The 54463-nt window shown below is 68.3% G+C and carries 60 protein-coding genes and 1 pseudogene (1 of these 61 cut by a window edge); 51 read left to right on the top strand and 10 right to left on the bottom strand.

Translation table 11 applies throughout. The features are described 5' to 3' along the window. From tuf to rplQ, 31 genes and pseudogenes are all read left to right on the top strand, one after another. Positions 1-185, top strand: a pseudogene (gene tuf, locus D7Y04_RS11335) (elongation factor Tu); the annotation flags it as partial. A gap of 195 nt (positions 186-380) precedes the next feature. Then, positions 381-689 carry a 30S ribosomal protein S10 gene (gene rpsJ / locus D7Y04_RS11340; RefSeq protein ID WP_002633608.1) on the top strand — a complete coding sequence of 103 codons (309 nt, stop codon included), beginning with the start codon at positions 381-383 and terminating at the stop codon, positions 687-689. Between the two features lie 51 nt (positions 690-740). After that, positions 741-1364: a 50S ribosomal protein L4 gene (gene rplD, locus D7Y04_RS11345; RefSeq protein WP_120574790.1), complete on the top strand. Its 624-nt coding sequence runs from the start codon at positions 741-743 to the stop codon at positions 1362-1364. Continuing rightward, positions 1361-1654, top strand: coding sequence for a 50S ribosomal protein L23 (locus D7Y04_RS11350; protein ID WP_120574789.1), 294 nt, complete (start codon positions 1361-1363; stop codon positions 1652-1654). Before rplD ends, D7Y04_RS11350 begins: the two co-directional genes overlap by 4 nt. Positions 1655-1691: 37 nt before the next feature. Then, complete coding sequence (rplB, locus tag D7Y04_RS11355; RefSeq protein WP_120574788.1) at positions 1692-2537, top strand: 50S ribosomal protein L2; 846 nt, start codon at positions 1692-1694, stop codon at positions 2535-2537. A gap of 13 nt (positions 2538-2550) precedes the next feature. Next, positions 2551-2838 (top strand): 30S ribosomal protein S19, encoded by a 288-nt coding sequence (gene rpsS, locus D7Y04_RS11360; protein WP_014395864.1) that lies wholly within the window; start codon positions 2551-2553, stop codon positions 2836-2838. A 35-nt stretch (positions 2839-2873) separates the two neighbouring features. Beyond that, complete coding sequence (gene rplV, locus D7Y04_RS11365; protein ID WP_014395865.1) at positions 2874-3218, top strand: 50S ribosomal protein L22; 345 nt, start codon at positions 2874-2876, stop codon at positions 3216-3218. Positions 3219-3259: 41 nt separating this feature from the next. Continuing rightward, positions 3260-3922, top strand: a complete 663-nt coding sequence (gene rpsC, locus D7Y04_RS11370) for a 30S ribosomal protein S3 (RefSeq protein ID WP_120523546.1) — start codon at positions 3260-3262, stop codon at positions 3920-3922. A gap of 64 nt (positions 3923-3986) precedes the next feature. Beyond that, positions 3987-4406 (top strand): 50S ribosomal protein L16, encoded by a 420-nt coding sequence (gene rplP / locus D7Y04_RS11375; protein ID WP_014395867.1) that lies wholly within the window; start codon positions 3987-3989, stop codon positions 4404-4406. A gap of 74 nt (positions 4407-4480) precedes the next feature. Further along, on the top strand, positions 4481-4687 hold the full coding sequence (rpmC, locus tag D7Y04_RS11380) for a 50S ribosomal protein L29 (protein WP_014395868.1): 207 nt from the start codon (positions 4481-4483) through the stop codon (positions 4685-4687). Positions 4688-4770: 83 nt separating this feature from the next. Continuing rightward, positions 4771-5097 carry a 30S ribosomal protein S17 gene (gene rpsQ, locus D7Y04_RS11385; protein ID WP_169821648.1) on the top strand — a complete coding sequence of 109 codons (327 nt, stop codon included), beginning with the start codon at positions 4771-4773 and terminating at the stop codon, positions 5095-5097. Between the two features lie 65 nt (positions 5098-5162). Continuing rightward, positions 5163-5531: a 50S ribosomal protein L14 gene (gene rplN / locus D7Y04_RS11390; RefSeq protein ID WP_014395870.1), complete on the top strand. Its 369-nt coding sequence runs from the start codon at positions 5163-5165 to the stop codon at positions 5529-5531. Positions 5532-5573: 42 nt separating this feature from the next. Further along, positions 5574-5903 (top strand): 50S ribosomal protein L24, encoded by a 330-nt coding sequence (rplX, locus tag D7Y04_RS11395; protein WP_120523543.1) that lies wholly within the window; start codon positions 5574-5576, stop codon positions 5901-5903. A 176-nt stretch (positions 5904-6079) separates the two neighbouring features. Continuing rightward, positions 6080-6733: a 50S ribosomal protein L5 gene (gene rplE, locus D7Y04_RS11400; RefSeq protein WP_014395872.1), complete on the top strand. Its 654-nt coding sequence runs from the start codon at positions 6080-6082 to the stop codon at positions 6731-6733. A gap of 24 nt (positions 6734-6757) precedes the next feature. Next, positions 6758-6943: a type Z 30S ribosomal protein S14 gene (locus D7Y04_RS11405; protein WP_014395873.1), complete on the top strand. Its 186-nt coding sequence runs from the start codon at positions 6758-6760 to the stop codon at positions 6941-6943. 168 nt (positions 6944-7111) lie between these two features. Then, positions 7112-7510, top strand: a complete 399-nt coding sequence (gene rpsH, locus D7Y04_RS11410; protein WP_120552131.1) for a 30S ribosomal protein S8 — start codon at positions 7112-7114, stop codon at positions 7508-7510. Between the two features lie 64 nt (positions 7511-7574). Beyond that, the gene (gene rplF / locus D7Y04_RS11415; RefSeq protein WP_120574786.1) at positions 7575-8141 is read left to right on the top strand and encodes a 50S ribosomal protein L6; all 567 of its coding nucleotides are present in this window, start codon (positions 7575-7577) and stop codon (positions 8139-8141) included. A gap of 108 nt (positions 8142-8249) precedes the next feature. After that, on the top strand, positions 8250-8606 hold the full coding sequence (rplR, locus tag D7Y04_RS11420; protein ID WP_120567151.1) for a 50S ribosomal protein L18: 357 nt from the start codon (positions 8250-8252) through the stop codon (positions 8604-8606). Between the two features lie 22 nt (positions 8607-8628). After that, entirely contained in the window at positions 8629-9150 is a 522-nt protein-coding gene (gene rpsE, locus D7Y04_RS11425) for a 30S ribosomal protein S5 (RefSeq protein WP_014395877.1), read from the top strand. 2 nt (positions 9151-9152) lie between these two features. Beyond that, entirely contained in the window at positions 9153-9422 is a 270-nt protein-coding gene (gene rpmD, locus D7Y04_RS11430; protein ID WP_120532358.1) for a 50S ribosomal protein L30, read from the top strand. Between the two features lie 16 nt (positions 9423-9438). After that, entirely contained in the window at positions 9439-9966 is a 528-nt protein-coding gene (gene rplO / locus D7Y04_RS11435) for a 50S ribosomal protein L15 (RefSeq protein ID WP_014395879.1), read from the top strand. A 134-nt stretch (positions 9967-10100) separates the two neighbouring features. Next, on the top strand, positions 10101-11447 hold the full coding sequence (gene secY / locus D7Y04_RS11440; protein ID WP_120574785.1) for a preprotein translocase subunit SecY: 1347 nt from the start codon (positions 10101-10103) through the stop codon (positions 11445-11447). A gap of 90 nt (positions 11448-11537) precedes the next feature. Continuing rightward, on the top strand, positions 11538-12188 hold the full coding sequence (locus tag D7Y04_RS11445; RefSeq protein ID WP_120598104.1) for an adenylate kinase: 651 nt from the start codon (positions 11538-11540) through the stop codon (positions 12186-12188). A 101-nt stretch (positions 12189-12289) separates the two neighbouring features. Next, positions 12290-13045, top strand: a complete 756-nt coding sequence (gene map, locus D7Y04_RS11450) for a type I methionyl aminopeptidase (RefSeq protein WP_120598103.1) — start codon at positions 12290-12292, stop codon at positions 13043-13045. 153 nt (positions 13046-13198) lie between these two features. Beyond that, a complete protein-coding gene (infA, locus tag D7Y04_RS11455; protein WP_002614803.1) occupies positions 13199-13417 on the top strand; it encodes a translation initiation factor IF-1 in 219 nt (72 codons plus the stop codon). A 67-nt stretch (positions 13418-13484) separates the two neighbouring features. After that, positions 13485-13601: a 50S ribosomal protein L36 gene (gene rpmJ / locus D7Y04_RS11460; RefSeq protein WP_002633586.1), complete on the top strand. Its 117-nt coding sequence runs from the start codon at positions 13485-13487 to the stop codon at positions 13599-13601. Positions 13602-13656: 55 nt separating this feature from the next. Beyond that, positions 13657-14040: a 30S ribosomal protein S13 gene (rpsM, locus tag D7Y04_RS11465; protein WP_014395883.1), complete on the top strand. Its 384-nt coding sequence runs from the start codon at positions 13657-13659 to the stop codon at positions 14038-14040. 75 nt (positions 14041-14115) lie between these two features. After that, positions 14116-14556: a 30S ribosomal protein S11 gene (gene rpsK / locus D7Y04_RS11470; RefSeq protein ID WP_014395884.1), complete on the top strand. Its 441-nt coding sequence runs from the start codon at positions 14116-14118 to the stop codon at positions 14554-14556. Between the two features lie 69 nt (positions 14557-14625). Beyond that, positions 14626-15252 carry a 30S ribosomal protein S4 gene (gene rpsD / locus D7Y04_RS11475; RefSeq protein WP_120574782.1) on the top strand — a complete coding sequence of 209 codons (627 nt, stop codon included), beginning with the start codon at positions 14626-14628 and terminating at the stop codon, positions 15250-15252. Between the two features lie 217 nt (positions 15253-15469). Beyond that, entirely contained in the window at positions 15470-16492 is a 1023-nt protein-coding gene (locus D7Y04_RS11480) for a DNA-directed RNA polymerase subunit alpha (protein ID WP_120567145.1), read from the top strand. 191 nt (positions 16493-16683) lie between these two features. Continuing rightward, entirely contained in the window at positions 16684-17103 is a 420-nt protein-coding gene (gene rplQ / locus D7Y04_RS11485; protein ID WP_120567144.1) for a 50S ribosomal protein L17, read from the top strand. Positions 17104-17233: 130 nt separating this feature from the next. On the opposite strand, the gene D7Y04_RS11490 is transcribed toward rplQ, so the two are convergent. The 3 genes from D7Y04_RS11490 to D7Y04_RS11500 form a co-directional block, all read right to left on the bottom strand. Then, positions 17234-17794, bottom strand: coding sequence for a hypothetical protein (locus D7Y04_RS11490; RefSeq protein WP_120598105.1), 561 nt, complete (start codon positions 17792-17794; stop codon positions 17234-17236). 132 nt (positions 17795-17926) lie between these two features. Beyond that, entirely contained in the window at positions 17927-19309 is a 1383-nt protein-coding gene (locus D7Y04_RS11495) for a lipopolysaccharide assembly protein LapB (protein ID WP_121759348.1), read from the bottom strand. 7 nt (positions 19310-19316) lie between these two features. Further along, positions 19317-20114, bottom strand: coding sequence for a 1-acyl-sn-glycerol-3-phosphate acyltransferase (locus D7Y04_RS11500; RefSeq protein ID WP_120594005.1), 798 nt, complete (start codon positions 20112-20114; stop codon positions 19317-19319). 208 nt (positions 20115-20322) lie between these two features. Between D7Y04_RS11500 and D7Y04_RS11505 the strand changes: the two genes are divergently transcribed. The 3 genes from D7Y04_RS11505 (at position 20323) to D7Y04_RS11515 (ending at position 23912) form a co-directional block, all read left to right on the top strand. Beyond that, a complete protein-coding gene (locus D7Y04_RS11505; RefSeq protein ID WP_120567141.1) occupies positions 20323-20937 on the top strand; it encodes a deoxynucleoside kinase in 615 nt (204 codons plus the stop codon). Further along, complete coding sequence (locus tag D7Y04_RS11510) at positions 20934-22109, top strand: DUF2314 domain-containing protein (RefSeq protein ID WP_121759349.1); 1176 nt, start codon at positions 20934-20936, stop codon at positions 22107-22109. The genes D7Y04_RS11505 and D7Y04_RS11510 overlap by 4 nt, the downstream gene beginning before the upstream one ends. A gap of 66 nt (positions 22110-22175) precedes the next feature. After that, the gene (locus tag D7Y04_RS11515) at positions 22176-23912 is read left to right on the top strand and encodes an FHA domain-containing protein (protein WP_121759350.1); all 1737 of its coding nucleotides are present in this window, start codon (positions 22176-22178) and stop codon (positions 23910-23912) included. Positions 23913-23918: 6 nt separating this feature from the next. Here D7Y04_RS11515 and D7Y04_RS11520 read toward each other — a convergent pair whose 3' ends face one another. Further along, entirely contained in the window at positions 23919-24845 is a 927-nt protein-coding gene (locus D7Y04_RS11520; protein ID WP_120593997.1) for a DMT family transporter, read from the bottom strand. 192 nt (positions 24846-25037) lie between these two features. Here D7Y04_RS11520 and D7Y04_RS11525 point away from each other — a divergent pair, with 192 nt between their 5' ends. After that, positions 25038-25955: a pseudouridine-5'-phosphate glycosidase gene (locus D7Y04_RS11525; protein ID WP_120593996.1), complete on the top strand. Its 918-nt coding sequence runs from the start codon at positions 25038-25040 to the stop codon at positions 25953-25955. 13 nt (positions 25956-25968) lie between these two features. Here D7Y04_RS11525 and D7Y04_RS11530 read toward each other — a convergent pair whose 3' ends face one another. Further along, positions 25969-26463: a GAF domain-containing protein gene (locus tag D7Y04_RS11530; RefSeq protein WP_120593995.1), complete on the bottom strand. Its 495-nt coding sequence runs from the start codon at positions 26461-26463 to the stop codon at positions 25969-25971. Between the two features lie 73 nt (positions 26464-26536). On the opposite strand from D7Y04_RS11530, the gene D7Y04_RS11535 reads away from it, so the two are divergent. Continuing rightward, complete coding sequence (locus D7Y04_RS11535) at positions 26537-27268, top strand: NAD-dependent deacylase (protein ID WP_120574772.1); 732 nt, start codon at positions 26537-26539, stop codon at positions 27266-27268. 10 nt (positions 27269-27278) lie between these two features. Here the strand turns inward: D7Y04_RS11535 and D7Y04_RS11540 are convergent, their stop codons facing one another. Beyond that, complete coding sequence (locus D7Y04_RS11540) at positions 27279-28760, bottom strand: two-component regulator propeller domain-containing protein (RefSeq protein WP_121759351.1); 1482 nt, start codon at positions 28758-28760, stop codon at positions 27279-27281. A gap of 145 nt (positions 28761-28905) precedes the next feature. On the opposite strand from D7Y04_RS11540, the gene D7Y04_RS11545 reads away from it, so the two are divergent. Continuing rightward, positions 28906-31971 (top strand): poly(A) polymerase, encoded by a 3066-nt coding sequence (locus D7Y04_RS11545; protein ID WP_120593991.1) that lies wholly within the window; start codon positions 28906-28908, stop codon positions 31969-31971. Between the two features lie 15 nt (positions 31972-31986). Here D7Y04_RS11545 and D7Y04_RS11550 read toward each other — a convergent pair whose 3' ends face one another. Beyond that, positions 31987-33168: a DUF6068 family protein gene (locus D7Y04_RS11550; protein ID WP_120593990.1), complete on the bottom strand. Its 1182-nt coding sequence runs from the start codon at positions 33166-33168 to the stop codon at positions 31987-31989. A 375-nt stretch (positions 33169-33543) separates the two neighbouring features. Between D7Y04_RS11550 and D7Y04_RS11555 the strand changes: the two genes are divergently transcribed. From D7Y04_RS11555 to D7Y04_RS11565, 3 genes are read left to right on the top strand one after another with little or no spacing between them, the layout of a single operon-like run. Further along, entirely contained in the window at positions 33544-34317 is a 774-nt protein-coding gene (locus D7Y04_RS11555) for a zinc-dependent metalloprotease (protein WP_120593989.1), read from the top strand. 3 nt (positions 34318-34320) lie between these two features. Continuing rightward, positions 34321-35121: a serine protease gene (locus D7Y04_RS11560; RefSeq protein ID WP_121759352.1), complete on the top strand. Its 801-nt coding sequence runs from the start codon at positions 34321-34323 to the stop codon at positions 35119-35121. Positions 35122-35144: 23 nt separating this feature from the next. Then, positions 35145-35921, top strand: a complete 777-nt coding sequence (locus tag D7Y04_RS11565; RefSeq protein WP_120593987.1) for a zinc-dependent metalloprotease — start codon at positions 35145-35147, stop codon at positions 35919-35921. A 30-nt stretch (positions 35922-35951) separates the two neighbouring features. Here the strand turns inward: D7Y04_RS11565 and D7Y04_RS11570 are convergent, their stop codons facing one another. Beyond that, positions 35952-36584 carry a TetR/AcrR family transcriptional regulator gene (locus D7Y04_RS11570; protein WP_120593986.1) on the bottom strand — a complete coding sequence of 211 codons (633 nt, stop codon included), beginning with the start codon at positions 36582-36584 and terminating at the stop codon, positions 35952-35954. A gap of 96 nt (positions 36585-36680) precedes the next feature. Here D7Y04_RS11570 and D7Y04_RS11575 point away from each other — a divergent pair, with 96 nt between their 5' ends. Genes D7Y04_RS11575 through D7Y04_RS11615 form a run of 9 tightly spaced genes read left to right on the top strand, consistent with a single transcriptional unit; the run spans position 36681 to position 49048 of the window. Next, entirely contained in the window at positions 36681-38375 is a 1695-nt protein-coding gene (locus tag D7Y04_RS11575; RefSeq protein ID WP_121759353.1) for an acyclic terpene utilization AtuA family protein, read from the top strand. A gap of 36 nt (positions 38376-38411) precedes the next feature. Beyond that, complete coding sequence (locus D7Y04_RS11580) at positions 38412-39578, top strand: acyl-CoA dehydrogenase family protein (RefSeq protein WP_121759354.1); 1167 nt, start codon at positions 38412-38414, stop codon at positions 39576-39578. A gap of 11 nt (positions 39579-39589) precedes the next feature. Next, positions 39590-40468, top strand: coding sequence for an SDR family oxidoreductase (locus D7Y04_RS11585; protein ID WP_120574759.1), 879 nt, complete (start codon positions 39590-39592; stop codon positions 40466-40468). Between the two features lies 1 nt (position 40469). Then, entirely contained in the window at positions 40470-42086 is a 1617-nt protein-coding gene (locus tag D7Y04_RS11590) for an acyl-CoA carboxylase subunit beta (protein WP_121759355.1), read from the top strand. A gap of 11 nt (positions 42087-42097) precedes the next feature. Continuing rightward, positions 42098-44110, top strand: a complete 2013-nt coding sequence (locus D7Y04_RS11595) for an acetyl-CoA carboxylase biotin carboxylase subunit (protein ID WP_120593982.1) — start codon at positions 42098-42100, stop codon at positions 44108-44110. After that, positions 44107-44880 carry an enoyl-CoA hydratase family protein gene (locus tag D7Y04_RS11600; protein ID WP_120593981.1) on the top strand — a complete coding sequence of 258 codons (774 nt, stop codon included), beginning with the start codon at positions 44107-44109 and terminating at the stop codon, positions 44878-44880. Before D7Y04_RS11595 ends, D7Y04_RS11600 begins: the two co-directional genes overlap by 4 nt. A gap of 55 nt (positions 44881-44935) precedes the next feature. Further along, positions 44936-46546, top strand: coding sequence for an AMP-binding protein (locus tag D7Y04_RS11605; protein ID WP_121759882.1), 1611 nt, complete (start codon positions 44936-44938; stop codon positions 46544-46546). Further along, positions 46515-47210, top strand: coding sequence for a pilin (locus D7Y04_RS11610; RefSeq protein ID WP_121759356.1), 696 nt, complete (start codon positions 46515-46517; stop codon positions 47208-47210). The genes D7Y04_RS11605 and D7Y04_RS11610 overlap by 32 nt, the downstream gene beginning before the upstream one ends. Positions 47211-47254: 44 nt before the next feature. Then, the gene (locus tag D7Y04_RS11615; RefSeq protein ID WP_171806278.1) at positions 47255-49048 is read left to right on the top strand and encodes a Vps62-related protein; all 1794 of its coding nucleotides are present in this window, start codon (positions 47255-47257) and stop codon (positions 49046-49048) included. A 2-nt stretch (positions 49049-49050) separates the two neighbouring features. Here the strand turns inward: D7Y04_RS11615 and D7Y04_RS11620 are convergent, their stop codons facing one another. Further along, positions 49051-50478, bottom strand: coding sequence for a hypothetical protein (locus tag D7Y04_RS11620; RefSeq protein WP_121759357.1), 1428 nt, complete (start codon positions 50476-50478; stop codon positions 49051-49053). Positions 50479-50590: 112 nt separating this feature from the next. On the opposite strand from D7Y04_RS11620, the gene D7Y04_RS11625 reads away from it, so the two are divergent. Continuing rightward, positions 50591-51127 (top strand): SHOCT domain-containing protein, encoded by a 537-nt coding sequence (locus tag D7Y04_RS11625; RefSeq protein ID WP_147454436.1) that lies wholly within the window; start codon positions 50591-50593, stop codon positions 51125-51127. 49 nt (positions 51128-51176) lie between these two features. Here D7Y04_RS11625 and D7Y04_RS11630 read toward each other — a convergent pair whose 3' ends face one another. Further along, entirely contained in the window at positions 51177-51377 is a 201-nt protein-coding gene (locus D7Y04_RS11630; protein WP_120593977.1) for a hypothetical protein, read from the bottom strand. Positions 51378-52232: 855 nt separating this feature from the next. On the opposite strand from D7Y04_RS11630, the gene D7Y04_RS11635 reads away from it, so the two are divergent. Then, on the top strand, positions 52233-54463 hold the 5' portion of the coding sequence (locus D7Y04_RS11635; RefSeq protein WP_233601380.1) for a DEAD/DEAH box helicase. 370 nt of this gene lie beyond the right edge of the window; the window shows 2231 of its 2601 coding nt (coding positions 1-2231); it begins with the start codon at positions 52233-52235; the stop codon falls past the right edge of the window.

Below are 54463 nucleotides of genomic sequence, written 5' to 3' on the forward strand. Positions count from 1 at the left end.
GCACCACGGACGTGACGGGCACGGTGAAGCTGCCGGACAACGTCGAGATGGTCATGCCGGGCGACAACATCGCCATCGAGGTGGAGCTCATCACCCCGGTCGCGATGGAGAAGGAGCTCCGGTTCGCTGTTCGTGAAGGCGGCCGCACGGTGGGCGCGGGCGTTGTGGCGGAAATCATCGCGTAGTATTCAGGCTGCCAGCTCTCCGGTAGGGCCCTTGAGGGCCGTTCCGGGGAGCCGGTGGAAATCCAGTTGCAACCCATGGGGTGTGGTGGTACACACCGCGCCCCTTCGTTCCGAAGAAACGGTTCTCTGAAATCCAGGCGTTGACGGGCGTACCGCCTCACGGTTCCCAGAGGTCGTTCAAAGAGGTTCTTGCGAATGGCGACACAGAAGATCCGCATCCGGCTGAAGGCGTACGACTCGAAGCTCCTGGACCAGAGTGCTGGGGAGATCGTCGAGACGGCCAAGCGCACGGGCGCCAAGGTGGCCGGTCCGATCCCCCTGCCGACGCGCATCAACAAGTTCACCGTGTTGCGTTCGCCGCACGTGGACAAGAAGAGCCGCGAGCAGTTTGAGATCCGCACGCACAAGCGCCTGCTCGATATCCTCGAGCCGACCCAGCAGACGCTGGACGCGCTGATGAAGCTGGATCTGTCTGCCGGCGTTGACGTCGAGATCAAGTCCTAGGAAGCGGGATGGCGTCGGAGTGGTTTCACTCTGACCCCCGAGGAAAGTGCCATGGCGAAGTTTGACGTAGTCGACCTGGATTTGAAGAAGGTGTCGGAGATCGAGCTCTCCGACGAGATCTTCGGCGCCGAGCCGAACACCCACCTGTTCTACGAGGTGGCGAAGATGCAGCAGATCAACCGGCGCCGCGGCACGGTCGGGGTGAAGAACACCTCGCTCGTCAGCGGCGGCGGCAAGAAGCCCTGGAAGCAGAAGGGCACCGGCCGTGCCCGCCAGGGCTCGATCCGCGCCTCCCACTGGGTGGGCGGCGGCAAGGCGATGGCCCCCAAGGCCCGTGACTACTTCTACCGGCCGCCCCGCAAGGTCCGTCGCGGTGCCCTGCGCGCCGTGCTGTCCCTGCGCGCCCGGGAGAAGCAGCTCATCATCCTGGACGGCTTCAAGCTGGACGCCCCGAAGTCGAAGCAGGCCTTCGAGGTGCTCACCCGCCGCCTGAAGCTCCAGAACGCGCTGATCATCGACGAGCGCGGCAACACGAACCTGCACCGCAGCGTGCGCAACCTGGCGAAGTTCGACGTGCTGCCGCCCGAGGGTCTCAACCTCGAGTCCGTGCTCAAGCACTCGCACGTCGTCCTGACTTCCGCCGCCGCGAAGGCGCTTGAGGGGTCCCTGTCATGAATCTGAACGACGTCATCAAGGGCCCGCTCATCACGGAGAAGCTGGACAAGGCCCGTGAGAAGTTCCGCCAGTACTCGTTCATCGTGGACCGCAAGGCCACGAAGCACGACGTGTCTCGCGCGGTCCAGTCCCTGTTCAAGGTCACGGTGGAGGCTGTTCGCACCAACATCGTGCGTGGCAAGACGAAGCGGGTGGGCAAGAGCATCGGCCAGCGCCCCAACTTCAAGAAGGCGGTCGTCACCCTCAAGGAAGGTGACAAGATCGAACTCTTCGAAGGGGGAGCGGTCTGACGCCACTGGCGACAGATCCGCCTGAGAGGAACACACCATGGGCATCAAGAAGTACAAGCCGACAAGCGCCGCCCGCCGTCTGATGACGGTGTCCGACTTCGCGGACATCACCAAGGACTCGCCGGAGAAGGCCCTCACCGAGCCGCTCAAGCGTTCGGGTGGCCGCAACGTTCACGGCCACATCACCCGTCGTCACCAGGGTGGCGGTCACAAGCGTCGCTACCGCACCATCGACTTCAAGCGTCGTGACAAGGACGGCGTGCCGGCCAAGGTGGTCGCGGTCGAGTACGACCCGAACCGCACGGCCAACATCGCCCTCCTGCACTACGCGGACGGCGACAAGCGCTACATCCTGGCCCCCGTGGGCCTGGCCGTGGGCGACACCGTGTTCGCCGGTTCCACCGCCGACATCCGGCCGGGCAACAGCCTGCCGCTGCAGAACATCCCGGTGGGTACGGTCATCCATAACGTGGAGCTGAAGCCGGGCCGTGGCGCCCAGGTCATCCGCTCTGCGGGCACCTCCGGCCAGCTGATGGCCAAGGAAGACCGTTACGCTCAGGTCCGCATGCCTTCCGGCGCTGTGCGCAAGGTGCTCATCGAGTGCCGTGCCACCGTCGGCCAGGTGGGCAACATCGAGCACGAAATCATTCGCATCGGTAAGGCGGGTAAGAGCCGCTGGCTGGGCATTCGGCCCACCGTCCGCGGTCTGGCCATGAACCCTGTCGACCACCCGCACGGTGGTGGTGAGGGTAAGTCCGGCCAGGGTAATCCGCACCCGGTGTCTCCGTGGGGCAAGAAGACCAAGGGCCTCACCACGCGCACCAATAAGCGCACCGACAAGTTCATCGTGAGCGGCCGCCGCCAGGGCGCGCGCAGCCAGTAAGAGGATTTGAAACATGGCTCGTTCGATCAAGAAGGGTCCGTTCGTCGACGATCACCTCCTCAAGAAGATCGAGGGGATGATTGCGGCGAACAAGAAGGCGGTCGTCAAGACCTGGTCCCGGCGCTCCACGATTCTCCCTGAGTTCGTGGGTCACACCTTCGCCGTGCACAACGGCAAGAAGTTCATTCCGGTGTTCGTGACGGAGAACATGGTGGGCCACAAGCTCGGCGAGTTCGCTCCTACGCGCACCTTCGGCGGGCACTCGGCGGAGAAGAAGGTCGCCAAGGCCCCGGGCAAGTAGCCCGTACCTACGCCTGAGAGCCTGAGGAGATGACCATGGAGTCGACTGCACATCTGCGTCACCTGCGCATGAGCCCGCGCAAGCTGTCCCTCGTCGCGGCGCTCATCCGGGGCAAGCCTGTCGAGGCTGCCCTGAACATCCTGAAGTTCACCCCGCGCGCTGCTGCGCGGCCGGTGGAGAAGCTCATCAAGAGCGCCGTCGCCAACGCGACGGACCTGTCCAAGGGCCAGGTCGACGTGGATACCCTCTACGTCAAGACCATCTCCGTGGATCAGGCCGCCACCCAGCGCCGGTTCATGCCGCGCGCCATGGGGCGCGCGACGCCCATTCAGAAGAAGTCTGCCCACGTCCACGTCGTGCTGGCCGAGGCCAAGAAGTAGGACCCGTCGGGCCCTGCCCGGACGCACCAAGGAGATTCAGTTTGGGACAGAAAGTACATCCGATTGGGTTCCGGCTCGGCGTCATCAAGACCTGGGACTCCAAGTGGTTTGAGCACAAGAACTACGCTCAGTGGCTCCACGAAGACATCCGCATCCGCGAGTTCGTCAAGAAGTCGCTGAACCACGCGGGCGTGTCGAAGGTGGAGATTGAGCGCGCCGCCAACAAGGTGAAGGTCAACGTCCACACCGCGCGTCCGGGCATCGTCATCGGTAAGCGTGGCGCTGGCATCGAGACCGTCAAGAAGGACCTCCAGCAGTTCACCAAGAACGAGGTCTTCCTGAACATCGTCGAGGTCCGCAAGGCCGAGACCGACGCGCAGCTCGTGGCGGAGAACATCGCCACGCAGCTCGAGCGCCGCATCGCCTTCCGCCGCGCCATGAAGAAGGCGCTGCAGACCGCGATGAAGTTCGGGGCCAAGGGCATCCGCGTGGCCTGCTCTGGCCGCCTGGGTGGCGCCGAGATGGCCCGCTACGAGTGGTACCGCGAGGGCCGCGTGCCCCTGCACACCCTCCGCGCGGACATCGACTTCGGCTTCGCCGAGGCCAAGACGACCTACGGCAAGATTGGCTGCAAGGTCTGGATCTGCAAGGGCGAGGTCCTCCCCGGCAAGGGCGGCCAGGCCCCCATGCCCACCAACCGGTAAGACGCCCCTGTGGGGCGGGCCCTAAGAAGCCCGCCCTGCACGCGAGGCACGAAGGACATCGACCATGCTTCAGCCTGCTCGAACCAAGTACCGCAAGATGCAGAAGGGCCGCATGTTCGGCTCGGCCCACCGCGGCAGCGACCTCACCTACGGTGAGTTCGGCCTGGTGAGCCTCCAGCCGGGATGGATCACCTCGCGCCAGATCGAGGCGGCCCGTATCGCGATGACCCGCCACGTGAAGCGCGGCGGCAAGATCTGGATCCGGATCTTCCCGGACAAGCCCATCACGAAGAAGCCCGCCGAAACCCGTATGGGTACCGGTAAGGGTGGCGTGGAGTACTACGTCGCGGTCGTCAAGCCGGGACGCGTCCTCTACGAGATGGAGGGCATGACGCAGGAGATCGCCACCGGTGCGCTGAAGCTGGCGCAGGCGAAGCTGCCGGTGCTCACCAAGATCGTGCGCCGCAGCGAGCTCTCGCTGTAGTCACGCACCGCTGGGACGGGCGCTCCACCTGGTGACAGGGGAGGGCGCCCGCATCCCGCGCAGAGGAGACCAAGATGGCGACTGCGAAGGAATTGAAGGAACTGTCGACGGACGACCTGCAGAACCGCGCGAAGGAGCTGCGCGATACGCTGGTCCAGGATCGGCTCAAGCGTCGGACCGGCTCGCTGGACAGCCCCGCTGAGGGCGTGCAGCACCGCCGTGATCTGGCCCGCATCCTCACCGTCCTGGGCGAAAAGGCCCGGGCCGCGAAGGCGGGGTAGTAGTAGCAGTGCATCCGCGGGCATCCGGGCTCACCCGGGTGTCCGTGGCCATCCGGGCAGAGGGCCCGGGTGCATGACAGACAGTGAGAACCAACATGGCTGAAGCGACCGAAACGCCCGCTGCCGAGACCTCCACCCGGGGTCGTCCCAAGACCCGCGTGGGCATCGTCACCTCCAACAAGATGCAGAAGACGGTGGTCGTCACCGTCCAGCGTCGTGCTCCCCACCCGAAGTACGGGAAGATCATGAGCCTGCGCGAGAAGTACAAGGCGCACGTCGAGGATCACGACTACCCGAAGAAGGTCACCATCAACGAGGGTGACCGGGTGCGCATCGCCGAGACCAAGCCCGCTTCGAAGGACAAGCGTTGGCGCGTGGTCGAGGTGTTGGAGAAGAGCAAGAACGTCTAGGTAGGCCACACCGCGTCCGTGCGCCATGAAGCGCGTGGACGGGTTCGAGCAAGAGGAGACTTCACATGATTCAGATGCAGAGTGTGCTCGATGTGGCCGACAACTCGGGCGCCAAGAAGGTGTTTTGCATCAAGGTTCTCGGCGGCTCCAAGCGCAAGTACGCCTCCATCGGCGACGTGATTGTCGTGTCGATCCGCGAGGCCCTGCCCAACTCCAAGGTGAAGAAGGGTGACGTGGCCAAGGCCGTCATCGTCCGCACCCGTCGCGAGGTGGGTCGTGCGGATGGCAGCTACATCAAGTTCGACGGCAACTCGGCGGTCCTCATCAACAAGGACCTGGAGCCCATCGGGACGCGCATCTTTGGGCCGGTGGCCCGTGAGCTGCGTGCCCGCAAGTTCATGAAGATCATCTCGCTGGCGCCCGAGGTCCTCTAAGAGGACGCAGGCCTGACGGCGAACAGCCAGAGTGAGGAAGCCATGCAGAAGCTGAAAGTCGGTGACACCATCCAGGTCATCTCCGGGTCTGAGCGCTCGGAGAAGACGCCGGCGACCAAGCGCGGCAAGGTGCTGAAGGTTGACCGGGAGGCGGGCCGCGTGACGGTCGAGGGCCTGCGCCTGGTCAAGCGCCACATGCGCAAGACGCCGCAGAGCCCCGAGGGCGGCATCATCGAGAAGCCGGGTACCATCGCGCTCTCGAACGTCCAGGTGGTCTGCGCCAAGTGTGACAAGCCGACCCGCGTCGGCATCCGCAAGGAGGGTGAGTCCTCCAAGCGGTTCTGCAAGCAGTGCGACGCCCTGATTGACTAGGGGTCGGTGTTCGGGCATGTATGCGCGCCCCTTGCCCCACCTCGTGGTGGGGCAGGCGGGCGTGCACGTCCAGAGAGCTGAAATGGTTGAGCTCTTCGGGTGTTTCCACGTTCTAGACGCAGGACTGATCGGACGCGCTGGGTCCATGACGGCGCCCCGAAGCAGGGGAATGAAAGATGGCTGACGAGAAGAAGGCCGACTCGAAGGAAAAGAAGAGCAAGAAGCGCGGCAAAGAAGAAGCCAAGAAGGTCGGCTTCGCCGCGAATATCGAGGAGGGCCTGAAGGCCCGCTCGGCGCGCCTCAAGGACCGCTTCCGCGCGGAAGGTGTTCCTGCGCTGATGAAGGAACTGGGGCTCGGAAACCCCATGGAAGTGCCGCGGCTGGAGAAGATCGTCGTCAACATGGGTCTGGGCGAGGCGCTCGCCAACAACAAGATCCTGGAGTCGGCGGTGGACCAGCTGGCTGCCATCACCGGCCAGAAGCCGGTTGTGACGCGTGCGCGCAAGTCCATCGCGAACTTCAAGCTGCGCCAGGGCCAGGCCATCGGTGCCGCCGTCACGCTGCGCGGCGACCGCATGTTCGAGTTCATGGACCGCCTCATCACCGTCGCGCTGCCTCGCGTGCGTGACTTCAAGGGCGTGTCTCCCAAGGCCTTTGACGGGAAGGGTAACTACACGCTCGGCGTGCGTGAGCAGATCATCTTCCCGGAAATCAACTACGATCAGATCGAAAAGGTGAAGGGGCTCAACATCAGCTTCGTCACCACCGCCCGGAACGACGAGCAGGGCCTCGCGCTGATGCGTCACTTCGGCATGCCGTTCCGTCAGTAACCGAGCCCAGGACTCCCATCGATCATGGCCAAGCTCTCCAAGATTGCCCAGGCAAAGCGCAAGCTGAAGTTCCCCGTGCGTCAGTACAACCGCTGCGGTCTCTGCGGTCGTCCTCGCGCCTTCCTGCGCAAGTTCAAGATGTGCCGTATCTGCCTGCGTCACCGCGCCCTGCGTGGTGAGATCACCGGCGTCACCAAGTCGTCCTGGTAGGCGTTGGACCCGGAGCCTCGTCCCTGTCCTGAAGAGGGCAGGGCGGTCTCCGGTTGAAGTAGAAGAGAAGTAGCGGTTGTCGCGAACCCCCGGGATGGGCCCGGCAGGCGCGGTGGCCGCGAACGCGGTGTGTCCCCTGGGGACCGCTGCTTTGCTTGAAGGTGCTTCATGCCGGTCAATGATCCCGTCGGCGACATGCTGACCCGCCTGCGCAACGCCTCGCGTGCGCGGCACGACAAGGTCGTCATCCCCCACTCGAAGCTCAAGGTGGAGATCGTCAAGGTCCTCAAGGACGAGGGCTACATCGGGGATTTCGCCATCCACGAGGTCGCGCCCCAGAACGAGATCACCGTCCAGCTGAAGTACGGCCCGGACCGCAGCCCGGCCATCACCGGCATTCGCCGCGTGTCGAAGCCCGGCCTGCGTCGTTACGTCGCGGTGCGCGACATCCAGCCGGTGCTCGGCGGCATGGGCATCTCCATCCTCTCCACCTCGCGCGGCATCCTGGTGGACACCGAGGCCCGGAAGCAGAAGGTCGGCGGCGAGCTGCTCTGCACGGTCTACTAGCCAGGAGCCTGGGTGAAGCGCCCCGCGAGGAGCGCGCCCCGGGCGACGACAGCACGAGGCAATCATGAGTCGGATTGGAAAACTGGCGATCAAGCTTGGTGACAAGACGAAGGTCAATGTCGCCAACCAGCAGGTCAACTTCGAAGGCCCCAAGGGCAAGCTGTCCGTCAAGCTCCCCGCCAAGGTGAAGGTGGAGGTCAAGGACGGCCAGGTGACGGTGCAGCGCGAGGATGACTCGCGTGAGGCCCGCAGCCTGCACGGCCTGACGCGGACCATCCTCGCCAACGCGGCGAAGGGCGTGTCCGCGGGCTTCGAGAGGCGTCTGGACATCCGCGGCGTCGGTTTCCGCGCGGAAGTGAAGGGCAAGGCCATTCACTTCTCGCTCGGTTACTCCCACCCGGTGGTGTTCAACCTGCCGGAGGGTGTGACGGCGGAAGTCGACAAGACCTCCCGTACCGAGGACAGCCTTCCCACGGTGGGGCTGACGCTCCGCTCGGCGGACAAGGAAGCCCTGGGCGCCACGGCGGTGAACATCCGCTCGCTGCGTCCGCCGGAGCCCTACAAGGGCAAGGGCATCAAGTACGCCGAGGAGCGCATCCGTCGTAAGGAGGGCAAGACCGGTACGACCTAGTCGTCGCCGCGTCTTCGCCGAGCATTCAACCCCGCCGGGCCTTGAGGTCTGGCGGAATCATCCGGCGGCGGAAGGCCGCATCGCCGCCGGACGGAAAAGGAAGCAGCCATGTCCAAGACTGTCGAGCAGCGCCTCAAGAGGAAGAACCGCATCCGCAAGAAGCTCTCCGGAACCACGGAGCGTCCGCGGCTGTCGGTCTACAAGAGCCTCAAGCACATCTACGCGCAGGTGGTGGACGACTCCACCGGTCGCACGCTGGCGTTCGCGTCGTCCCTGTCCAAGGAGCTGAAGGGCAAGGACGAGGGCGACAAGAAGGCCGACGCGAAGCGCGTGGGCTCCCTCATCGCGGAGAAGTGCAAGGCCGCCAACGTCGATGCGGTGGTGTTCGACCGCAACGGCTTCCCTTACCATGGGCGCATCGCCGCCGTGGCTGACGCCGCGCGCGAGGCCGGCCTGAAGTTCTAGGTACCAGAAAGGAATTCCTCAAGTGGCAACTCCGATCAATCCGAACGATCTGGACCTGACCGACCGCGTGGTGAATATCAACCGCGTGGCCAAGGTGGTGAAGGGTGGCCGCCGGTTCTCGTTCGCAGCGCTTGTCGTTGTGGGCGATGGCAACGGGCACGTGGGCGTGGGCCTGGGCAAGGCCAACGAAGTCCCCGAGGCCATCCGCAAGGGCGGCGAGAACGCGAAGAAGAACCTGTTCCGCGTTCCTCGCATGGGCCACACCATCCCGCACGAGATCCTGGGGCACTTTGGTGCCGGCTGGGTGCTCCTGAAGCCGGCTTCCGAAGGTACGGGCGTCATCGCCGGTGGCGCGGTGCGCGCGGTGCTGGAGGCGGCGGGCATCCGCAACATCCTGACCAAGAGCCAGGGTTCGCGGAATCCGCACAACGTGCTGAAGGCCACGGTTGCTGGCCTGAAGCTGCTGCGTAGCGCCGAGCAGGTCGCGCGGCTGCGTGGCAAGGACGTCGAGACCCAGAAGCTCGCGGGCGAGGCGAGGGGCTAGTCATGGCGCTCAAGGTTAAGCTGACGAAGAGCTTCTCGGGGTCTTCCGAGGACATGCTGGCCACCATCAAGGGCCTCGGTCTGAAGAAGTTCGGCGACGAGCGGCTGTTGAAGGACACCCCGGCGGTGCGCGGCATGGTGTTCAAGGTGAAGCATCTGGTCTCCCTGGAGACGGTCAGCCAGGAGGCCCCGGCGCCCAAGCGCCGCAAGCCCCGGAAGATTGTCGCCCGGGACCGCGCCCTGGAGCGCCTGGCCGCCAAGGCCAAGGCCTGAGAACTGAGGATCCAACATGAGCATCCTGACCAATCTGAAGCGCCCTGAGGGCTCCTGGCACCGCAAGAAGCGCGTGGGCCGTGGCCAGGGTAGCGGCCTGGGCAAGACGGCCGGCCGCGGCGGCAAGGGCCAGAAGGCCCGCTCCGGCAATATGCGGTTCGAGGGCTTCGAAGGCGGCCAGAGCCCGCTGCAGCGCCGTCTGCCGAAGTTCGGCTTCAACCCGCCCAACCGCACCACCTACGCGGTGGTGAACCTGGGTGACCTGGAGCACACGTTCGACGCTGGCGCCACGGTGGACGAGGCCGCGCTGAAGCAGGCGGGCCTGGTCAAGGGCCGTTATGATGGCGTGAAGGTCCTGGCCCACGGCGAGCTCGCCAAGAAGCTCACCGTCAAGGTGAACAAGGTGTCCGCGGCGGCTCGCGAGAACATCGAGAAGGCGGGCGGCTCCGTGGAGGAGCTCCCCCTGGTGGCGCACAAGCCGGAGTCGGCCGCCAAGGCCCACGCTGGCAAGGGCGTCAAGGCTCCTCGCCAGCCCCGGGCGTAGGCGTGACCGGCGGCGCGCATCACAGTGATGTGGTGCGCGCCCCCAGCCTTGTGTAGGCTTCCGCGCCCCTTTCCGGAACCGGAGAGGGGCGTTTGTTGTTGCTGGCAGAACCTCTTGAAGAGGATGGCATTACCGTGGCCCTGAACGCCTTCGCCAACGTCTTCCGCATCGCGGAGCTGCGCAGCCGGCTTGCGTACACGCTCGTGCTGCTGTCCGTCTACCGCATCGGCATCTTCATCAACACGCCGGGCGTGGACCGCTCTGCGATGAACGCGTTCATGGACGCCCAGAAACAATCGGGTGGCCTCGTGTCGCTGTTCAACCTCTTCTCCGGCGGCGCGCTGGAGCAGATGTCCATCTTCGGCCTGGGCATCATGCCGTACGTGAGCGCCTCCATCATCATCCAGCTCCTGGCAGTGGTGGTGCCCAGCCTGGAGCGCCTGCAGAAGGAAGGCGCCGCGGGCCGCCAGAAGATCAACCAGTACACGCGCTACGGAACCATCGCGCTGTCCATCGTGCAGGGCGTGGGCATCTCGCGGTGGCTGGCCTCGCTGGGTCGCTCCGACGCGGGGCAGGGCGGCTTCAACCAGGTGGTGGTACCCAACGACAACCTCTGGTTCACCTTCATGACGGTGGTCAGCCTCACGGCGGGCACGGCCTTCATCATGTGGCTGGGCGAGCGCATCACCGAGCGCGGCATCGGCAACGGCATCTCGCTCATCATCTTCGCGGGCATCGTGGCGCGCGTGCTGCCCGGCGCTAAGACGCTGCTGGACCTGACTTCGCAGGAAGTGGTGAACGTGGCCGCGGTGCTGGGCCTGCTCTTCTTCATGCTCCTCATCATCGGCGTGGTGGTCTACGTGGAGCGGGGCATGCGTCGGGTGCCCATCCAGTACGCCAAGCGAATGGCGGGCCGTCGCATGTTCGCGGGCCAGGCCACGTACTTCCCCATGAAGGTGAACGCCTCGGGCGTGATTCCCCCCATCTTCGCCGGCGCGGTGCTGTCCTTCCCGGCGACGCTGGGCGCATGGTTCCCCTTCCTGCAGGGCTTCCAGCGCAGCATCGAGGGCAACCTCTGGGTCTACAACGGCCTGTTCGTGCTGCTGGTGGTGTTCTTCTCCTACTTCTACACGGCGCTCACCTTCCGGCCGGATGACGTGGCGGACAACATCAAGAAGCAGGGTGGCTACATCCCCGGCATCCGCCCGGGCCGTCAGACGGCGGAGTTCATTGAGCGCACGCTCAACCGCCTCACGTTCGGTGGCGCCATCTACCTGGCCATCATCTGCGTGATTCCGTCCGTCATCAGCAGCGTGCTCGGGGTGCAGTTCACCTTCGGCGGCACGGCGCTCCTCATCGTGGTGGGCGTGGCGCTGGATACGGTGCAGCAGATCGAAGGCCACCTCATCAGCCGCAACTACGAAGGCTTCGCGGGTCCGCGCGGTCCGCGCATCCGCGGTCGGGTCCGCGTGGCGGCCTGACGTCGGTCGGTTGTGTTCTGGGCGCCTCTCCCCAATGGTGGGGAGGGGCGCCTCGTCGTTCAAGGGTGGACGTAGGTACAAAGGAGCGACATGAACCTCATCCTCTTGGGGCCGCCGAACGCCGGGAAGGGAACCCAGGCGAAGAAGCTCTACGCGGACTTCCAGATCCCGCAGATCTCCACCGGCGACATCCTGCGCAAGGCCGTGAAGGATGGCACGCCGCTGGGCAAGGTGGCCGGGCCGCTGATGGCCGCGGGGCAGTACGTTCCTGATGATGTCGTCATCGGCATCGTGGAGGAGCGGCTGAAGGAGTCTGACGTGGCTCAGGGCTTCGTGCTCGACGGCTTTCCCCGCACCCCGGGACAGGCGGACGCGCTGGACCGGATGCTGGAGCGGTTGGGCAAGCAGCTGAACGCGGTCGTGTCGCTCGAGGTTCCGCACTCGACGCTGGTCGAGCGTGGCTCCGGCCGGCGCGTGTGCCCCAATGACGGGTCCGTCTTCCACGTCACCCAGAGCCCGCCGAAGCGCGCGGGCCTGTGCGACAAGTGCAGCACGGAGCTCGTGCAGCGTCCGGATGACACGCCAGAGGTCATCGAGAGGCGCCTGCAGAAGTACGACGCGGAAACGTCCCCTCTGAAGAACTTCTACGAGAAGAAGGGGCTGCTCAAGAGCGTGGACGGCGTCGGGTCTCCGGAGGGCATCTACGAGGAGATCAAGAAGGCCGCTGGCCGTCCTGCCTGAGCCTGGGGCAGCCAGCAAGGCAAGGGCAGGGCCGGTCTGGACTGCCGCGCCACCGTTCATGGGTTCCCGACAGAGCAGCGGGCCGGTAGGGAAAGGGGCGCATGAACCCGGTGGAGATCAAGAGCCCGGATGAAATCGCCCTGATGCGGGAAGCGGGGCGGATTGTCTGTGAGATCCTGGACGAATTGGAGAAGGCAGTGGCTCCCGGTGTCTCCACCTGGGAGCTGGACGCCCTGGCGGAGCAGCTCATCGCCAAGAAGGGTGCGCGGTCGGCGTTCAAGGGCTACCACGGCTTTCCGGGTGTCCTCTGCGCCTCCGTGAACCAGGAGGTGGTCCACGGCATCCCCAACCGGAAGCGGCGGTTGGTGGCGGGGGACCTGATGAAGCTGGACTTCGGGGTGGTCTACCGGGGCTTCTTCGGGGACTCGGCGCGGACGGTACCAGTGGGGAAGGTGACGCCAGAGGCCCAGGCCCTGGTGGACGCCACCCGGCAGTCCCTGGAGAAGGCCATCCAGGCGATGCAGCCGGGCAACCGGATTGGCGACATTGGTCACGCGGTGCAGAACCACGTGGAGGCTCGGGGGTTTTCCGTGGTCCGGGACTTCACGGGGCACGGGATTGGCCGGAAGCTGCACGAGCCGCCGCAGGTGCCCAACTACGGGCAGGCGGGGTCAGGGATGAAGCTGCGGCCAGGCATGGTCCTGGCGGTGGAACCGATGGTGAACCAGGGGACTCCTGACGTGGAGGTCCTGGAGGACGAGTGGACGGCCGTCACCGTGGACGGCAAGTTGTCCGCCCACTTCGAGCACACCATCCTGATCTCAGAGCGGGGGCCGGAAGTGCTGACCCGGCGTTGATGAGGGCCCCCGGACCCCGGGTGAAATAGGGTGATGTCAGAGGGTGTTGATAGAGGTCCAGATTTCAGATCGCGCGGCGCTTGCTACTTACGGACCAAAGTGTTATCCCGCCGCGCTTCCAGAAGGTTCGTGGTCCGGGAAGAAGGTTGACGCTTGCCGAAGGATGATTCCATCGAAGTCGAGGGGACCGTTATGGAACCCCTACCGAACGCGATGTTCCGCGTGGTGCTGGACAACGGCCACAAGGTACTCGCGCACATCTCGGGCAAGATGCGGATGCACTTCATCCGTATCCTCCCGGGCGACAAGGTGAAGGTCGAGTTGTCGCCGTATGACCTGACCCGTGGACGGATCACGTACCGGGCCAAGTAATTCGCGCCGGCCGCCTGTGCGGACCGGCTGTTGTGCTTTTCTCCGCTGAAGGAAGGAAGTTCGCTCCATGAAGGTTCGGGCGTCCGTCAAGAAGATCTGCGACAAGTGCAAGGTTGTTCGCCGCAAGGGCATCGTGCGCGTCATTTGCGCCTCTAACCCCCGGCACAAGCAGCGCCAGGGCTAAGAGTCCTTAAGGGACTCTTGCCTCAGACCAACTCCACAACGAAGGAAGACCGAAGATGGCTCGTATCGCCGGCATCGATCTGCCGCCCAACAAGCGTGCGGTGATCTCGCTTCAGTACATCTACGGGATCGGTAACAAGACCGCGCACGACATCATCGAGGCGGCGGGCATCGATCTCACCACCCGGACCAAGGACCTCACCGAGGACCAGGCTCGAAAGATCCGCGAGATCATCGAGGCCAACTACAAGGTCGAGGGTGACCTCCGGCGCGAGGTGACCATGAACATCAAGCGGCTGATGGACCTGGGTTGCTACCGGGGCCTGCGTCACCGCAAGGGTCTTCCGGTCCGCGGCCAGCGCACCCACACCAACGCGCGCACCCGCAAGGGTCCCAAGCGCGGCATCGTTCGCGCGAAGCCGGCCGCTCCGGCCCGCTAAACCCTCTGGCGCCCGCTGCCTCGCTTCGTGTGAGGCGCGGGCGTTGATCACCTACTCCCAGGAGCAGCGATTCACATGGCTGACGAGATCAATACCGCCGCCGCGCCGGCCGGTGCCGAGGGTGGCGAGACCCCTGCGGCGAAGAAGAGCAAGCGCAAGGGCAAGAAGAACATCCTCAACGGCGTGGTCCACATCCAGTCCACGTTCAACAACACCATCATCACGATCACGGACGTGTCCGGGAACGTGATCTCCTGGTCGTCGGCCGGGGCGCGCGGCTTCAAGGGCAGCCGCAAGTCCACGCCGTTCGCGGCGCAGGTCGCCGCTGGCGACGCCGCGGCGAAGGCGATGGAGCACGGCCTGAAGACCGTGACGGTGTTCGTGAAGGGTCCGGGCGCAGGCCGTGAGTCGGCGCTGCGCGCGCTGGCCGCCGCCGGCCTGAAGATCAGCCTTATCCGCGACGTGACGCCCATCCCGCACAACGGCTGCCGTCAGCCCAAGCGCCGCCGCGTCTAATTACCGCTTCGGGCCGGGGACCCGCCTCACGGCGGGCCCGGCTCCAGACCATCTGCAAGGAGAGTTTCCGTGGCTCGTTATACCGCGAGCGCCTGCCGTATCTGCCGGCGCGAGAACCTGAAGATGTACCTCAAGGGCGACCGTTGCTACACGGACAAGTGCGCCATTGAGCGCCGCCCCTATCCCCCCGGTCAGCACGGCCAGGGCCGCGTGAAGTTCTCCGGCTACGGCGTGCAGCTGCGCGAGAAGCAGAAGGTCAAGCGCATGTACGGCCTGCTCGAGAACCAGTTCCGCGGGTACTACCACCGCGCGTCCGCGGCCAAGGGCAAGACGGGTGAGAACCTGCTGCAGCAGCTGGAGCTCCGCCTGGACAACGTGGTGTTCCGCATGGGCTTCGCGGACACGCGCAACGAGGCGCGCCAGCTGGTGCGTCACGGTCACTTCCAGGTCAACGGCCGCCGGGTGAACATCCCGTCGTTCTCCGTGAAGCCGGGCAGCGCCGTGGAAGTGGTGGAGAAGAGCCGCAAGGTGCTCCGCATCTCCGAGGCGCTGGAGACGGTGGACCGTCGTGGCGTTCCCCAGTGGATCGACCTGGACAAGAAGTCGTTCAAGGGCACGGTCAAGACGGTCCCGAACCGCGAGGACCTGACCATGCCCATCCAGGAGCAGCTGATCGTCGAACTGTACTCGAAGTAAGCAGGGATGCCGGGCCCGCTTCGGTGGGTCCCTCCCGCGGTGGACGCCCTGGCCGACAAGGCCGGGGCGTTGTCGCTTTGTCACCTGTCGTTTCGTCGCCTGGAGGCCGCGTTCTGCGCGCGCCGGGCGAGGTTGTTAGCAGTCCCCCCGCGTGCCCGTCCTCCCGTCAATCTGGCGGGGAAGTGGGTGATGGCGCACGACCAGAGGAGCAGTCCCCATGGCCGACACGTTTGTTGCGAAGAACTGGCGCGACCTCATCAAGCCGCGCCGCATGGAAGTGGACCAGGACTCGCTGAGCCCCACGTACGGCAAGTTCGTGGCGGAGCCGCTGGAGCGCGGCTTCGGGACGACGCTGGGCAACTCGCTGCGGCGGGTGCTGCTGTCGTCGCTGCAGGGCGCGGCCATCACCTCCGTGAAGATTGAGGGCGTGGACCACGAGTTCACGACCATCCCCGAGGTGGCCGAGGACGTCACGGACGTCGTGTTGAACCTGAAGGAGGTCCTCCTCCGGATGCACACGAACGAGACGAAGACGCTGCGCATCGAGGTGGAAGGCCCCAAGGAAGTGAAGGCGGGCGACCTCATCGCGGACCAGGACGTCGAAATCCTGAACCCGGGTCACCACATCTGCACCGTGTCCGAGGGTGGCAAGGTGCGCATGGAGCTGATGTGCCGCCGCGGCCGTGGCTACGTGCCGGCGTCCACCAACAAGGTGCCGGGCGCGCCCATCGGGACCATCCCCATCGACTCGCTCTTCTCGCCCATCCGCAAGGTGAACTACCAGGTCACCAACGCGCGCGTCGGTCAGGTCACGGACTTCGACAAGCTGTCGCTCGAGGTCTGGACGGACGGCTCCGTGGTGCCGCAGGACGCGGTGGCGTACGCGGCGAAGATCATCAAGGAGCAGCTCACGGTGTTCGTGAACTTCGACGAGACCGAGGAGCCGGTCGTCGCCGAGGCGCCGAAGGAAGAGGCCAAGCTCAACGAGAACCTGTTCCGCTCGGTGGACGAGCTGGAGCTGTCGGTGCGTTCGGCCAACTGCCTGCAGCAGGCGAACATCAAGTCCATCGGTGACCTGGTCCAGCGCACCGAGGCGGAGATGCTGAAGACGAAGAACTTCGGCCGCAAGTCTCTGAAGGAGATCAAGGAGATCCTCGCGGAGATGGGCCTGTCCCTGGGCATGAAGCTGGAGAACTGGCCGCCGAAGAACGCGCCGGCTCCCGCGGCCCCCAAGGCCTGAGCGTCGTCGTTTCCTGAAGCACCTGCCTTGGCTTCCCACCGACACGGCTTCACGGTGGCGCGAAGGCAGGGGGCCCTGGTACACAGGGCCCGATTCAACGGCGGCCCCCAGTGTCGGGGCCGTCCTTCCCACCCGGTACCTGATACGGCCGGAGTGGTGGGGTTCTCAAGAAGAGGCCCCGGAGCACGCGCATGCGCCACAAGGTCGGACAAAGGAAGCTGCACCGCACCACGAGCCACCGTCTCGCGATGCTGAACAACATGGTCACGTCCCTGCTGGAGCACGGGGCCATCCGCACCACCGTTCCCAAGGCGAAGGAAGTCCGTCCGCTGGCCGAGCGCATCATCACGCTCGCCAAGCGCGGTGGCCTGTCCAACGTGCGCCTTGCCGCCCGCACCGTGAAGGACCGCACGGTCCTCCAGAAGGTGTTCAGCGAGTACAAGGAGCGTTACGCCTCCCGTCCGGGTGGCTACACCCGCATCGTGCGCCTGGGCTTCCGCCGGGGCGACGCCGCGGAGATGGCCCTCATCGAGCTGGTGGACCGTCCCGCGAAGGCTCCGGCCGCCGCTGAGACGACCGAGGCTCCCGCCGAGGCGAAGACCGAGGGTTGAGCCGTTCCCCGCGCCCGGGTCTCACGTGAGTGAGGCCTGGCCGGGCTGAAGAAGCACCGAGGGCGCCTTCCTGCTTCAGGAGGGCGCCCTTCGTGTTTCCGGCATCTGCTGGAGGACCGCTCGCGGCGGGCTACTTCTTCGGCGCGAGGAGGCGCTGCCACTCTTCCTGGAGGGAAGGCGTGAGGTCCGCCTTGTCGTCCGCGCTCTTCATCGTCAGCGCCTGGAAGCGCAGGTCCGCGGGCGCTGCGCCGCCAGTCTTCCCCAGGAGCTGTTTGGGCGTGATGGTGACGAAGTTGCCGGGCTGCACCTCTGCCACCACCGCCTTGTACTCGTTGTTCACGGTGATGATGACGTCGCGCCAGACGTCCTTGCTCTCGTTCCAGATGGTGACAGAGGGCCGGTCCAGCTTGTCGCTGAGCACCAGGCGCGCGTCCATGTCACCCGTGTCCAGGGATCTACCCGGGCACGCGATGCCGAAGCTGGCGACGGACAGGACGAGCCAGCCCGCGACGATGCCGGCCTTGTACTTGAAGAAGCGGTTGCTCGCGCGGAAGTCCGCGAACTGCTCCTTCAGGATGGAGAAGGCGTTGAGGACGACGTTGGACGTCTCCGCGGCGACGCGCTTGCCCAGGGGGCCTTCCGGCTTCGCCTTCTCCAGCGGGGCCATGCGGGCGGCGCTCACTGCGCGCATGCCGGGGCTGGTGGCCGCACGGGGCTGGGTGCCGGGATTGGACGGCGTCCGGGGCGGCGGGGTGCTGGGAGGGGCGGGTTTGCGCGCGTCGCTCATCGGAGGCGGAGTGTAGAGGGGCCGGTGCGCCGGTGGCTACTGGCCCTTGAGCACCTGCAGCGCCTTGCTGGCCACCGCGTTGTCGGGCTGGGTTTCCAGTACCTTCCCCAGCCAGCGCTCCGCTTCGCTCGCGGCCTTCTGGCGATCCTCGGGGCGGCGGGCCTTCTGGGCCTCCTCGGTGTAGAGCAGGCCCAGGCGCAGGGCGAACTCGGTGTTGTCCGGGTCCTTGTCCGCCACGGCCTTCAGCTCGCGCTGCGCGGCCGCGTAGTCCCCCTGCAACTGGTACACGAGCGACAGCTTGCCTCGCGCGGCCGCCGAGTCCGGCGCCAGCGTCACGGCCACCTGGAAGGCCTCCTTCGCCGTGTCCAGGTCCCGGGCCTCCAGGCGCATGTCGCCCAGGCGGAACCAGGCCAGGTCCAGCAGCGGATTGAGCGCCGCGGCCTTCTCGAAGGCGGTGCGCGCCGCGTCCGTGCGCTGGCGCGACAGGTACAGCTCCCCCAGGTAGAGCTGGTTCTTGCCGTCCTGGGGGGCGCGCTCGATGGCCTGTTTGAATTCGTCCACGGCGCGGCCGGCGTCATCCAGGCGCTGGTAGGCCAGCCCCAGGAGGGCGTGCACCACGGCCAGGTCCGGGTAGTCGTGGAGGATCTCCTCGAAGGCGATGAGGGCGTGCTGGGGCGCGTCCAGCTCGTGCAGGTAGCGCATGCCCTCCTCGAGCTTCGCCTCCGCCGCCTTGGGGAAGTTCTGGAACGGGTCCGCCAGCGGGTTCATCAGCGCCCGTGCGGTAGCGACTTCCGCGGGGGTGGGGCTGCCGCGCACGACAGTACCCAGGGCCTCCACGGCGCCCGCCGTGTCGCCTGTGCGGGCCAGGGCCTTGGCCAGGGGCAGCTTCCAGCCCGCGCGCTCCGGGGCCATCTCCACGGCCTTGCGCAGCGGGCCGAGGGCGGCGGCGTACTGCTCCGACTCCAGGCGCGCCACGCCCAGGCGGTAATGGAACTCCGCGGTGGTGGGGGACAGTACGATGGCGCGCTCGAAGGCGGCCACGGTGGGGGCGCCCGCGTCCCGGGCCCGCGAGAAGAGCGTCAGGCCCAGCATGTACTGGTCCACCGCGCGCTCGTTCTTCGCGATGGCCTGGCGCAGCTCCTCCGCCCAGGCATCCGCGCGGCCTGCCTTCACCTGGGCCTCGGTGAGGGCGCGGGCGACGTCCACGTCGTCCGGCGTGCGCGCATGCAGCTCCCTCAGGAGCTTCACGGCCTCATCCGGCTGGTTGCCATCCAGGTAGGCGCGCGCCTGGGCCTGGGGAGACAGCGCGGGGGCCTGGGCCTGGCCGTGGCCGCAGCCGGTGGCGAGCAACCCGAGCCCCAGGAGGGCGGCGGGCCAGCGGAGCGTGCGGAGGCGGTTCGAGGGCGGCGTCAGGGGCACGGGGAGCTCAGGAGGCCTTGGAGGTGACGGAGGACGCACGCTGCGCGACGCCCTCGCGGTTTGGCGCGGCGACGGCGGTGTCCGGGTCACCGCCCTTGCCGCCCAGGGAGAGGCTGTCGGCGATGATCTGTTCGCGCACGGCGCGGGCCAGGCCCTCGCGGTCGTTGTCCGCGAAGCCGCTGGTGTCGATGGGGCGGCCAATCTTCACGCGCACCGGGCCGGGGGTGATGTTCCACGAGTTCTTGGGCATCACGTTGTCGGTGCCCTCGATGGTGACGGGGCAGATGGGCACGCGGGCCTTGAGCGCGAGCGCGAAGGGGCCCTTCTTGAAGGGCAGCACGCGGCCGTCCTGGGAGCGGGTGCCCTCCGGGTACAGGAAGATGCTGGTGCCCGCGCGGATCTTCCGGGCGGCTTTTTCAAGCGACGCGATGGCGGACGAACGGTCTCCGCGGTTGATGAAGACGTGGCCCGCGAGCCAGAGGTACCAGCCGATGAACGGCACGAAGCGCAGCTGCGACTTGGCGACGAAACGGAAGTCTACCGGCACGGCGAGGAAGTGGGCCGGGATGTCGAGTGTGGACATGTGGTTGCCGACGTAGATGGTGGGCCGCTTCGGGTCCACGTTCTCCCCGCCAATGACCTCCAGCTTCGCGCCACCGGCCCACAGGAGCACGGGCGACCAGATCCATCGGGCGACCCATACCGAGCGCGACGGGTTGAGCGTCACCAGCATCGCGAGGCATGCGAGGGTGAAGCTGATCGGGGACCACACCATGACCACCAGGATGCACCACAGCTTGCGCAACATGCGTCGCCTTTCCTCCTACCGGGGGGCCTGAGCGCCGGAAGGGCCCCGGGGGTGCCGCTCACCGGTCGGGCAGCCAGGCGACGCGGCGCAGGCGCCGGCTCCTGGACGTGCGGAACGGGGCGGGGGCATGCACTTTATCTACCATGGCTCCCCCTGCCATTGTTTCTGGTGAATGCCGCTCGCCGGGGTTACAAGCAAGGGTGGCGTGGCCAGGAAAAAGTTCATCGCCATCGCGGGCAACATCGGAGCCGGAAAGACGGAGCTCACGTCCTTCCTGTGCCGGAAGTACGGCCTCACGCCGTCCTTCGAGCCCAATGACCAGAACCCCTATCTCGCGGATTTCTACAAGGACATGAAGACGTGGGCGTTTCGCTCACAGCTCTTCTTCCTGACGCACAAGTTCCGACTGCACCGGGAACTGGAGCGCACGCCGGGCACCGTGCTCCAGGACCGGACCCTGTACGAAGACGCGGAGATCTTCGCCAAGAACCTCCACCGGCAGCGGCTCATCGACAAGCGGGACTGGTCCACCTACTGGGAGCTGTACCAGACCATCTCCCAGTCGCTCCGGCCGCCCGACCTGATGATCTACCTGCGCTGCCCGGTAATCACCTTGAAGGAGCGCATCCGCCTGCGCGGGCGGACCATGGAGAAGGACATCCCGACCGCCTACCTGAAGCGCCTCAACGCCCTCTACGAAGAGTGGTTCGAGGGCTATTCGCTGTCACCGGTGCTGGTGCTGGGGACGGACAAGCTGGACTACCTCACCAACCTGGTGGACCGCGTGGACCTCTTCCGACAGATAGAGAAGCACCTGTGAAGGAGGTCTACGTCCTGGCCACCGAGCAGTCCGTGCCGCCAGCCCTGGACGCGCTGCGCGCGGCGTTCGCGACGGACGAGGTGGAGTTCGTGCCGCACGAGGGCGACTGGGGCTTCACCGTGCGGGCGGACGGCTCGGAGGTGAAGGTGGTGCTCAAGCCCCTGAGCGACGGCCGTCCTCGCGTCCCGCAGGAGCTGTTCAGCGGCAGCCCGGAGGCCTTCGCGCGCGTGGAGAAGTCCCAGGCCTGCTACGCGTTCCTCCTGGAGCCGGGAGGCGCGCAGCCCACGCTGCCCGTCTTCGAGGCGCTGTGGACCGTGCGCACGCTGATGGAGCAGGCGCCGGGCGTGCTCGTGGACCTGACGGCGTTCAAGCTGCACGAGCCCGAGGACGTGGTCGAGATCACCGAGCTGGACTTCGACATCCGCGACCACGTGCACCTGCACGCCATCGAACTGGCGGAAGGGGACACGCCGCTGTGGGTGCACTCGCACGGGATGGAGAAATTCGGCGCGCGCGACGTGGAGATCTTCCACCTGGGCGAGGGCGACCTGCTGGCCGCGGAGAGCTTCCTCCACGAGCTGTGCACGGACCTGGCGTTCGCGCAGGGGCCGGCGCTGCGCTCGGAGGTGGCCACCAGCGAGGGCCAGAGCTTCACCCTGGTGCCGTCGGAGGAGGCCCGTGCGAACCTGCTGGGCGTGCCGCTGGATGCCTTCGATGGCCACGAGGGGCTGTTCCTCACGGTGGTGTCGCCCTTGGGCCGGCACAACACGGCGGAGCTCCTGTCGACGTACCGGGAGCGCTTCGCCAAGGAGCCGGCCGAGCAGACCCAGGCCATGCACGAGGAGGCGCAGGCGCTGTTGCCCGCGTTCCTGGCGCGCTTCCAGCGCAAGGGGTTGATGGAGCCCCTCACGTTCCTGGTTCGGGCCCCCTTCGAGACGCATCCGGAGGGCGAGGTGGTGGTGGAGAACCTGTGGCTGGAGGCGGTGGCCCGGGACGAGGGCTCCGTCGTGGGCCGGCTGGTGGATGGCGCGGTGCACACCACGGAGTGGCGCAAGGGAGCCCACGTGGAGGTGGAGGAGAAGCAGATCAACGCCCTGGCCATCGCCCGGGAAGGCCGCGCGCTCAACGAGTCCGAACTGCGCGCTCTTTTGAACGCCGAACGTCCCATGTAGCGCTGCGCGTCCAACCCGACGCGTCTTGCGAGTGCCCCGAGGGGCGCTGCTAGGCTCCCCGTCCGCATGCCGGCATTGCTGCTGCTCACGGGCCCCTCGGCGGGGCGCCGGTACGAGGTTGTCTCCCAGCTGACCCTCGGCCGCAGTCCCTCCTGCGACATCCCGCTGGAAGACGACCAGGTGTCGCGCCGCCACGCGCAGCTGTTCCTGGACACCGTCGCGGGACAGGTGCGGCTGCGCGACCTGGGCTCCACCAACGGCACGTTGCTCAATGGACAGCGGCTGGCGCTCCAGGAAGAGGCGGTGCTGCGGCCGGGTGACCGGATGCGCGTGGGCGCCACCATCGCGGTGTACGAGCCGCCGCCGGTGTCCATCGTCGACGAGCCCTCCGGCGTGGTCGCTCAGGAGCCGGCGCACGTACCCATCGAGGAGGTGCTGCCGCACGTGGGCGCGGCCGCGGCGATGTACTCGGCGGGGACGGCGCTGCTGGGGGCCACCAGCGAGGCCATGGTGCTGCGGCGGCTGTCGGAGGAGATGGCGCACGCGCTCAACGCGGACCGCGCCGCGGCGCTGCTGAGCGGGCCGGAGGGGCTTCGCACGGCGGCGGTGTCCGGCGCGGCATCCGTGGAGGTGCCTCGCGCGCTGGTGCAGGCGGCGCTGGAGCGCAAGGAATTGGGGCGCACGGACACGGCGCTGTGCTCGCCGCTGGTGGCTTCGGGCGGGATGCCCTTTGGCGTGCTGTACGTGGAGCGCGAGGAGTCGCCGTTCACCGAGGGCGAGGGCCAACTGCTCGCGTCACTGGGGCGGCTGGGCGGTGAGGCCTATACGGCGGTGCGCTCTCGCGGTGAGGCGGAGGCCGCGGAGACGCCGTGGGTGACGCCGTTGGGGAACTCGCGGGCGTTCCGGGGCGTGGTGGAGGAGGCTCGGCGGGCGGCGGGCAGTGCCGCCCCGGTGGTGCTGCATGGCGAGCCGGGCACGGGCAAGGCGCTGCTGGCGCACTTCCTCCATGGAAAGTCCCCGCGTGCGCTGGGGCCGTGGGTGACGGTGGAGTGCCGGCAGTCCCTGGAGGCGGTGGAGGTGGCGCTCTTCGGCCGAGCAGGTGCGCCCGGCCAGCCTCCGGTGACCTCCGCGGTGCTTCGCGCGGACGCGGGCACGCTGCTCCTGCGCCATGTGGAGGCGCTGCCCCGTCCAGCGGCGGAGCGGCTGGCGCGGATGCTGGCCCGGCGCGCGGCTCCGGCTCGGCAGGGCGGAGAGGAGCCCGTGGACGTGCGCGTCGTCGCCACCAGTGGCTCGCCGGTGTCGCGGCTCGCGTCCCGGGGAGAGTTCGACGCGGCGCTGGCCCGGGGGCTTACGGGCTTCGAGATGGAGGTCCCGCCCCTTCGCGAGCGGCGGGGGGACGTGCCGGTGCTGCTGGAGCACTTCGCGCTGCGCGGGGCCCGGCAGGGCGGGCGGGAGGCGCCAGTGCTGGGACCCGAGGCCCGGCGCCTGCTGGCGGAGTATCCGTGGCCGCAGAACGTGCGCGAGCTGGAGTTGGTCGCGGAGCGGCTGGGACGCGTGTATGCGGCGGGCCACGTGGGCATTCCGCAGCTGCCTCCAGAGGTGCGCGAGGGCGCGGTGGGGCAGGCGCCTCGCACGTTGCAGGAGCAGGTGGCTCGTCTGGAGCGCGACGCCATCGCGGAGGCGCTTCGCGAGTCCGGCTGGAAGAAGGTCCGCGCGGCCGAGTTGCTGGGCATCAGCCGGCCCACGCTCGACCGGAAGATGGAGGAGTACGGGCTGACGCTCGAGCGGGGGACTCGCGGCTGAGCGCGGTCAGGCCTTGGTGACGGCGCTGTCCTTGCGGCGGCTGATCAACACGCCTGTGAGGATGAGCGCCGCGCCGAGCATCTGGAACAGGGTGGGGCGTTCACCGCGGACGGCCCAGGCGGTGAGGGCGGCGACCACGGGGATGCCGGTGCCGTAGAGCGTCGTGCGGTTGGTACCCACCTGCTGCACGCTGCGGAACCACACGAAGTACGCGAGCACCAGCGGCACCAGCGCCGAGTACACGAGCGCCACCCAGCCCGCGGCACTCACGCGCGACGCGTCCATCGCGACGACCTGGGACGCACCGGCCAGCACGACCCCCGGGGCTCCCGTGAGCATGGTGATGGCGGTGACGCGCAGCGCGGAGATGCCTTCTCCCACGGCGCGTGTGCCCACCGTGTAGATGGACCAGCACAGCGAGCTGCCGACAATCAGCGCGTCACCTGTCCATGTCTCCGCGCCCAGGTTCGGGCCTCGCGCGCCAACGACGAGCAGCGTGCCCACCACCGCGAGCGAGAGCCCCGCGACGACCGGGCGCCGCAGCCGTTCGATGCCCAGCGCCGCGCCAAGCGCCGCCGTCACCACCGGGCTCACCGCCGTGAGCATGCCGCTGTTGGCCGCAGTGGTCCGCGAGAGTCCTTCGATGAAGCACAGTTGGTACAGCGTGTTGCCCACGAACCCCAGCGCGGTGAGCCGCAGGAACGTCTTCCACGGCATCGGCTTGTGGCCTTCCACCGCCAGCAGCACGAGCCCCATCGCGAGCGCGGCGAGTCCGAAGCGCAGCGACATGAAGGCCCGCGCCGGCATGCCCTCCAGCGCGTCTTTCACCAGGGTGTAGTTCGTCCCCCAGACGACCACGACGGCGATCATCGCCAGGTCGGAGGCGGAGAGGAGACGGGCAGGCGCTGCGACCGCGGGCGACGAGGTGCTCACGGCGGCGGGGCATAGGGCGGAGCGAGTCCGGATGCAACCGACGGGGCTGCAACGAACACGCGGGCCCGCGCCGCTTCCCTGTCAGGTGACACGCACGCGCGGTGCTCCGGGCCGGGTGTGGCGATGTCACGCCGACGTTTCCCCACGCCCGTGCTTGTCCGGCCGCCCGGGCCATGGCGTAAATGCCCGCCCATGGACTTCCGCTATTCAGACGAGGTGCGGCGCGCGAAGGACTCCGGGCAGCCGCTGGTGGCGCTGGAGACGAGCGTCGTCGCGCAGGGCCTGCCGTATCCCGACAACCTGGCTGCCGCTCGCGCGTGCGAGGAGGCCATCCGCCGCGCCGGCGCCGTGCCCGCGCCCATCGCGCTCGTGGACGGTGAGGTGTGGATTGGCCTGGAGGACGCCACGCTGCGCCGCCTGGCCGAGGGCAAGGAGAAGCTCCTCAAGGTGGGCTCGCGCGACCTGGCCGTGGCGGTGGCCACCCGGGCCAGCGGCGGCACCACCGTGAGCGCCACGTGCGAGCTGGCCGCGGCGGCGGGCATCCGCGTCTTCTCCACCGGCGGCATCGGCGGCGTGCACCGGGGCGCTTCCGAGCACTGGGACATCTCGCAGGACATCGCGGCCTTGTCTCGCTACCCCGTCGCCGTGGTGTGCGCGGGGGCCAAGTCCGTGTTGGACCTGCCCAAGACGATGGAGCTGTTGGAGACCGCGGGCGTGCCCGTCATCGGCGTGGGCACGAACGAGCTGCCGTCCTTCTACAGCCGGGAGTCCGGCCTCTCCCTGGAGCATCGCGCGGACGACGCGGAGGCCGCCGCGCGCATCGCCCACGCGCGCTTCGAGATGCTGGGGCAGGGTGGCGTGCTCTACACCGTACCGCCTCCGGTGGAGGCCGCGCTGCCTCGCAACGACGTGGAGCTGCACATCGCGTCGGCGCTGGCGGATGCGGACCGGCAGGGCGTGCGCGGCAAGGCCGTGACGCCGTTCCTCCTGGGCGAGATGGCGAAGCGCACCGGGGGCAAGACCCTCAAGACGAACCTGGCGCTCCTGGAGAACAACGCGCGCTTCGCGGGGGCGCTGGCCGTGGCCTACGCCCGTCTCGCGAAGCGCTGAACGTCGCGCGGAATCAGGCCGTGCGGTGCTGGAACCAGGACATCAGGTCTTCCAGCGCCGCGCGGTCCACGTCGTCGAAGGTGTTCTTGTGCTCGGAGTCGATGTCGAGCACGGCGAGCAGCTCGCGGTTGCGCCCGTACACCGGCACCACGATCTCCGACGCGGAGCGGCCGTCACAGGTGATGTGGCCCGGGAAGGCGTGCACGTCCGCCACCACCACCGTCTCGCCCTTCGCCGCGGACGTGCCGCACACGCCCTTGCCGAAGGTGATCTCCAGGCACCCGAGCGTTCCCTGGTAGGGGCCCACGCGCAGCAGCTTCCCGGGCGTCACCACCCGGTAGAAGCCGGTCCACAGGTGGCCGAAGGCGTTGTGCAGCAGGCAGCTCATCGTCGCCATCGCGCAGATGTCGTCATCCACGCCTTCGAGGATGGCGAGCGCGTGGGTTTTCAGCTCTGCGTATGCCTCTGCCTTGGGCTGACCGCGCAGATCCAGGGTGACTTCGGCCATGATGGGGTCCTCTGTCAGGAATTCAGTCTCGCCCCTTCTAACAACCCTCGTGCCGGCTGGCACTGGAGGTCGTGTGGAACCGCTCGTCCTGGATTCGAAAACCCGCCTTCTCGTGCTCACCGGTGCTGGAGTCTCCGCGGAGAGCGGGGTGCCCACCTTCCGGGGCATGAACGGGCTGTGGGAGAACCACCCCGTGGAGGCGGTGGCGTCCCCGCAGGGCTTCGAGGCGAACCCCGCGCTCGTCTGGCGTTTCTACTCGCAGCGCCGGACGGGGGCGGCGGACGTGAAGCCCAACCCGGGCCACGACGCGCTGGTGCGCTGGGAGCAGCACCTGGGTGACCGCTTCCTCCTGGCCACGCAGAACGTGGACGGCCTGCACACCAAGGCGGGCAGCCAGCGCGTGGTGGACATGCACGGCAATCTCTTCCGCACGAAGTGCGCGGACTGCCAGCGTGCACCCTTCGCCGACACCTCCGTTCACCCGTCGGGCACGGTGCCGAAGTGCGACGGCTGCGGAGGCCGGCTGCGGCCGGACATCGTCTGGTTCGGGGAGATGCTGGACCCCAAGGACCTGGCGCGCATTGGCGAGTTCATCACGCGCAACGACGGCACGCGGCTGGTGTTCCTGGCCGCGGGCACGTCCGGTGCGGTGTGGCCCGCGGCGGGCATCGTGGACGAGGTGCGCTCCGTGCGCGGGGACACGTGGCTCGTGAACTACGAGTCCGCCGCGAACACGGAGCGCTTCCACCACTTCGTCCAGGGACAGAGCGGACAGGTGCTGCCCACCCTGGCGAAGCTCGCCTGAGGGCCTGGGCTTACGGTCCCCGGAGGACCGTGAGCCCCTTGTCGGTGAGGACGAGCAGCATGCTCGGCGTCACGGTGGGTTCGTAGACCATCTGCAGCACGCGCTGGCCGGACACATCCCGCACCTGGGCCAGCGTGGTGCCATCCGCTTCCAGCCGCCAGAGGCCGGCGCCGTCCGTGCCGATGTAGAGCGCGCCGTCGTCCGTTGCCTTGAGCGAGCGGATGCGGTTGGACGGCAGCCCCGCGAGCTTGGACCAGCTTCCCGTCGAACGGTTCTTGGGCGTCATCGCCCAGACGCCGTACTGCTCGCTGCCCAGGTAGTAGCGGCCCGAGCGAACCTGTTCGAAGGCGCGCCAGTAGTCGTCGGTGGTCTGACCGTTGAGCGCGTCGTTGTAGCTCTTGAACGACCAGGGCGTGGGGCCTTCCCAGGTCTGCTCGCGGTCCCAGTCCTCCAGCTTGGGGCTGGGCACGAGCACGCCGACCATCTGCTCGTTGGCGACGAGCACGTCACCGTTCTGCCCGATGCCCAGGCCGTGCATGTACGGGCACTGCAGCGAGCCCCATTCCGAGCCGTCCTCGAAGAGGTACCAGCCCGGGTGGCGGTGGCTGTTGTAGATGAGCCCCTGGACGCGCGTCACGCCGTGGTTTGTGGTGATGTAGAGGTCGCCACGGTCGCGGCCGCGAGTCACGCGAGCGCAGTTGAGGACGGAGCGGTCCTCCTCGTAGTGGAAGTCATTGGTGTTGTGGATGCCCGCCTCTCGGCCCGCGTTCGACGCGCCGGTGGTGCGCCAGAGGTGCTCCTCGAGTTTGACGCTGCCGTCAGTCTGGAGGCGGACCGCGTCGAGGTCTCCCTTCCGGTACTCGGCGAACCGTTCGGCGGAGTAGCCCGCCTCGCCCCTCCAGGGGATGTACGTGCGCTGCTCGATGCCCTCGGCGCGCTTCATCTCGTTGGCGGAGTAGCCCACGTACGCGCGTCCGGCTTCACCGCCGCAGATGACGGTGGCGCCAGTCGCGAGTGAGTCCGGGCCGAACGGCTCCGCCGCCTGCCCGACGTTGGAACTCCACGTGGGCTGGGTGTCGCCCGGGCGCAGGACACCAATGCGGCGGCCGTCCAGGAGCCAGAGGTTGAGCCCTTCATCAACGCCGACGCTCTGGGGAGTGCCGGCGCCGAACGAGCGTGTGTAGTCGAGCACCGTGTCCGTGGGCCACGGCCCTGCGTCGGGCGTCTCGCCGGTGCCTGCATCGGGATCCGGCGGCGTCCCCGCGTCGGGCGTCTCGCCGGCATCGGGTGTCCCGCCATCTTCATCCGGAGGGGGCGTGCCGGCGTCCGGAAGGGAACCCGGAGGGGGGAGCGAGGGAACTTCGTTTCCATCGGACGGATCCGTGACGGGCCCCTCCTGCGGATCGATTGTCGGGGATTGGTCGCTGCAACCCACCGACAACAAAGACATGAACACCAACCCCGCCCCCACCACGCCTGCGCGAATACCCATTCCGTGTCTTCCTCCATGAGGGCTTCATGGCAAGACACGGGCCAACGTGTTTCGCGTCAGGCTCGTTCAATTCCTCGCGTCAACGCGGCGCGTGCGCGGCCGGTCCGGCGTGCCATCCGCTTCCCATTGCCCACGGATCCTCGCCATGTCCCAGGAACGCTTCACGACCAGCCGCGAGGTGTATCACCGGATCCGGTGGGACTCGCGGCATGACGCCCGCGAGTTCGTCGTTGGTTACGACGCTCACCGCGGCGCGCTGGAGGAGATGCCCTTCGAGGCGTTCATCCCCGACGGTGAGATTCCGTGGCACCGCGTCTGGTACTTCAAGCGCGGGACCCTGGTGGTGTGGGACCGCAAGGCGCGCATTGATCTCCTGAGCAACGCCCGTCCCTCGGAAGAGACCTCGCCACCCCAGCCCGTCACGGTGCCGGGGTTCACGCCCTTGCCCGCATGGCGGTACGACGCGCGCTCTGGATCGTGGACCCAGGCCTCTCGTGAGCCGGGCCACGCTCTTCCCACCTCGGCGCTGCTCACCGTCGCCACCTTCAACGTCCTCTTCGACCTGTACGACGCGCAGTTGCTGGCGACCGAGCGCAGGACCCCGGCGGCGCTCGCGCTGCTCCGTGAGACCCACGCGGACGTCATCGCGCTCCAGGAAGTCACCCCGTCGTTCCTCAAGGCCCTGCTCTCTGACCCCTGGGTGCGCGAACACTTCTGGATGTCTGACGGTCCCGGCGCGCAGACCGTGACGCCCTACGGACAGGTGCTCCTGTCGCGTGTGCCGATCGCCTCCTTGTGGCAGCGCGTCTTCTCCCGCGACAAGCGCATCATCGCCGCCGAACTGCACCTGTCGGGCGGCACGCTGTGGGTGGCCACTCCGCACCTGACGAGCGACCGGGATGCGTCCGGAGCCTCCGCGCGCGCCGGCCAGGTCGAGACCCTCCTCGAATGGGCCCGCGTGCTCGGCTCCACGAGCGAGACCGAGGCCCCGGACCTGGTGTTGGCCGGTGACTTCAACTTTGGCGACGGCGCGCCAGAAGCAGAGTCCTTCGCGCGCGCCGGCTTCGTGGATGCGTGGCCCTCGCTGAGACCTTCGGAAGCGGGGGAGACGTTCAACCCCCGGCTGAACAGCCTGGCGGCAGTCACGACCGTCTCGGGAATGCTGCGGCGATTGGACCGGGTGCTGGTGGCGTCTGCTTCAGGCCGACTCGCTCCTGAGTCCGTGGAACTCTTCGGCGAAGCGCCCCTGGTGGGACCTCCCGGGCCTGGCGGACAGGCCCTCTTCGTTTCGGATCACTTCGGGCTGCGCTGCGTCCTTCGCCGTGAGGCGATCGAATCTCGCGAGGCGCACTCCTCGCGCTCCTCCACGGCGCTGGTCCATCACACGGCCCTGGTGCTCATCCCTCCTGACGACGTCTGGGGCCCCATCCAGGCGCTGCGCAAGAAGCACGACGCGAAGTTCCAGCGGTGGATGCCTCACATCACGCTGCTGTATCCCTTCGTTCCGGAAGAGGACTTCGAGACGGCGGAAGCAATCCTCTTGGATGCCCTCCAGGGCGTCGAACCCTTCGAGGTGACGCTCTCCACGTTCGGCCACTTCGAGCACCGCGCCAACGCGACAGCGTGGCTTCGCCCCGACGACCAGCCCTCCGCCGCGCTGGCGGCCCTGCACGCGAAGCTCGTGGCGGCCCTTCCCGAATGCGCCTCGTCCGCTCACGGTGGCTTCACGCCCCATCTCTCCGTGGGACAGCTTCCGCTCTCCGCGGGCATCGTCCGAACGCTCGGCGAGTGGCAGCGCGCATGGCGGCCGCTGAAGTTCCGCGTGGGCGAGCTCTGCCTCATCCGGAGGAAGGGTGACACGCCCTTCGAGGTCATCCGGCGCATTCCCCTGGCACAGGGGCCCCGCGCAATCCCGGAGCACGAAGACGCTCCGCTGCGCGATGCACTGGCCTCCATCGGCGCCGCCGAGTCACACGAAGGACACACCGCCAGGACCGCGGCGGTGGAGCAACTGCGTCAGCATTGCGAACGGATCGGCGCCACGCTGCACCCGTATGGCTCCTATCTCCTGGGCACGGATGGCGCGGGCAGTGACGTGGACGCGGTCGCCATCGGACCGTCGAGCCTGTCTCGCGACGCCTTCGCGCAATCACTGCTCCAGGAACTGGCACCGGGCACGGCCCGCTACGTAGCGGACGCCGCCATCCCGCTGGTGAAGCTGTCCCTCTTGGGCGTGAGCTTCGATCTGGCCTATGCGAGCCGTCCAGAGGGCGTTCCCCCGGAAGACCCCCTGACGCTGATCGAGCAGCACGGCGAGCGGCTCGACCCCGCGGGCCTCCGTGCCGTGTTGGGCCTGGCGGATACGTTGGGCCTGATGGACGCCGTTGCCCGTGACGCCGCACGGACCGCGCGGTTCCGGACCCTGATGCGCGCGGTGAAGGCCTGGGCCCGGGCCCGGGGCATCTACTCGCACGCGCTGGGCTACCTCGGCGGGTTGTCGTGGACGTTGCTCGCGGCCTGGGCCTGCACCCGCGCGACTCCGGATGCCATGCGGTCCGACGCGGCGCTGCTCGCGCACTTCTTCGGCACCTTCGCCTCCTGGCCTTGGCCTCAGCCCGTGACGCTCACTCCCGAAACCGCGCGCTACCGGCCCGAAGGCAAGCGCGACCTCCTGCCCGTCATCGCCCCCGCGCTTCCGGCTCGAAACACCGCGCGCAATGTGTCGCGGTCCACCTACCGCGTCATCCGGGAGGAACTGCTCCGTGCTCGCGAGCTCGTGGCCAAGGCCCGGGCCTCACGCACGCCTTCCGCCTGGGCGGCGCTCTTCCAGCCCCTGAGCGCCAACGAGGTTCCACCCGTCGCGTTGCGCCTGTCCGTCGACGCGCCCACCGCCGAGGACCGGGAGGTCGTCGCGGGGTGGATCCTCGGACACGTCACGGCCCTGGTGTATCGGCTGGAAGGAGACCGCCGTCTCACCGTACGCCCGCTGCAACCCGCGCAGGCCACAGGAGCGCTGCTCATCGGTCTGGAGGTGCGTGAAGCACGGGACGCGGCTGCGTTGTCCTGGCACCCGTCCAGTCCGCTGTTCGCGGCCGTGGAGGCCTTCCGCGCGTCGTTCCATGAATGGACGCACCGCCCATCCGGCGCGGTGCTCCAGGTCGAATGGGTACGTGGCAATGACAGCGCACGGAGCGACACTCCCGCTCCGTGACGCGTGTCACCCGCGTTACTTCTGCCCCGCGAGCCACGAGCCCCAGCGCACGATCTTCGTGCCGCCCTCGGGCTCGTTCTTGCCGCCCAGCACCACGCGCTCAGTGGTGTTGGCGAGCGGCTGGAAGCGCGCTTCATACGGCAGGCCCGCGAGCCCCGGCGCCCACGGGTCGGCCGCGTAGGTCTCGGAGAAGGCTCGCTGGGTGCCTTCGACATCCTCGTTGCTCTGCTTGATGAGCGCGGGCACGTCGTGGCCCTCAGCGCTGAACGTGCCCCGGGTGCCGTTGGCTGCGGCGGCGGGCGGCCAGTCCTCCGTGAAGACCACCTCCGAGGGGATGCCCATCAACAGCTCCTCCAGGGGCTCCGGCTCGGCCTGGGAGAAGTCGGAGCAGGGGGCGGCATTGGCGTCGACGGGGCCTTCGGTGCGCAGGAGGTAGCCGCGCTCCGCGGTGAAGCACACGCGATGCACGCCGGGGCCAGGACCCACGTCCACGTATCGCTCGTAGTACGCGCCCGGGCCCAGGGGCCTCTCCAGCGCGGGCACTGGAGCGCTGGCATCGGCCGAGCCCTCACGGACCTCTTTGAGCTTCAGCTGGTATCCGCCCGGCACGCGGAAGCCGGCGGACTCCGTGCTCCCTTCAATCAGGCCACGGGCGAGGTACAGCGGGCCCGGCGCATTGGCATACACGCGCGTGCGCAGGGGACCATCGAAGGAGCGCTGGTCGGTGACGTAGCGCACGGCCTCCCAGTTGCGTCCCGCGCTGGAGGCGACCTCCGCGGTGGCAGTGCCTCCGTGCGGCACGTCGAGCGCGCGTGTCATGTCCGCGCGCACGGGGATGAGCAGATCCTTCGCCAGCTTCGCCTGGGGCAGGGGCTTGCCGCTCTCATCGCTGTAGGTCGCGCGCACCCAGACCCAGGGTTGCTGCACGGCCACCACTTCCAGCGTCAGTTGTCCCTGGACCGTGCGCGCGGCGCCGCCACCGCGCGGCTCGGGACCCCGCGTCGCACTGAAGGAATAGGTGACGCGGTCTCCCACGCGTGCTCGCGCCCAGGCCTCGGCGGCCTGCACGGACGCCGTGTTGTCGGCTCGCGTGTCGGATGCGGAAGGGCCGCTCGACTTCGTGCTCTCGCAGCCGGGGAGGAACGACAGGGCCGCACCCAAAAGCGCGGCAAGGGGAAGGGAAGGGCGCATGGTCATGGGGACGGGAAATACCGGGAGTGGATTCAATTCGCAGCTATCGCACGTTCAGTGAGGATTTCCGGAATAGTGGGAGTAAATGCGACCCTGGGGAGGGTGACTGATTAGAAGACACCCCTGTCCGAAAATCAGTGAATCCCAGGGTGACGAGTAAAAACTCTGTCACAACAGCCACTTGGAGTTCAAAGCGTCACGTAACGTTACGCTCACATTCTTGGAAGCTGGAGTGCTGGCGCTCCAAGCAATTCAACAAAACCGGGTTATTCCCTCTGGAGCACGGCTGGCCCGGCAGTTGCTCAGTGGCTGGGCAAGCTGTCCGCGGCTGACGGGAAGGTCAGGCGGCAGCGGATCTCCCCCGAACCAGAGGAACGACGAATGTTCAAGAAGGCGGCAGTCCTCGTGGCGAGCTGTGGTGCGATGCTGTCTGGCTGCGGTACCGACCTGGAGACCGAGAACCAGGAGATCATCTCCAACCTGGTCGAGGCCGGTTTCCCCGCGGACGACATCATGGTCGCCGAGGGTCAGGTGTACGTGGGCCGTGACGCGCACGTCACCCTGGAGGCTTCCCGCGAGATGCTCCAGCCGGCGAGCAAGGAAACCCAGGAGCAGTACCGCACGACGAACGTCGTCAGCTCCTCCAAGACGAAGATCTGCATCAACCCCACGTCTACGTTCAACAGCTACACCCGCCTGAGCCAGGGCCTGGATCTCGCGATCCAGAACTACAACCAGCGCGGCCTGAGCTTCACGATGGCGCGTGGCCCCACCACGGGCTGCAGCGCGAACATCACCGCGACGGTGACCTCCGGCGCCGGCGGCTCCGCGGGCTTCCCGTCGGGCGGCAACCCCTACGGCACCATCAACATCGGCACCAGCCTGAACACCTACAGCGTGGACGTGAACGAGCACGTCATCACGCACGAGCTCGGCCACTGCGTCGGCTTCCGTCACTCGGACTACTACAACCGCGCCATCAGCTGCGGCGGCGCCGCCAGCAACGAGGGCACGGCGGGCGTGGGCGCCATCCTCATCACCGGCACCCCGAGCACCGCGACGGTCGGCGGCTCCATCATGAACTCCTGCTTCCGCTCGACGGAGACGGGCGAGTGGACCAGCTCCGACATCACGGCGCTGAACGCCATCTACTAAGCAATGGCGTTGCGACCCCTTGAGTCCTTCATGAGTCCGAGGGGTCGCATCCTCGCGGGCACCTTCATCCTCCTGGGCCTTACGGCCTGTGGAAAGGAAGAGGTGCCCGCGGATTCCCATCCGGTGGTGTGTGAGAGCCCCGCGGCGTCGCGGGTGCGCCAGCCTCCGGAGGTTCGCGGCCAGACGCAGTGTGGCCCGACCGAGAACTTCACTCCCATCAACAGCTACCAGGGCGAGTTCGCGGACGTCGCACAGACGGTCGAGGACGCGGTCGTCCTGATTGACGGGCGCTGCACCGGAACACTGATTGAAGCGAGCGCGGGTCCCGTGGTGGTGACGGCGGGACATTGTGCCTCTCTCGGTGACCGGCCGCTGCTCGTCTTCAACTTCGAAGAGCAAGCCGACGGAGACCCGCTCATCACCGAGGGCACCGTCATCGAGCAGTCGCTCGAACCCGACTACGCGCTCATCCAACTGGACGTGATTCCCCAGGTGACGCCGGTCCTGCTCTCAGCCGTTCCCAGCGAGCGGTTGGCCATCATCCAGCATCCCCGGGGCAAGCCCAAGGTCATCGCCGAAGGCGACTACCTGGATGCCTGCGACTCGCTGGTCTACTACGTGGACCTGGACACCCTGGTCGGAAGCTCCGGCGCGGGCGTGCTCAACCGTCAGGGCCACCTGGTGGGCGTCCACACCGACGGCGATTGCGACGCGACCGGCCGTGGCGCCAACCGGGGTTGGACGATGGAAGCGATTGTCGCTGCGTCTCCGTATCTGGTGGACGCCGACATCGTCGCGCGCTGAAGCCAGACCGAGGGGAGACGACCATGTTCAAGAGAGCGGCAGTGCTCGTGGTGGGCTGTGGTGCGTTGCTGTCCGGCTGTGGGACCGACCTGGGGCCAGAGCACCAGGAGACCATCTCCAACCTGATCGAGGCGGGGTTCCAGGCCCGCGACATCAAGGTCGTGGACGAGTCCGTCTACGTGGGCGGCGACGCGGAGGTGAGCGTCGAGGCGTCCCGCGAGATGCTCCAGTCCGGTGGGGACAGCGAGGAGCAGTACCGGACGACGAACGTCATCAACAAGGCGGTCGTGAGGAAGATCTGCATCAACCCCACGTCCGCGTTCAACGCCTACAGCCGCCTCAGCCAGGGCCTGGACCTGGCCATCCAGAACTACAACGCCCTGGGCCTCTGCTTCACGATGGTGCGGGGCCCGACCACCGGCTGCAACGCGAACATCACCGCGGCGACCGCGGCGGGCATGGTCTACAGCTCGGGCTACCCCTCCGGTGGCCTTCCCTACGGGACCATCAACATCGGCACGGGGTGGAACACCTCGCCGCTCGACACGGTCGAGCACATCATCACCCACGAGCTGGGGCACGCGGTCGGCATGCGCCACTCGGACTACTACTCCCAGGTCATCAGCTGCGGCACGGGCGGCAGCGAGGGCACGGCGGGCGTGGGCGCCATCCTCATCCCCGGCACGCCCTCCACGTCCTACGTGAACGGGTCCATCTTCAACGCCTGCCTCCCGGCGAACCCGACCGGTGAGTTCACCAGCACGGACATCACCGCGCTGAGCTACCTCTACCGCTGCTGAGTCTGGCGAGAGTCCGACGCGCGACCAGGCTCAGTCCGCCTGCGTCGCGCGCTTGGGCGTGAGCTGCGCTTCGAGCGTCCGCGCCCAGTGGGCCAACACCTTGCGGCGCCGGGCCGTGTCGTCGTGGAGCAGGTTCGCCAACGCCAGTCCGCGGAGGAGGTCCAGCGTCGCACGCACGGCGTCGCGGACGTCGCGGTCGCGCTCGTCGAGTCCCAGCAGTTCGACGGTGAGCCGGTGCACCTCACGGCCGACGTGCGTCTCCAGCGGCAGCAGGATGGCCTTCAGCTCTTCATCCGCCACGGCCGCCACCCAGAGATGCGTCGCGGCGGTGAAGAGCGGGCCGGCGTAGACGTCGTGGAGCAGGTTCAGCAGCGGCTCGACGCGCCGCCGGCTCTCCGGCAGGCCCTTCGCGCGCCGCACCAGCTCTTCGACCTGCTGGCGGAAGACGTGCTCGACGGCGGCCGTGACCAGGGCCGCGCGCGTCGGGAAGTGGTGCTGGCAAGCGCCGCGTGACACTCCCGCGCGCTCCGCGATGGCGCCCATGGTCGCCCCCGCCCAGCCCTTCTCCACCAGCACTTCGATGGCGGCCGTCATCAGCTTCTGCCGCGTCACCCGGCTGCGCTCCTGCTCCTGCCGTGTCGTTCCGCTCGCCGTGCCGCTCATGCGGCCACAGTGTTGCGACGGGAAGAAAAAAGCAATCGTGATTGCTTTATTTGGAGGTGGGGGACAGACTCGCCGCTCCCTGGTTCTGGAGGTGCGATGGACGCGCGTTCGCTGCGTATCGGCAATGCATCCGGCTTCTACGGCGACCGCTTCTCCGCGTTCCGCGAGATGCTGGAGGGCGGTCCGCTGGACGTCCTCACCGGCGACTACCTGGCGGAGCTGACCATGCTCATCCTGGGGCGCGACCGGCTGAAGAACCCGTCCAGCGGGTACGCGAAGACGTTCCTGCGCCAGTTGGAGGAGACGCTCGGCCTCGCGGTGGAGCGCAAGGTCCGCATCGTCGCCAACGCCGGTGGCCTCAACCCGGAGGGGCTTGCGAACGACCTGCGCTCCCTCGCCACGAAGCTCGGGTTGACCGTCAGTGTCGCGCACGTCGAAGGCGATGACCTCGTCGGACGCGCGGACGAGCTGGGCTTCGAACAGCCCCTCACCGCGAATGCGTACCTCGGTGGCTGGGGCATCGCCGCGTGCCTGGACGCAGGCGCGGACATCGTCGTCACGGGGCGCGTGACGGACGCATCGCTGGTCGTCGGTCCCGCTGCTGCTCACTTCGGCTGGAAGCGCGACGACTGGGACCGCCTCGCGGGCGCCATGGTCGCGGGCCACGTCCTGGAGTGCGGAGCCCAGGCGACCGGCGGCAACTTCGCGCGCTTCGGTGAAATCGACGCGCGCCGGCCCGGCTTCCCGCTCGCGGAGATCTTCGCGGACGGGTCCAGCATCATCACCAAGCATCCGTACACCGGTGGCGCCGTCACCGTCGACACCGTGAAGGCCCAGCTCGTCTATGAGATTGGCGGTGCTCGCTACGCAGGCCCGGACGCGACGGCGCGCTTCGACACCATCGTGGTGGACGCCGACGGCACGGACCGGGTGCGCCTGTCAGGCGTGCGCGGCGAGCCGCCTCCTCCGGACGTGAAGGTGTGCCTGAACCGGCTCGGCGGCTTCCGCAGCGAGGCCCAGTTCATGCTCGTCGGCCTCGACATCGAGGAGAAGGCCGCGCTCGTGCGCGCGCAGCTCGACGCGACGCTCGAGCCCCGGCCCGCCGAAGTCCTCTACACGCTCGCTCGCACCGACCACGCCGACGCTCCGAGCGAGGAGCAGGCGTCAGCGACGCTGCGGGTCACCGTGAAGGATGCCGACCCCAAGGTCGCCGGCCGTGCCTTCAGCGGCGCCGTGGTGGAGCTCGCCCTGTCCAGCTACCCCGGCTTCTTCCTCCCCTCTCTGCCCGGTGATGCTTCGCCCTTCGGCGTCTACACCCCGGCCTATGTGGATGCGCGCAAGGTGCCGCACGTCGCGGTGCTCCCGGATGGGCGGCGCATCGACGTGCTGCCGACGGAGGAGACTCGGGGGCTCGAAGCGGTCCCCGCGCCGTCGCTGCCCGCGCCGCTGCTGGCGGGCCCCACCCGGCGTGTGCCGCTCGGCCAGGTGGCCCTGGCGCGCAGCGGAGACAAGGGTGGGGACGCGAACATCGGCGTCTGGGTCCGCACCGACGAGGCCTGGAGCTGGCTGGTGCACACGCTCACGGAGGAGCAGCTGCGCACGCTGCTTCCGGAGGCGCGCGAGCTGAAGGTCCAGCGCCACGTGCTCCCGAACCTGCGCGCCCTGAACTTCGTCGTCGAGGGCCTGCTCGGCGAAGGCGTCTCGTCGTCCACCCGTTTCGATCAACAGGCCAAGGCGCTCGGCGAGTGGCTGCGCTCGCGCCATGTCGACGTCCCTGAATCGCTTCTGTAGCGCCTTCGCCCGCGCCCGAGCCCACCGAGGAAGCCCATGCAGCAGACCCAGGAACACCGCGCCATCCGTCAGACCGTCCGCAAGTTCGTGGAACAGGAGCTGAACCCGCACATTGACGCCTGGGAGGCGGCGGAGATCTTCCCGGCGCGGGAGGTCTTCAAGAAGCTGGGCGAGCTCGGGCTGCTCGGCATCACCAAGCCCACGGAGTTCGGAGGGCTGGGGCTGGACGCGTCGTTCTCCGTCGCCTTCGCGGAGGAGCTGGGCCACTGCACCTGCGGCGCGCTGCCCATGGCCATCGGCGTCGTGACCGACATGGCGACTCCCGCGCTCGCACGCTTCGGCAGTGATGCGCTACGACGGGAGTTCCTGGCGCCCACGCTGACGGGCGAGCGCGTCTGCTCCATCGCGGTGAGCGAGCCCGGCGCCGGCTCTGATGTGGCGAGCGTGACGACCACGGCGCGCCGCGATGGCGACGACTACGTCATCGACGGCAGCAAGATGTGGATCACCAACGGGATGCAGGCGGACTGGGTCTGCCTGCTCGCCAACACGGGTGACGGGCCCGCGCACGCGAACAAGTCGCTCATCATCGTGCCCATGGACAGCCCCGGCATCACGCGGTCGAAGATCCGCAAGCTCGGCATGTGGGCGTCAGACACGGCGCAGCTCTTCTTCGACGGCGTGCGCGTTCCGGCGCGCTTCCGCATTGGCGACGAGGGGCGCGGCTTCGCGATGCAGATGCAGCAGTTCCAAGAGGAGCGGCTGTTCGTGTCGGCGAGCACGCTGGTCACCTTCGACCGGATCATCGCGCAGACGGCGGAGTACACGCGCCAGCGCAAGGCCTTTGGCCAGTCCATCCTCGACAACCAGAGCGTGCACTTCCGGCTCGCTGAGTTGCAGACAGAGGTGGAGTCGCTTCGGGCGCTCATCTACCGGACCGTCGCCATGTACATCGAGAACAAGGACGACCCGGAGGTCGTGAAGCTCGCCTCGATGTGCAAGCTCAAGTCGGGCCGGCTTGCTCGCGAGCTCGTCGATGGCTGCCTCCAGTACTGGGGCGGCATGGGCTTCACCTGGGACAACCCCGTTGCCCGTGCGTACCGGGACCTGCGTCTGGGGTCCATCGGCGGCGGCGCCGACGAGGTGATGCTCGGAATCATCAGCAAGGCCATGGGAACGCTGCCCCGCAAGGCGCGCGGCTGAGGAGCAATACGATGGGATACCGTTCAGTCTTCGCCCCGAACTCCTTCGCGGGCCGCACCATCATCGTCACCGGCGCCGGCAGCGGCATTGGCCGGTGCACCGCGCATGAGCTGGCGTCGCTCGGCGCGCACATCGTCCTCGTGGGCCGCAAGACGGAGAAGCTGGAGAAGGTCGCTGGCGAGCTCTCCGCCGAGGGCCACGCGTCCACGCAGCACGCCGTGGACATCCGGGACGAGGCCGCGGTGCGCGACATGGTCGCCGCCGTCGTCCAGAAGCATGGCCGCATCCACGGGCTCGTGAACAACGCTGGCGGGCAGTTCCCGTCGCCGCTGTCGCAGATCTCCAAGAAGGGCTTCGAGGCGGTCGTCTCGACGAACCTCACCGGCGGCTTCCTGGTCGCGCGCGAGGTGTTCACCCAGTCCATGAGCGAGCACGGCGGCGCCATCGTGAACATGCTCGCGGATGCCTGGAACGGCATGCCGGGCATGGGGCACTCGGGCGCGGCGCGCGCCGGCATGTTCAACCTGACGCAGACGGCCGCTGTCGAGTGGGCCGCCTCTGGCGTGCGAGTGAACGCCGTCGCGCCCGGCTGGGTGGCCTCCAGCGGCCTGGACACCTATGAGGACCCCTTCGTCCGCGAGATGATCCCCTTCCTGCGCAAGCAGGTGCCCCTGCACCGGCTGGCCACCGAAGCGGAGGTGAGCGGCGCCATCGTGTTCCTGCTCTCCGACGTGGCGGCGTTCATCACCGGCGAGGTCATCCGCATCGACGGCGGCGCGTCCTGCAACACCAAGGCGTTCCCGCTGTCGGAGCACTCCAACTCGAAGCCCTACGACGGGTTCCACCTGGCCAAGGGGCCCGCCATCCTCGACGGCCCGAAGGAGAAGTGACGTGCCCACGCTCGTCTCCCAGGTCGAACCGGCCTCCGCCACCTTCACCACGCAGCGCCAGGAGATGCTCGCCCGCGTCGCGGAGCTGCGCGCCATCGAGCAGAAGTCGCGCGACACCGAGCAGCTGGCCCGGGACAAGTTCAAGCAGCGTGGACAGCTGCTCCCGCGTGAGCGCCTGGCGCTGCTGCTCGACCGGGGCTCGCCCTTCCTGGAGCTCTCCACGCTCTGTGGCTACAAGCACCACGACGACAGCGACGGCTCGCTGGCCGGTGGGAACACCATCATCGGCATCGGCTTCGTGTCCGGAGTGCGCTGCCTGGTGTTCGTGAGCAACTCCGCCGTGAAGGGCGGCACGGCGACGCCCTGGGGTGTCCAGAAGGCGCTGCGTGCGCAGGAGATTGCCCTGCAGAACCGGCTGCCCGTGGTGTCGCTCGTGGAGAGCGGCGGGGCGAACCTGCTCTACCAGCAGGAGATTTTCATCCCGGGCGGGGAGACCTTCTACAACCAGGCGAAGCTGTCCGCGGCCGGCATCCCCCAGCTGACCGTCGTCCACGGTTCGAGCACGGCGGGCGGCGCGTACATCCCGGGCCTGTCCGACCACGTCGTCATGGTGCGCGGCAAGGCGAAGGTGTTCCTCGCCGGACCGCCGCTGCTCCTCGCGGCCACGGGCGAGGTCGCCACGGACGAGGACCTCGGCGGCGCGGAGATGCACACCACCGTGGCCGGCACCTCCGACCACCTCGCCGAGGACGACGCCGATGGCATCCGCATCGCGCGGGAGATTGTCGCGTCGCTCGGATGGAATGACGCCCTGCCGGCGTCCGCGCGTCCCGCCTTCGAGCCGCCCCGCTACGCGGTGGAGGAGCTGTGCGGTGTCGTGCCCATGGACCACCGCAAGCCCTACGACTGCCGCGAGGTGATTGCGCGGCTCGTGGATGGTTCGGACTTCTCGCCGTTCAAGGACGACTACGACGCGCTCACCGTCTGCGGCTGGGCGCGCATCGAGGGCCGGGCGGTGGGCCTCATTGGCAACAACGGGCCCATCACCGCGAAGGGCGCGACGAAGGCGGGCCAGTTCATCCAGCTCTGCTGCCAGGCGCGCACGCCCATCATCTACCTGCAGAACACCACGGGCTACATGGTGGGCACGCAGTCGGAGCAGGGCGGCATCGTGAAGCACGGCGCGAAGATGCTTCAGGCCGTGGCCAACGCGACCGTGCCTCAGATGACGCTCCTGCTGGGCGGTGCCTTCGGCGCGGGCAACTACGGCATGTGCGGCCGCGCGTTCCACCCTCGCTTCATCTTCGCCTGGCCCAACGCGCGCACGGCTGTGATGGGCGGTGAGCAGGCGGCGAAGGTGCTCACCATCGTCGCCACGGAGAAGGCCCGGCGCGCGGGACTGCCGCCTGACCAGGAGTTCCTGGACGGGATGGCGAAGCCGCTCATCGAGCAGTTCGACCGCGAGTCGGATGCCTTCCAATGCAGCGCGCGGCTGTTCGACGACGGTGTCATCGACCCCCGGGACACGCGGCGGGTGCTCGGGTTCATCCTGTCCACGTGCGACGAGGCTTCGCGCCGCACGCTGTCGCCCAACTCCTTCGGCGTCGCCCGGCTGTAGCGAGGGGAATCATGAAACGCATCCACAAGGTGCTGGTGGCGAACCGGGGTGAGATCGCCGTGCGCGTCCTGCGCACGTGTCGCCGCCTCGGACTGCGCACGGTCGCGGTCTTCTCCGACGCGGACCGCGATGCCCCTCACGTGCGGCTCGCCGACGAGGCCATGCACCTGGGGCCTCCCCCCGCGAGGGAGTCCTATCTCTCCATCGAGCGGGTCCTCGCCGCCGCGAAGGCGTCCGGCGCGGATGCCATCCATCCCGGGTACGGCTTCCTGTCGGAGAACGAGGACTTCGCGCGCGCGTGCTCGGAGGCCGGCTTCGTGTTCGTCGGGCCGCCCGCGGAAGCCATCGAGCTGATGGGGAACAAGCGTCAGGCGAAGCTGCGCATGCAAGCCGCGGACGTGCCCTGCATCCCCGGCTATGAGGCGGCACGCCCTGGCGAGTCACTCGAAGACGAGGCCCTGGTTCGCGAGGGTCAGCGCGTCGGGTTCCCCATCATGGTGAAGGCGGCGGCGGGCGGTGGCGGGCGTGGCATGCGGCTCGTCCGCGAGCCGGGCGCGCTGCTCGACGCCATCCGCTCGGCGCGCTCGGAGGCGACGAACGCGTTTGGCAGCGGCGAACTCATCCTGGAGCGGGCCATTGAAGGCGCTCGTCACGTGGAGGTGCAGGTCTTCGCGGACGCGCATGGCAACGCGGTGCATCTGGGCGAGCGCGACTGCTCCGTGCAGCGCCGGCACCAGAAGGTGATTGAAGAGAGCCCGTCTCCAGCCGTCACGTCCGAGCTGCGCGAGCGCATGGGGTTCGTGGCGGTGCAGGCCATCCGCGCCATCGGGTATCGCGGCGCGGGGACCATCGAATTCCTCCTGGCTCCGAACGGCGACTTCTTCTTCATGGAGATGAACACGCGCCTCCAGGTGGAGCACCCGGTGACGGAGCTCATCACCGGGCTCGACCTGGTCGAGTGGCAGCTGCGTGTCGCGGACGGCGAGCCGCTCCCGCTGACGCAGCCGGAGATCACCTGGCGCGGACATGCCATCGAGGCGCGCCTGTGCGCGGAGGACCCGTCCAAGGGCTTCCTCCCTCAGACGGGCCGGCTCCTCGCATGGGAGCCACCGGCGGGGGAGGGCGTCCGTGTGGATCATGGCGTGCGCGAGGGGCAGGACATCACGCCGTTCTATGACTCCATGCAGGCGAAGCTCATCGCGTACGGACCGGACCGCGAGACGGCGCGTGAGCGACTGGCCGCGGCGCTGCGCGAGCTGACGGTGTTCGGCGTCACGACGAACAGTGCGTTCATCCAGCACGTCCTCGGGCACGAGGCGTTCCGCTCCGGCCGGTACGACACGGGCTTCGTCGGCGCGCACACTCCGCCGGAGAGGCTGCAAGAGCTCGGGAAGGCTTCCCTGGAGGACCAGGCCATCCTGGCCGCCTTGCTCTTCCACGACGATGCGCAGGCGCTCGTCCGGAAGGGCGGCTTCGACGCGACGCTCACGGGCTGGAGCAGCTCCTATGCCTTGCCGGTGCCGGTCAGCCTGCATGACGGTGTTTCGGAGTTCCGCGCCTCGGTGCGCCCCGTTGCTCCGGAGTCCTACGAGGTTCGTGTCGGCGACACCTTGTTCTTGCTCTCCCTGCGCGGCCTCGGTGCCGAACGCGCGGAGGTGGAAGTGTCGGGGCGCCGTCGCGCGGTCCGTTACCGCCGGGCGGGTGGCACTCTGTGGTGCTCGCTGGACGGCATCACACGCCAGCTGCGCGACGTCTCCTTCCGGCTGCCCTCCGAACGCGAGCGCGCCAGCGACGGCCGCCTGCGCGCGCCCATGGATGGCCGCATCATCCGGGTGAGCGCGGAGGTTGGCGCCACCGTGAAGAAGGGCGACGTGCTGGTGGTGCTCGAAGCGATGAAGATGGAGTCGTCCCTCATCGCGCCCACGGATGGCGTGGTCACGGCGGTGAACGTCACCGTCGGAGCTCAGGTGCCGGCACGGCATGTCGTCGCGGTCGTCTCTCCCGCAGCGAAGGAGGCAGCATGAGTGAAGCACCGCTCGTCCGGTACGAAGTCTCTCGTGGCGTCGCGACCCTGACGCTCGATTCGCCGCGCAACCGCAACGCGCTGTCGCGTGCGCTCGTCACGCAGCTGCTGGAGCGGCTGAACGCCGTGGGCGCCGACTCGAGCGTGCGCGCGGTCGTCCTCGCGGCCACCGGTCCCGCGTTCTGCGCGGGGGCGGACCTCTCGGAGATGGCGGACGGAGGCGCCGCGAAGGCGCCGGGCGTGCTGCTCGACGTGCTGCGCACCATCGTGACGCTGCCCCAGCCTGTCGTCGCGAAGGTGGCGGGGCAGGTGAGGGCGGGCGGCATCGGCATCGTGGGCGCGTGTGACGTGGCGGTCGTCGCGGAGTCCGTGAAGTTCGCCTTCACCGAGGCGCGCATTGGCGTGACGCCCGCGGTCATCTCCCTCACCACCCTGCCGCACCTGACCAGCCGGGCGGCGAGCCGCTACTTCCTCACCGGTGAGGCCTTCGACGCGGCCGAGGCCGCGCGCATCGGGCTCGTCACCACCGCAGTGCCGGACGCGTCACTGGATGGCGCGGTCGAACAGATCCTGGAGACCTTCCGGGTGTCGTCTCCGCAGGGCCTGCGCGAGACCAAGCAACTGGTGTCCGCCGGCCTGCGCGCGCGCATCGATGCCGGGGGCGCGGAGATGGTCGCGCTCTCCGGTCGGCTGTTCGCCTCCGAGGAGGCCCAGGAGGGGATGCTCGCCTTCCTGGAGCGCCGGCCTCCCGCGTGGGCCGCTCCGAAATAGGCTGCGGGAGCACCCGGTTCGACCCGACGCCCGAACGGGCGGAATGGAGCACACGATGTCCGCGATCCAGGCACCTCAGGCCCCGCGCATCAGCCGCGTCTCGCTGGGGGACATCGTCCACCGGTCGGCGTTGCGCTGGCCGGAGCGGACGGCACTCGTCGACGGGGACCTCGAGTTCTCCTACGCGGAGCTCGACCGGCGCTCGAACGCGTTCGCGCACTACCTGCTCGCACAGGGCCTGCCCCAGGGCGCGCGCGTCGCGATGCTCTGCGGCAATTCCGCGCAGATGCTCACCGCGTTCGTGGGCATCTACAAGTCAGGGCTCGTCTGGGTGCCCATCAACACCGGCCTCTCCGTGGAGGCCGTCCAGTACATCGTCGAGCACGCCGAGGCGACGCACGCCGTCGTCGACGCCGAGTTCCTCGCGAAGCCCGGGCTGCGGGCGATGCTCGATTCGCTGGGCACCCGCGTCATCGTCTGCGTGCCGGAAGGGCAGGCGGCGCCGGGCGGGGACTCGGTCGCGTTCCTGGACACGCTGAAGGGGCAGCACGGCACGCTGCCGGAGGTGGACATCCAGAGCGGCCAGCTCGCGCAGATCATGTACACCAGCGGCACCACCGGACAGCAGAAGGGCGTCATGCATTCGCATGCGTCGGTGCAGGCGGCGCTGAGCGGGAACCTGTTCGAGTTGGGCATGCGCCCGTCGGACTCCACCATCTGCGTGCTCCCGATGTTCCACTGCGCGCAGCACGCCATCGTGATGACGTTCCTGCTGGCAGGGGCGACCGTCGTCGTGCGGCGGGCCTTCGACCCGGGCGCGATGCTCGCGACCATCGAACGGCGCGGCATCACGTTCCTGCTGGGCCTGCCGGTGATGTACGGCGCGATGCTGGCGCACCCGGCGCGTCCGGCCACGAAGCTGTCCAGCCTGCGCCTGTGCCTCTACGTGATGGCGCCCATGGCGCGCACGATGCTCGTGGAGCTCATCGAGCACTTCTGCCCGGGCGGCTTCGCGCTCGCGTCGGGGCAGACGGAGATGTACCCGGCGACGAGCATGTTCAAGCCGGAGCAGCAGCTCAAGCGGTTCGGCTCGTACTGGGGCGACTCGGTCGTGACGAACGAGACGGCCATCATGGACGACGAGGGCCGGCTGCTCGGGCGCGGCGAGGTGGGGGAGATCGTCCACCGTGGGCCCAACGTGATGCTCGGCTACTACAAGGACCCGGAGGCGACCGTGCGGGCGAGCGCCTTCGGTTGGCACCACACCGGCGACCTGGGCATGTTCGACGCCGACGGTCAGCTCCTCTTCGTGGACCGCAAGAAGGACATGATCAAGACGGGCGGAGAGAACGTCCCGTCCATCAAGGTCGAGGAGGTCCTCCTGCGTCACCCCTCCGTGCTTCAGGTCGCGGTGGTGGGCCTTCCGCACTCACGTTGGGCGGAGGCGGTGACGGGCTTCGTCGTGCTCAAGCCCGGCGCCGCCGCGACGGAGGCGGAGATCAACGCCCACTGTCGCCAGCACCTGGGTGGGTTTGAAGTGCCCAAGGCCATCGTCCTGCTCCCGGTCATGCCGCAGACCAGCACGGGCAAGGCCCAGAAGTTCGTGCTCCGTCAGCAGTACGCCCGGCATTACGATGCGGGGCGTGACGACCCACAGACCCCCTGAGTCCGCCGCGCCGAAGAAGACCCTCCTGCCTGGTGTCGCGCTGGGCTTCGCCATCACGAGCCTGTGCGTGGTCTTCCTGTGGCCCGTGGGCCTCGTGCTGGCCATCCTGGCGATGGTGAAGACAGGCACGCCGGAGCATGCCGGGCGCAGGGGGCTCGCCATCGCGGCCCTCATCGTGGCGGGGCTGGGGCCCTTCATCATTGGCATCGTGGCCGCCATCACCATCCCCAACTTCATCAAGTTCCAGGCGCGCTCGAAGCAGGCGGAGTGCAAGGTCAACCTGAAGGCGGTCTTCACCGCGGCGAGGGTGAGCATGGTGGACGAGCAGCCCCTGGTCAGCCTCGATGCGATGGGCATCGAGCCGGGACCGCGCAATCGCTATGCCTATCTGCTGCGGATGCCGGAGGAAGTCATCCCCGTGGGGGCGGCCTTCCCCGCGATCGCTCCGGCTGAAATCCAGGCGGCCCTGGCCCGGGCGGGCGTGAAGCCCGGCGTGGAGGGGACCTGTCCCGACTGCGTCGTGACGGCCGCGTGCGTGGGCAACGTGGACAACGATGACACGCTGGACGTGTGGAGCATCTCCACCGTCAAGCGCACGGCCGCCAACGGCGAAACCATCGAGCTGGGAACCCCGTACAACCACGTGAACGACGTCAGGGAATAGCAGTCCGGAGTAGGGTCCTGGGTTCCCTCCTTCCCCAGGTATCCATGGACCTCCGGCGATTCCTATCCCTCGTCGCGTTCGCCACGTCTTCGCTCTTGGCGAACGCAGCCCACGCGAACACCGTCTACGGCTTCTGGCAGGGCTCGGGAGGGCAGAGCCCCTCCAGTCCGGGCAACCGGGTGTTCCTGCTGGATTCACAGACGTCCAGCAACCCGGTGACGTTCACGCTGACGTCGTCCGCGGATGCCTGGCTGTACCTGCTGGATGCGAACGGCACCATCCTCGCGCAGGACAACAACGGCGGTGGCGGCACGAACTCGCGCCTGGTCGTCACGCTGGCTCCGGGCAGCTACCAGCTGGTCGCCGCGACCGCGCTGTCGGGCCAGAGCGCCGAGTTCACCCTGGCGTCGGACTCCGGGGTGCTGCGCCATCCCAAGGCGCTGGAGGTCCGGCCCACGAGCCGCTTCAGCTGGGTCTACGACGATCACGGCACCGGCGCGACGAACGACATCGCCGTCTGGCGCCCGGACCTCTCCCAGACGCCGGGCTTCTTCTCTTTGGGCGACGTGGCCATGCCGAACCGGGGACAGGCGCCCGCGACGACGTTCGTGGTTCGCGGGGAGGGGGACCTGCTCGCGCGTCCGTCCAACTACAACTGGATCTGGGATGACTCCGGCTCCGGTGGAACGCACGACGTCTCCTTCTGGGAGCCGGTCGCGCCCGCGGGCTACACCTGCCTGGGCCACGTCGCGGTGCTGGGCTACTCCAAGCCCTCCACGGACCTCATCCGCTGCGTGCGGAGCGAGTACGTGCTGCCCGCGAATCCTGCCTGGGTGTGGGACGACAGGGGCTCCGGCGCGGACGACGACATCGGCGTGTGGCAGGCGGTGGTGCGCGACCACCGAGGCCTGCCCGCGTCCACCTTCGTCTCCCGCCCCAGCCACGGCGACACGGGAGGCAACCGCTACTGGGTCCTCAACAAGAGCGCCACGTCCAACGCGGAGCTGCGGGGCCTGTCCGTGGACGCGCAGACGGTGGCGGCGTTCGCGCCGCGCGTATGGCTGCATCCGGACGAGGCCTACTTCCCGTCCTCCACGCAGTTCCACCTGGCCAACGTCCACGAGGAGAACGGCCACCTGGTGACGAACCAGGCGCTGGGCTGTGACTCCTGCACGGATCCGCAGTTCCTGGACGGCCAGCGCCCCAACCAGACGCCAGTGCCCGTCTACGCGCAGGTGATTCCTCGCACCCAGGGCGGTCTGCCGACGAACGTGACGGACGTGCTGTATTGGAATTTCTATCCCTACAACAATGGCAAGCGCGTGTGCATTGGCTGGTATTCGCCCTGGGGCTGCGTGGGCGGCTACTCCACCTTCGGCAACCACGTGGGGGACTGGGAGCACCTCACCGTGCGCTTCATCGACGGGCGCCCCGCGCAGGTCTACCTGAGCCAGCACGCGAACGGGCAGACCTTCACCTTCGGCGACAAGGCCGTGTTCCTCACCGGCTGGCATCCGGAGGTGTTCTCGGCCAATGGCTCGCATGGGCTCTATCCGGACGCCGCGCGGCACATCTACGAAACCATCTTCAACGGCGACTTCCTGGCGGACGACACCGGCGCGGGGCTCGCGTGGGACACCTGGAACAACGTGGTGATCATTCCATGGCAGCCGGCGGGGACGTACACGGGGTCGCTCGCCTGGATGAACCTCACGGCGTACTGGGGCAACCCCGAAGCCGGCTGCGACAACCCGACCGGCTACTGCGTGAACAGCGGTGGCCCGTCGCCGCTGCGAAACCGGTCGGTGTACCAGCCGGACTACATGACCCTGGAGTAGTCCTAGCGTCTGCCCAGGAGGCCGAAGGGCTTCCACTCCAGGATCTTCAGGTCGAACCCCGCCTGGCGCTTCTCGGCTATCCAATCCTCGAGGGCGCTCAGGGCGGCGGCCTCGTCCTCGAAGTCCAGGCGCTCGTCGTCGCGGGTGACCAGCGTGGTGCCGTCCACGATGGCGGACGTGTATTCGTTCTTCGGCCCGCCGTACTTCGCGAACTCCCGTTCGAGCGGGCCCCGGCCGGGAACCACGGTCGTGACGCGCAGGAAGTCTCCTTCGTAGCGGGCCTCCAGCCGTCGCACCTCCTGTGCGGCGGCGTCGGAGGTCTCGAAGGCGAAGCGGAACGTGCGCATCGACCCGTTGTTGAGTCCCGCGTGGAACTGCACGACGGCGCCGAAGCGTTCGATCTCGATGAAGAGGTCGCCCCGCCTGCGCCAGAAGGTGACGCGCTCCGAGGCCCGCTGCTTCACGTCGAGTTCCGGAGGCGTCCCCTGTCCGAGGAACTCCTTCCCGTCGAAGATGTGCAGGGGCAGGCTGCTTGGACGCATCAGCCACACCTCGCCTGTCTTGCGCTGGGCGTAGACGACGTCCCTCGCGCGCGCGTTCTTCGACGCCTGGGCCGCGATGCCTGCGACGTCCAGGCCTTCGAGCTCCTCGGCGGTGGGTTCATCCGGCTCGCGGACCTGCTGGGGCTGGAGCGTGTCCGTGAAGACGGGCTCGCCCTCGTGGATGCGCTTGAACAAGGCGTTGTGGTGGATCTCCCCCAGATCGAGGTTCCACAGCTCGGGGCGCAGGAAGGTGGACGCGAGCGAGGCGGCCTCCTCGCCGGGGCGGCCGTTCGCCAGGTACTGCTCGGTGTGGGTCTCGCCGTAGCAGGTGACGTCGTGATCGTTCTCGTCGAGGAAGCGCGTGGTGAGGTCACCCGCCACGACGAGGCTGTCGTCGTTGTAGATGCCCTGGATGGCGTCCCGGACCACGAGGTCGCCGAGCACCAGGAAGTTCCCCGACGTCTGGAGCCCCCATGCCGTGCAACGGCCCACGACCACGACCGTCGAATCCGGTCCGCAGTCCTCCAGCACGCCCGCCACCTCCAGGTCCCCGAGGACGACGAGGGGCGCGGTGACACGCAGCAATCCGGCGGCTCGCGCGTTGCCCGTGATGACCCGGGCCTCGGAGAGGGTCCCTTCGAGCACCGCGTCCTCGGGCGCCAGCAGCTCGCGCATCACCAGGGCCGCGAAGCCGATGGGCGACAGGGGGCCGGGACACAGCGCCTCCGCGACCTGGGACGGAGACCGCTGCGCGTCCTTCCGAAAGACATCCGCGAGGTCGGAGACCGAAGGCTCACCGTGATGAGAGAGCGCTTGGAGGACGGCGCCTTCGAGCCGGGCGCGCACGGCCTCCGCGCGGGAGACGAATTCATTCTGGGAGAGGCTCATGGCCGCGCATGCTACCCAGGTGCCCGGCTGGATGCCGCGCGAGAAGTTGTTTCGGTAACAGGGCGAAGCGTTCGTTCCGGGCTTTGCGCGGTGTCTCTTCGAGGTGGGTGTGATGCGCGAGGAAGATGGGGTGATGGCGGTGGTTGCGGTGAGCTGGGCACTGGTCTTCCTCGGCGGAGGCGCGTTCGTCGTGCGCCTGATCCACCGGGCATGGAAGAAGGAGCAGACCCGCCACCACGGGCTGCCGGGCGAGGCCACGGTGCTGGAGTGCAGGGCCACGCGGATGTACATCAACCGCCGGCAGGTCTACGACTTCCTGCTCGAGGTGCGGATGCCCGGCCAGGCGCCGTATCAGGTGTCGTTGAGCAGCCGGTGGCACGACTGGAACGTCCGGGTGATGGACGTGGGGCTGCGGCTCAACGTCAAGGTCGACCCGAAGGACCCTCAGGGCGTCGTCGTCCTGGGGCCGGTCGTCGCGCAGGACCTGGGCCGGTTCCTCCGCCAGGGCATGGACGCACTGGCGACCGGCCAGGCGGCGCACGCAGACCCCGTGAAGGCCCTGGCCGACCTCCAGCGGATGGCTGACGCGGGCCTGGTCTCGGAGGAGGAGTACGCGCGGAAGAGGGCGGAGATCCTCGACCGGCTCTGAAACAGCCGGGCCCACGACGGAGGCCCGGCCGCGGTTCATCCGCTGCGGCCTACTGGCAGATGGTTTCGGCCGAACACACGCACTGCCCACCGCCCACGCCGCCACACTGGCGGAAGCACGAGCAGTCTTCGTTCATGCAGATGTTGGAGCAGAGGCCAATGGCCTCGGAGTTGGTGGGCATCAGCGCCCCGACGGCGCCACCAGCCACGACGCCCATCATGAACACGAACTTCGCGATTCCCTTGCGCATGTATGACCTCCCGGGTTGAACGGCCCGTCCATTCTAGATTCGAGTCCTCGATTGGACGAGGCTCGACACCACGGGCCGGGAGCCGGTGCCTACGCCCCTTCGACGAAGCCTCCTCGTCTCATCCGAGGTGTGCCTTCCCGACCTCACACCCATCCCCAAGGTCAGTGGTTCCCGAGGAGCTGTTTCTCGACCTTCCCCCGGGGCCGGTGAGGGAGGTGCATGCAATGAAGGCATTCAAGGCGGTACTGCTGGGAACGCTCGTGTCGGCGCTGCTCGTTGGCGCGGGGTGCAAGACCACGAAAAGCGAGGGGTTCGGCACGGGTGGCTCCGGAACGATGGAGCCAGGAGTCGGAGGCCGGACGAACATCGGAACCTCCAAGGAACCGGAGGGATCCGAGACGGGCACTGGCGACGTTGGCGGATCAGGTGCAGGGACGAACCAGGGGACGGGTGGTTCCAGCACGGGTGGCAGCTCCACCACCAGCGGTACCTCTGGCGGGGGTGATACGAGCAGTGGCTCAAGCACTGGCGGCTCGGGTGATTGTGGCCCCGATGGGAGTGGGTCGAGCACTGGTGGCTCGGGCTCGGGCGGAGGCGACATGAGCCGCTGACCCTGACGCGCCGGGGACGCGCGATTCGCGTCCTCGGCTCTCATGTGGGTTGAGGGCATTGCCATGGGGCCAGGCGCCCGTGTGATGCCTGAAGCCCTGGCTTGCGCGGCTGCCTGCCTCGTTCTGACCGGTCCCGGACGCATCTAACGCTTCCCCGGGACACCTCCCGTGCGTATCACTGGCCTTCGTGCGCACGCCCACCGACCGTTACCTGCCACCTCACGCTGACGCTTCCTCCTCCACGATGCTCCCTCGCGGGCGGGTGGTGGTCATCGCGCCCACGCGCGCCGCGTGCGAGACCATCGAGCTGGCGCTCGGGCTGGAGCTTCGCACGTACCTGGAAGAGCACCACGGCGAGCGCCTCCTCGCGCTGGCTCGGAGCGGGCAGGGGTTCGGCATCGTCGCGGGCACCGGCACGGGCAAGACGCTCGCCATCCGCCCCATCGCGGAGGAGCTCACGGGCCGGCGGCCCCTTCGGGTGGCGGTGGTCAACCGCGAGCGGGAGGCCAGCGCGGAGACGCCGCTCGCGGACGTGGTCATCGTCACCACCGGCATCGCGCGGCGCTGGTTCCAGGGCGGCGCCATCCGGCGTGAGGACACGCTCATCGTGGATGAGATCCACCAGACCTCCGCGGAGCTGGAGCTGTGCCTGGCCCTGGGCAAGCGCGTGGGCTGCCGCTTCATCTGGCTGTCCGCCACGGTGGACCCGGCCTTCTACGCGCGCTACCTGGACAGCGCGGACGTGCTCCAGGTGTCCACCTTCGACCCGGGCAAGGCGGCCCAGGTGGAGGTCGAGCGCCGCAAGCCGCTGTCCTTCCTCGACGACGCCTTCCTCCAGGACGTGCAGCGGCAGGGGCGCGGCGTGGGCGTGTTCCTGGCCACGCGCGCTGGAGTGGAGGAGGCGGCGGCCCACGTGCGTGCCCGCTCAGCCGATGTCCACGCGGCGCACTACCACGGCGGCGAGCCGCTGCGCGCCATCCGCCCCTTCCTGGAGGGCACGGCGCCCCGGCCCTTCGTGCTCACGATGACGGCGGCGGGGCAGAGCGCGCTCAACGTGCCGGGGCTCGACACCGTCGTCATCGACGACCTGCGCTTCACGAACGTGGTGGAGGGCGGCCGCAATGTCCTCACCCGCGTGCACCTGGGCAACAACGAGCTGCTGCAGATGGCGGGGCGCGTGCACGGGCGCGTGGCGGGCGGGCGCGTCTTCATCCTCAGCGACCGGCTGATCCACTTCGCCTCGCTGCGGCCCACCGAGCCTGAGTTCCAGCTCGCGGGCGAGCCGGAGCGGGTGGCGCTCACCGCGGCGGCGCTGGGCGTGCGGGCGGATGAGCTGGACCTGCCCGTGCCGCTGGATCGCGCCGCCTATCGGAGGGCGCTCGCGAAGCTGGAGGCGCGCGGCATCGTGGACGCGGACGGACGGTTGTCCGCCTACGGCCGGGCGGTGGAGGCCCTGCCCGTGGAGCGTCCGTGGGCGGAGCTCATCGTCAACGCGGAGGACGCGCTGCTGCCGTTCCTCGCGGTGTGCAGCGCGGTGGAGTCCCTGCACCGGATGACGCGCGAGGAGCGGAATCTGGAAGAGGTGCTCGTGCAGGGCAGTGACCACCTGACCGCGTACAACCTGTACGCCGAGGCCTTCCGCGTGGCGGGCACGGTGGGAGAGGTGCAGGGGCTGCCGCGCCACGTCTTCGACCCGGAGAAGCTCACGGCGTGGGCGGAGGGGCGAGGCGTGTTGGTGAAGGCCCTGGAGGACGCGGCGCTCGCGATGGCGAGCGTGTACCGGAGCGTGGGACTGGCGCTGCCCGCGCGCATGCCGTTCGCGAGCACCAGCATCCACCATCGCTTCTGCGACCTGCTCGCGCGCTTCATGCCCTTCGACCTGGTCATCGACGAGCGCACGGCCTGGGGTGAGCTCACCCGCGTGTCGAAGACGAGCGTGTGCGGCAACCTGGGCGCGGTGGCGGGCACGCTGCGCTACTTCGCCGACCGCAACGGCGAGTCACAGGGCGCCATCGAAGGCACCCAGCTGCCCCAGTCGCTGCTGCGCCGCTACGCCCAACGTCACGCGGTGGCGCCCGTGTATGACGTGCGCTTCCGCTCGGTCGTGCTCGTCAAGCGGCTGGACTACTTCGGCTTCACGCTGGAGCAGGAAGTGGACGTGCTGCGCGCCTGGGGGCCGGAGCTGGCCACGGCGGCCCGGCACGCGCTCGCGGAGGCCCTGGCGCGGGGCGAGGCGCCGCATCCCGCGGTGGACCGGCACCGGGTCGCCATCGCCGAGGTGCGCGAGCTGTGGCGGCGCTCGGGAGGAGTGACCGCGCCGCTTGGGTTCCCGGAGCTCACCGCGCTCTACGAGGCGCAGCTCGATGGCGTGGACACGCTCGATGACTTCCGGGAGCGCCCGCTGCGGCTGGACCTGGACGCGCTCGTGCCGCCCGCGACGCGCCGGGCACTCCTGGCGCTCCCGGACACCGTGGA

It is taken from the genome of Corallococcus sp. AB038B (genome assembly GCF_003668955.1).
GTDB classification, from domain to species: Bacteria; Myxococcota; Myxococcia; order Myxococcales; family Myxococcaceae; genus Corallococcus; species Corallococcus exiguus.

Coding starts and splice junctions, on each gene's coding strand:
- rpsJ (WP_002633608.1), top strand. CDS start 381: ATGGCGACACAGAAGATCCGCATCCGGCTGAAGGCGTACGACTCGAAG.
- rplD (WP_120574790.1), top strand. CDS start 741: ATGGCGAAGTTTGACGTAGTCGACCTGGATTTGAAGAAGGTGTCGGAG.
- D7Y04_RS11350 (WP_120574789.1), top strand. CDS start 1,361: ATGAATCTGAACGACGTCATCAAGGGCCCGCTCATCACGGAGAAGCTG.
- rplB (WP_120574788.1), top strand. CDS start 1,692: ATGGGCATCAAGAAGTACAAGCCGACAAGCGCCGCCCGCCGTCTGATG.
- rpsS (WP_014395864.1), top strand. CDS start 2,551: ATGGCTCGTTCGATCAAGAAGGGTCCGTTCGTCGACGATCACCTCCTC.
- rplV (WP_014395865.1), top strand. CDS start 2,874: ATGGAGTCGACTGCACATCTGCGTCACCTGCGCATGAGCCCGCGCAAG.
- rplP (WP_014395867.1), top strand. CDS start 3,987: ATGCTTCAGCCTGCTCGAACCAAGTACCGCAAGATGCAGAAGGGCCGC.
- rpmC (WP_014395868.1), top strand. CDS start 4,481: ATGGCGACTGCGAAGGAATTGAAGGAACTGTCGACGGACGACCTGCAG.
- rplN (WP_014395870.1), top strand. CDS start 5,163: ATGATTCAGATGCAGAGTGTGCTCGATGTGGCCGACAACTCGGGCGCC.
- rplX (WP_120523543.1), top strand. CDS start 5,574: ATGCAGAAGCTGAAAGTCGGTGACACCATCCAGGTCATCTCCGGGTCT.
- rplE (WP_014395872.1), top strand. CDS start 6,080: ATGGCTGACGAGAAGAAGGCCGACTCGAAGGAAAAGAAGAGCAAGAAG.
- D7Y04_RS11405 (WP_014395873.1), top strand. CDS start 6,758: ATGGCCAAGCTCTCCAAGATTGCCCAGGCAAAGCGCAAGCTGAAGTTC.
- rpsH (WP_120552131.1), top strand. CDS start 7,112: ATGCCGGTCAATGATCCCGTCGGCGACATGCTGACCCGCCTGCGCAAC.
- rplF (WP_120574786.1), top strand. CDS start 7,575: ATGAGTCGGATTGGAAAACTGGCGATCAAGCTTGGTGACAAGACGAAG.
- rplR (WP_120567151.1), top strand. CDS start 8,250: ATGTCCAAGACTGTCGAGCAGCGCCTCAAGAGGAAGAACCGCATCCGC.
- rpmD (WP_120532358.1), top strand. CDS start 9,153: ATGGCGCTCAAGGTTAAGCTGACGAAGAGCTTCTCGGGGTCTTCCGAG.
- rplO (WP_014395879.1), top strand. CDS start 9,439: ATGAGCATCCTGACCAATCTGAAGCGCCCTGAGGGCTCCTGGCACCGC.
- D7Y04_RS11445 (WP_120598104.1), top strand. CDS start 11,538: ATGAACCTCATCCTCTTGGGGCCGCCGAACGCCGGGAAGGGAACCCAG.
- map (WP_120598103.1), top strand. CDS start 12,290: ATGAACCCGGTGGAGATCAAGAGCCCGGATGAAATCGCCCTGATGCGG.
- rpmJ (WP_002633586.1), top strand. CDS start 13,485: ATGAAGGTTCGGGCGTCCGTCAAGAAGATCTGCGACAAGTGCAAGGTT.
- rpsM (WP_014395883.1), top strand. CDS start 13,657: ATGGCTCGTATCGCCGGCATCGATCTGCCGCCCAACAAGCGTGCGGTG.
- rpsK (WP_014395884.1), top strand. CDS start 14,116: ATGGCTGACGAGATCAATACCGCCGCCGCGCCGGCCGGTGCCGAGGGT.
- D7Y04_RS11480 (WP_120567145.1), top strand. CDS start 15,470: ATGGCCGACACGTTTGTTGCGAAGAACTGGCGCGACCTCATCAAGCCG.
- rplQ (WP_120567144.1), top strand. CDS start 16,684: ATGCGCCACAAGGTCGGACAAAGGAAGCTGCACCGCACCACGAGCCAC.
- D7Y04_RS11490 (WP_120598105.1), bottom strand. CDS start 17,794: ATGCGCGCAGTGAGCGCCGCCCGCATGGCCCCGCTGGAGAAGGCGAAG.
- D7Y04_RS11515 (WP_121759350.1), top strand. CDS start 22,176: ATGCCGGCATTGCTGCTGCTCACGGGCCCCTCGGCGGGGCGCCGGTAC.
- D7Y04_RS11525 (WP_120593996.1), top strand. CDS start 25,038: ATGGACTTCCGCTATTCAGACGAGGTGCGGCGCGCGAAGGACTCCGGG.
- D7Y04_RS11530 (WP_120593995.1), bottom strand. CDS start 26,463: ATGGCCGAAGTCACCCTGGATCTGCGCGGTCAGCCCAAGGCAGAGGCA.
- D7Y04_RS11540 (WP_121759351.1), bottom strand. CDS start 28,760: ATGGGTATTCGCGCAGGCGTGGTGGGGGCGGGGTTGGTGTTCATGTCT.
- D7Y04_RS11545 (WP_120593991.1), top strand. CDS start 28,906: ATGTCCCAGGAACGCTTCACGACCAGCCGCGAGGTGTATCACCGGATC.
- D7Y04_RS11550 (WP_120593990.1), bottom strand. CDS start 33,168: ATGACCATGCGCCCTTCCCTTCCCCTTGCCGCGCTTTTGGGTGCGGCC.
- D7Y04_RS11555 (WP_120593989.1), top strand. CDS start 33,544: ATGTTCAAGAAGGCGGCAGTCCTCGTGGCGAGCTGTGGTGCGATGCTG.
- D7Y04_RS11560 (WP_121759352.1), top strand. CDS start 34,321: ATGGCGTTGCGACCCCTTGAGTCCTTCATGAGTCCGAGGGGTCGCATC.
- D7Y04_RS11565 (WP_120593987.1), top strand. CDS start 35,145: ATGTTCAAGAGAGCGGCAGTGCTCGTGGTGGGCTGTGGTGCGTTGCTG.
- D7Y04_RS11570 (WP_120593986.1), bottom strand. CDS start 36,584: ATGAGCGGCACGGCGAGCGGAACGACACGGCAGGAGCAGGAGCGCAGC.
- D7Y04_RS11575 (WP_121759353.1), top strand. CDS start 36,681: ATGGACGCGCGTTCGCTGCGTATCGGCAATGCATCCGGCTTCTACGGC.
- D7Y04_RS11580 (WP_121759354.1), top strand. CDS start 38,412: ATGCAGCAGACCCAGGAACACCGCGCCATCCGTCAGACCGTCCGCAAG.
- D7Y04_RS11585 (WP_120574759.1), top strand. CDS start 39,590: ATGGGATACCGTTCAGTCTTCGCCCCGAACTCCTTCGCGGGCCGCACC.
- D7Y04_RS11595 (WP_120593982.1), top strand. CDS start 42,098: ATGAAACGCATCCACAAGGTGCTGGTGGCGAACCGGGGTGAGATCGCC.
- D7Y04_RS11600 (WP_120593981.1), top strand. CDS start 44,107: ATGAGTGAAGCACCGCTCGTCCGGTACGAAGTCTCTCGTGGCGTCGCG.
- D7Y04_RS11605 (WP_121759882.1), top strand. CDS start 44,936: ATGTCCGCGATCCAGGCACCTCAGGCCCCGCGCATCAGCCGCGTCTCG.
- D7Y04_RS11610 (WP_121759356.1), top strand. CDS start 46,515: ATGCGGGGCGTGACGACCCACAGACCCCCTGAGTCCGCCGCGCCGAAG.
- D7Y04_RS11615 (WP_171806278.1), top strand. CDS start 47,255: ATGGACCTCCGGCGATTCCTATCCCTCGTCGCGTTCGCCACGTCTTCG.
- D7Y04_RS11620 (WP_121759357.1), bottom strand. CDS start 50,478: ATGAGCCTCTCCCAGAATGAATTCGTCTCCCGCGCGGAGGCCGTGCGC.
- D7Y04_RS11625 (WP_147454436.1), top strand. CDS start 50,591: ATGCGCGAGGAAGATGGGGTGATGGCGGTGGTTGCGGTGAGCTGGGCA.
- D7Y04_RS11630 (WP_120593977.1), bottom strand. CDS start 51,377: ATGCGCAAGGGAATCGCGAAGTTCGTGTTCATGATGGGCGTCGTGGCT.